A 52,299-nucleotide genomic window follows, 5' to 3' on the forward strand; every position below is an offset into this window, starting at 1 on the left:
CCCCTGCCAAGAACCAGCGCGCCGTGGAAGAGAAAGTCCGCGACGGCCTGGAAGCCGACCGCGCTCGCGTGCAGATCGGCCGTATCTCGCGCTTCGGTCTGCTGGAAATGTCCCGTCAGCGTCTGCGTCCATCGCTGGGCGAAAGCAGCGGCATCGTGTGCCCGCGTTGCAACGGCACCGGCATCATCCGTGACGTTGAATCGCTGTCGCTGGCGATCCTGCGTCTGATCGAAGAAGAAGCCCTGAAAGACCGCACCGCCGAAGTCCGCGCCCAAGTGCCGATCCCGGTTGCTGCGTTCCTGCTCAACGAAAAACGCAACTCGATCACCAAGATCGAACTGCGCACCCGCGCCCGCATCATCATCCTGCCGAACGATCACCTCGAAACGCCGCACTTCGAAGTTCAGCGTCTGCGTGATGACAGCCCGGAAGCCGCCACCGGCCAGTCGAGCTATGAAATTGCTGCCGCTGCTGCCGAAGTTGAAGAAGTTCAGCCAGCCGCCGCGACCCGCACTCTGGTTCGCCAGGAAGCCGCAGTGAAAACTGCTCCGGCCCGCGCCAATGCTCCGGTCCCGGCCGAAGTGGCTGCACCGGCACCCGTTGCTGCGCCAGTTGCCATGCCAGAGCCAAGCCTGTTCAAAGGTCTGGTGAAGTCGCTGGTCAGTCTGTTCGCTAGCAAAGAAGAGCCAGCTGCTCCGGTTGTGGTTGAAAAACCGGCCACCGAGCGTCCGGCCCGTAACGAAGAGCGTCGCAACGGTCGTCAGCAGAGCCGCAACCGTAACGGTCGCCGCGATGAAGAACGCAAGCCGCGCGAAGAACGCGCACCGCGTGAAGAACGCGCCCCACGCGAGCCGCGTGAAGAGCGTCAGCCACGTGAAGCCCGTGAAGTTCGCGAGCCTCGTGAAGCCCGCACCGAAGCGCCAGTCGCCCGCGAAGAGCGCGCACCACGCGCCCCGCGTGAAGAGCGTGCACCACGTGCTCCACGTGAAGATCGCAAGCCACGTGGCGAGCGTGAAGAACGTGTACGTGAACTGCGCGAGCCACTCGATGCCGTTCCAGCTGTAGCCGCCGCTGCTGCCGTCACCGCTGAAGAGCGTCCGGCCCGTCAGCCACGTGAAGAGCGCGCACCGCGTCCGCCGCGTGAAGAGCGTCAACCACGCGCCGAACAGGCCGTTGCTGCCGCCGCTGAGGAAGAAGAAGTCATCAGCAACGAAGAGCAACTGCCGGAAGACGGTTCGGAGAGCGCCGAAGGCGATCGCCCACGTCGCCGCTCCCGCGGTCAGCGTCGTCGCAGCAACCGTCGTGAGCGTCAGCGTGATGCCAATGGCAACGTGATCGAAGGTTCGGAAGAGTCTGAATCCGAGTCCGACGAAAACGCTGAAGGCCCAAGCACTGCCGATCTGGCCGCTGGCCTGGCCGTGACTGCCGCCGTTGCCAGCAGCGTGATCAGCGCTCCGGCTGAAGCACAAGCTCACGAGCAAGCCGAACGCGCCACCGCCGCTACCCTGGAAACTGCTCCAGTGGAAGCGCCGGTTGTTGAAGCCACCACTCCAGTGGAAGTGGCAGCAGCGCCGGAAGTTGAAGTGGCACCGGTTCGCGAAACCCAGGCTCAGTTTGAAGCGTTTGCTGAACCTGCCGTGGTCGCCGAGGCGCCAGTCGTTGTTGCAGAGCCGGTTGTTGAAACCGTCGCTGAAACCGTGACCGAAACCGTGCGTGAAGTTCGCGAAGAGCAGACTGCATTCAACTGGGTTGCCGAGCCAGCCGCCGCTCAAACACCAGCGCCTGCATACGAAGCGCCAGTGGTAGAAGAAGTGAAGGCTGCCGAGCCGACTCCAGCGCCAGTCGTCGAAGCTCCAATCGTCGAAGCTCCGGTGGTTGTCGAAGCACCAGCCCCAGTGGTTGAAACTGCTCCGGTCAGCGCCTTGGCAGCAAACGGCCGCGCACCAAACGATCCGCGTGAAGTGCGTCGTCGCAAGCGTGAAGAAGAGCGTCTGGCGAAGGAAGCCGAGCAGGCTGCATCTGCTGCTCCGGTTGTTGCCGAGCCAGTGGTTGCTGAAGTGGTAGAGGCAGCTCCTGCCCAGTCCACTGAAGAAACCGTGGTTGATTCGGTCATCGCTGAAGCTCCACGCTCCGTTCAGGACGCGGCACAGCAACACGAAGAGGCCCAGGAAGAAGAACACGAGCCTAAACCACTCGTCTGATTCCGTAAGCCACTAAAAAGCCCCGCCTGATTCGTCAGGCGGGGCTTTTTTATGTCTCGATTTCTGTGTTGGGTTGTAGATCCACTCCCCTCACCCCAGCCCTCTCCCGGAGGGAGAGGGGGCCGACCGCAGGATGCTCGCGACGTACGCCGACATGAAAATGCTGCTGTGAATCCATAATCAACCGGAGAGATCTTGGCGATTATGGATTCGGTGAAGCTCGTTCAGGTCTGCGGAGTTGGCAAATTTGACTCGATCAGTCCCCTCTCCCCCTGGGCGGTCCGACGTTTCGGGAGGGTTAGGGTGAGGGATATTAAGCGAACACCAAAGCTTCAGGCACATCGATATCCCACAACACCCCAGGATCATCCACCGCCACCTCAACCATCCTTCCCTGCTTGAACAACGGCTTGGCACCACGATCACCACTCAGCGCCAACAACCCCGAACCGAACGCGCGACCAAACCCCACAGGATGCCCAAACTCGCCATCCTGCACCGGCACACTCACCGCATCGTCCGCCATCGCTGCCACCACCCGCTCGATACTCGACGGCAAGATAAACGGCATATCCCCCAGCACGATCAGCCAGCCATCCACATTCGGGCATGCCGCCACGCCCGCGGCAATGCTGTCGCCCATGCCGGTCGACTCGATCGAGACCACCTCGCATCCATAAGCCTGCGCCATACGCATCGCCTGCGGCCGTGCTTCAGTCGTCACCAATACGCGCTTGTCGAGATTGGCAGGCAGGTTCACCAGCACGTGCTCGATCACAGAACGCACGGTGCCATCGCGACCGGTGCAATCGGCCAGCAATTTGTCCTTGTCCGCGCCTGCCACCTGGCGAAAGCGGCTGCCCTCGCCCGCCGCCAACACAATCACACCGATGGATCGACTCATGCGCCCTCCAGTGATTTCTTCTGTTTCAACTCGACGCCGTTCTTGATCGCAACAATCTCCGCGAGCAAGGACAAGGCAATTTCTGCCGGCGAGTGACTGCCGATATGCAAACCGATCGGCCCGTGCAAACGCTTGATCGCTGCTACTGACAAGCCTAGCTGAGCCAGATTTTCCCGGCGTTTCTGACTGTTGACCCGCGACCCCAGCGCACCAACATAAAAGGCCGGCGAATCGAGCGCGGTGAGCAACGCCATGTCGTCCAGTCGTGGATCGTGGGTCAGCGCGACAATCGCCGTGCGCTCGTCGGTCTGGATGCTCAGCACCGCATCGTCCGGCATACCCGGAACGAAACGGCCGTGATGTTCCTCCCAGCCATAGACAAACTCGGTGCGCGGATCGCAGATCAGCACCTCGAAATCCAGTAACCGCGCCATGTCCGCCACATAGCGCGACAACTGCCCGGCGCCGATCAACAGCAGACGCCAGCGCGGGCCGTAGATCGCGCGCAGGGTTTTGCCATCGAATTGCAGTGAGTCGGATTTGCTCGCGGGCGCCAGCACCACTTCACCCGTTTCAATGTTCAGCTCACGGGCAACGATCTCGTGGGCTTCACATCGCGCGAGCAGTTCGGCGACCCACGCCGGGTCGCCGACCTGCTCTTCTGTCAGGCGCAACGTGCCGCCACACGGCAAGCCGAACCGCGCCGCCTCTTCACGCGTGACGCCATAGGTGATCAGTTGCACCGGTGGCCCGTCGGTGGCGATCCGCCCGTCGTGCAGCCGGGCGATCAAGTCATCCTCGACACACCCGCCGGACACCGAACCAATCACCACGCCATCCTCACGCAAGGCGAGCATGGCGCCGGGCGAACGGGGCGCCGTGCCCCAGGTCTGCACCACGCTGAACAGCACCACGCGCTGACCGGCGCGGCGCCATTCGAGCACGCTGCGCAGGACATTCAGATCGACGCTGTCCATCAGGCCTCTGCCTTCTGCCAACCCTGCAACTGATAACGCACCGGCAGGTTGCGGATGCGTTTGCCGGTCGCGGCGAAGATCGCATTGCACAGCGCCGGCGCAATCGGCGGTACGCCCGGTTCACCGACACCGCCCAACGGCACGTCGCCCGGCGGCGTGACCAGATGCACCGCGACTTCCTTCGGCGCCAGCGACATGCGCGCGACTTCGTACATGTGGAAATTGTCCTGCTGGACCTTACCGTCCTTGAAGCTGATTTCACCCAGCACGGCGTTGCCCAAGCCCATCACACAAGCACCCTCGAACTGCGAGCGAATACGTTCAGGGTTGATCTGCGGCCCGCAATCCACGGCGATGTCAGCCTTGTGCACGATCAGCGTGCCATCGTCCTTGACCTCGACTTCAATCACCGCCGCCACATAGGTGACGAAGCTGTAATGCACCGCCAGCCCCAGGCCACGACCCTTTGGCAGTTGACGGCCCCAACCGGCAGCCTTCGCTGCAGTTTCGAGCACGGCGCGCATGCGACCGGTGTCGATCGGATAACGCTCTGGAGATTCGCCGTAATTCCACTCTTCGCTCAAGGTGCGCGGATCGATCTGCCGATCCGGGCCAAGCAGCTTGATCTGATATTTGAGTGGATCAACACCGACCTTGTGCGCCAGTTCATCGACGAAACTCTGAATCGCGAAACCATGGGGAATGTTCGACACCGAGCGATACCAGCCGACCCGCGTGTGCACCATCGCTTCAGGGTTTTCCAGACGCACATTGGGAATCGCGTAGGCCATGTTGGTGAAGCCCATACCCAGTTCGAAAGCCGCTTCGTGGTTCATGCCCGGCGCAAATAGCGCGGTGATGCTCGGTGCCACGGTGCGATGCAACCAGCCGGACGGCATGCCGTCCTTGCCCACACCCGCCTTCAGGTACTCGGCGGACACGGTATGGAAATACGAGTTGTGCACGTCGTCCTCGCGCGTCCACTGCACCCGCACTGCCTTGCCAGGAAACTCCTTGGCGAGGATCGCCGCTTCAATGACGAAGTCCGGTTTCGACTTGCGCCCGAAACCACCACCCAGCAGCGTCACATTGACGGTGACGTTATCGAATGGCACCCCCAGGCGCTCAGCGATGCGTTCACGCGTAACCTGCGGCGCCTGACTCGGCGCCCATGCCTCGCAAACGCCTTTGTTGAAACGGGCGATGGCCACCATCGGCTCCATGGGTGCCTGCGCCAGATGCGGCAAATAGTAAGACGCTTCCAGGCTGCTGGCAGCGCTGCTCAGGGCCTTGTCGATATCGCCGGTGTTGCGCACCACTTTGCCGGGTTTGAGCGACGCCGCTTCCAGTTCCTTGCGATAAGCGATCGAGTCGTAACTGGCGTTCGGGCCGTCATCCCATTCGATCTTCAGCGCCTCGCGACCTTTGATGGCCGCCCAAGTGTTGCTGGCAACGACTGCCACACCGCCCAACGGTTGAAACTCCGAAGGCAGAGGACGGCCTTCGATTTGAATGACTTTTATCACGCCGGGCACTTTCAGCGCCGCGCTGTCATCCAGCGATTTGACCTTGCCCCCATACACTGCAGGACGTGCGATGGTCGCGTACAACATGCCGTCAAAGTGAACATCGGCGCCGTATACCGCGCGGCCTTTGACGATGTCGTCACCGTCGATCGCTTTGGTACCTTCCTTGCCGATATAGCGAAATTCCGATGGCTGCTTGAGGCGCAGGCTGTCGCGCGCCGGCACCGCCAACGCACTGGCCGCAGCGGCGAGTTCGCCGTACCCCAGTTCACGCCCGGACGGTTTGTGAATGACCTTGTGCAGTTGCGCATGACACTCGCCGACCGGCACTTTCCATTGCGCGGCCGCCGCTTGCTCAAGCATCGTGCGGGCTGCCGCGCCGCAACGGCGCATCGGCTCGTACCAGTGACGCATGCTGCGCGAACCGTCGGTGTCCTGATTGCCGAAACGCACCTCATCGCCCGGCGCCTGCTGCACTTTGACGTGCGCCCAATCAGCTTCCAGTTCGTCGGCGACGACCATGGTCAGACTGGTGCGCACGCCCTGACCCATCTCGGAACGGTTGCACACAACAGTCACTGTGCCGTCGGTGGCGATGCTGACATAGACCTTCGGATCGTCGATCCAGCCATTGGGCATGCCGTCGGCGCCGAACTGCTTCGGCTTGTCTTCGGCCAACGCATCCTGCCAACCCCAGCTCGCCGCCAGCACCAGTGCACCGGTGGCGGTGGCGCCTTTAAGGAAGCCGCGTCGACTGAGATTGCTCAGGGCGAAATCATTCGGTAGGCGACTCATGCCTTGGCCTCCTTCAGGTGGGTGGAAGCCTGGCGTATCGCAGTTTTGATTCGGTTGTAAGTGCCGCAACGGCAAATGTTGCCGACCATCGCTTCTTCGATCTGCTCATCGCTCGGGTTGGGATTGGTTTTGAGCAAAGCGGTGGCCGACATGATCTGCCCACCCTGACAAAAACCGCATTGCGCCACGGCGCTGTCGAGCCAGGCTTGCTGGACGACTTGGCCGACCGGGTCGGCGTGTAAATTGTCGATGGTGGTGACGTTCTGGCCGACGACAGAGCCGATCGGCGTGATGCAACTGCGCGCCGGCAAACCATCGATATGAATGGTGCAGGCGCCGCACAGGCCCATGCCGCAACCGAATTTGGTGCCGTTGTAACCGGCGACGTCACGAATTGCCCAGAGCAGCGGCATGTCTTCGGTGACATCGAGTGGATGGTCCTGGCCATTGAGTTTCAGGGTAATCATGGGCACGCCCGCATATTTTTGGAGGTTATGGGGTCGAGCAATCTGCCGCCGAAAAATCAGCGATGGGTTCGCGCAGATCGACTCAGGCTAATGGGCTCTCTTGTGCCGACAGGAAGGTCTGCACCGGGCCTTTGGTGGAGCAAATGATCGGTATCGTTAGCTCGCTAAGTTAACCCAGCATTAACAAAAAAGCCCTGCACTTTTTAATCAGTGCAGGGCTTTGGATGACGCTTAACAAGCGTAGCCTCAATAGCGGTTGGGCTCCATTTCCAGTTCGACATTGAAACGTTCGCTAATGTCTTTCTGGATACGCTGCGCCAGTTCGAGCAACTGCAGGCCGGTCGCCGCGCCGTAGTTGACCAGCACCAGCGCTTGCAACTTATGCACGCCGGCATCGGCCTCACGGAAACCCTTCCAGCCGGCACGCTCGATCAGCCAACCAGCGGCGAGTTTCATCTGCCCGTCCGGCTGCGCGTAGGCCACCAGATCCGGATGCTGCGCCTTGATCTGCGCCACCAGCGCTGCCGGCACCAGCGGATTCTTGAAGAAGCTGCCGGCATTGCCGAGCACTGCCGGGTCCGGTAGTTTTTCGCTGCGAATGCTGCAGATTGCGCGGCTGACGTCAGTGGGCGTCGGTTGCTCGATGCCCTGCTCGGTCAGGCGCTGACGCACCGGGCCATATTCCAGATGCAGATGCGCGACGCGGTCGAGCTTAAAGCGCACGCGCAGAATCAGCCAACGCCCCGGCTGCTGCTTGAACACGCTGTCGCGGTAGGCGAAATTGCATTCTTCCAGGCTGAAATCGCACAGCTCGCCGGTCTGGCGATCCAGCGCAGTGAGCCCGGCGAACACGTCCTTGATCTCGACACCGTAGGCGCCGATGTTCTGCATCGGCGCAGCGCCGACGGTGCCGGGGATCAGACTGAGATTTTCCAGCCCGGAAAAACCCTGCGCCAAGGTGTGCTGCACAAAAGGATGCCACGGCTCGCCCGCTTCGGCTTCGATCACCACGCGGCTGCCGTCATCACTGATCATGCGGATACCGCGCGTGGCCATGCGCAGCACCAGCGCCGTAATGTCAGCGGTCAGCAGCAAGTTGCTGCCGCCGCCGATCACCAGCAAAGGGACATCGTGAGACGCGGCATACGCCAGCGCTTCGCGGACATCGGCGTCGCTGTGGGCTTCGGCGAACAGCTGCGCGTGAACGTCTACGCCAAAACTGTTGAACGGTTTCAGGGAAACCCGGGGTTGCACCAGCAGACTCATAACCGGCCCTTCACTTCGATCAGCAGTTGGTCACAGGCTGCTTCGATCAGATCCAGCACCTGCTCGAAACCTTGATCGCCGTCGTAATACGGATCCGGCACTTCATCGACAACACCGGCATAACGACGCAGGAACAGATCCAGCTCAGCCTTGCCGGTGGACGGTTGCAGCGCCTTGAGGTTGCGCAGGTTGCTGTTGTCCATGGCCAGGATCAAATCGTAACTGGCGAAATCGGCACGGCTGACCTGCTGCGCGCGTTGCGCCGACAAATCATAACCGCGCACCTTGGCCGCGGCCTGGCTGCGCTTGTCTGGCGAGTTGCCAACGTGCCAGTCGCCGGTGCCGGCGGAGGCCACTTCGACCTGATCCGCCAGCCCCGCTTCACGCAGTTTGCGGCGCAACACGCCTTCGGCGGTGGGTGACCGGCAAATGTTGCCCAGGCACACAAACAAAACCCGCATCAGGCCTCCAGCAGGCGACGAACGCGCTCGAGGTCTTCGACGGTGTCGACACCGGTCGGCGGCGCGATCAGCGCGTCGGCGACATGAATCCGCACGCCGTGCCACAGGGCACGCAGTTGCTCCAGCGATTCAGTGTTTTCCAGCCAGCACGGGCCCCAACTGACGAAGTCCTGAAGGAACCCGGCGCGGTAGGCATAAATGCCGATGTGGCGACGATACGGCACGCCTTCCGGCAATTGCTCGCGGTTCTTGGCGAACGCATCGCGGGCCCACGGCAAGGTTGCGCGGCTGAAAGTCAGCGCCAGACCATTAAGGTCGCTGACGACCTTGACCACGTTCGGGTTGAACAGGGTTTCCACATCTTCGATCGGCTCGGCCAGCGTGGCCATGCGCGCTTCGGTGTGGGCCGCGAGGTTGGCGGCGACCTGATCGATCACGCTTGGCGGAATCAGCGGCTCGTCGCCTTGGACGTTGACCACGATCGCGTCGGGTTCAAGGCCCAGTTTCGCCGCGACTTCGGCCAGACGATCGGTGCCCGAGTTGTGATCTTCACGGGTCAGCACCACTTCGGCGCCAAAGCGCTTGCAGGCCTCGACGATGCGCGCATCGTCGGTTGCCACCACCACACGGGTGGCACTGCTTTTGCTCGCCTGTTCCCAGACATGCTGGATCATCGGCTTGCCGGCAATGTCCAGCAGCGGCTTACCCGGCAGCCGGGTCGAGGCATAGCGCGACGGGATGACAACGGTGAAGGCAGTGGTCATTTATCCAGACGCTCATCGGTGGTCAGGGTTCGGGCTTCGCTTTCGAGCATTACCGGGATGCCGTCACGGATCGGGTACGCCAGGCCGGCGCCCTTGCTGATCAGTTCGGTCTTGTCGGCGCTGAGCTTGAGCGGGCCTTTGCAGATAGGGCACGCGAGGATATCGAGCAATTTGGTGTCCATGAACATTCCCTGGATAAAAGAGTTAAGACAAAAGACGTTCCGGTAACAGGCGCATCAGCTGTGTGTCGAACCAGGCCACGAAGGCCGGCGACGGCACGGCATCGACCGCCAGATACCACCAGTCGGCAGCCGCGAAGGCACGGCACTTCACCGCGTCCTTTTCAGTCATCACCAACGGCAATGACGGTGTGAAATTCAAGGCCTGCACGCTGTATTCGGCGTGATCGGCAAACGCGTGCGGGACTGGCCGCCAGTCTAGCGCTTCGAGGGTATTGAAGAAACGTTGCGGATTGCCGATCCCGGCCACCGCATGCACAGCCTGACCGGCCGGAAAATGATCGAGCGGCTTGCGTTCGCCACTGCGCAGATTGACCAGCGCGATGGGTTGCAGGCGGAAAGCGAAACCGTCGTGGCGGTCCTCGGCGGCACCGTTGAACAGCACACCGTCAACGCTTTGCAGACGTTCGATAGGCTCGCGCAATGGCCCGGCTGGCAAACAGCGTTGGTTGCCTAGGCCACGGGCGGCGTCGATCAACACCAGCTCCAGATCCCGCGCCAGTCGGTAGTGCTGCATGCCGTCGTCGGAGAGGATCAGGTCCAGCGGTTCACTGGCGCACAAGGCTTTGACGGCGGCGCTGCGATTGGGGTCGATCATCAGCGGCACGCCGGTTCGTTGCACGATCAACAGCGGTTCGTCGCCAGCAATGTCGGCGCTTTGATCGGCCTCGACTCGCCAGGGCAACTGCGGCGGTTTGGCGCCGTAACCACGACTGACCACGCCGACGCGCAAACCGCGACGCCGGCAATGTTCGATCAACCAGAGAATCATCGGCGTCTTGCCGGTGCCGCCAACCGTGATGTTGCCAACCACGATCAATGGCACTGGCGGCTGATAGATTTCGCCTTCACCGTCGAGAAAACGTTGGCGCTTGTTGACCACGACGCGGCGATAGAGCATTTCCAGCGGTCGCAACAGCGTCAGAGCCGGGTGCCCCTGATACCACGCGGCGAGCAAGCGATCGGACAGGCTCATCAGGATTTAGGCGCCGCCTCGACCGTGGTCATGCGCAGATGGCTGAAACCGAGCTTGCCGGCCGCGTCCATGGCGGTGATCACTGATTGATGCTGAGCCTTGCCATCGGCGCTGATCGACAACGGCATGCTGGTATCGCCGTTGGATTCCTTCTGCATGGCTTCCATTAGCGTCGCCAGATCGTTTTTCGGCAGAATCTTGTTATTCACCGAAAACACGCCCTCGGCGCTGATGGCGACATCCAATTGCTTGAGTTGCTGATCTTCGGCCGGCGAGCCGCTGACGGCTTCCGGCAGATCCACGCGCAATTGGGTTTCGCGGGTAAATGTGGTGGTCACGACGAAAAACAGCAGGAGGATGAACACCACGTCGATCAACGACGCGAGGTTGATGTCTACGGTTTCCCGGGGCTTGCGACGGAATTTCACGCGCGGCCCTCAGCCAGGTCAACGTCACGGTCGCCCTGCACCACTTCAACCAGTTTGATCGCTTCCTGCTCCATGCCCACCACCAGCTCATCGATGCGGCGTTGCAGGAAACGGTGAAAGAACACGGCCGGAATACCGACCATCAGGCCCGCCGCCGTGGTAATCAGCGCTTTGGAGATGCCACCGGCCAGAACCGAGGCGTTGGTGCTCATGCCGGAACCGGTGAACGCGCTGAAAATGTCGATCATGCCCAGTACGGTGCCGAGCAAACCCAGCAACGGCGCCATAGCGGCGATGGTGCCGAGTGCGTTGATGTAGCGTTCGAGTTCGTGAATGACCCGGGCGGCGGCCTCTTCGATGCACTCTTTCATGATCTCGCGACCATGCTTGGAGTTGGCCAAGCCTGCGGCGAGGATTTCCCCCAGCGGCGAATTGGCGCGCAATTCCTTGAGTTTTTCTTTATTGAGCTGCTTGTCCTTGATCCAGACCCAGACCTGGCCCAGCAGATGCTCGGGGGTGACGCGACTGGCGCGCAGGGTCCACAGGCGCTCGGCGACAATCGCCATGGCCGCGATGGAACTCAGAATGATCGGCAGCATCATCCAGCCGCCGGATTTGACCAATTCCCACACAGTGACAGTCCCCTCGAAAAAGTGCGCCACTTTACCATACCGGTTCGCGATTAAGACCCGCCCCTCCGACGACCGTGATGTCGCCTTCACGCTTACCCCGCTCAATGCGAGAACAGCGGTGGTTCACGCCAGAAACGCGGGGGCTGGCGCATTGTCCACGGTGGTTTGAACGTGCCCAGTTGCAGATGAATGGCACCGTGCTCGGCGCTGTCGTAAATACGCAGACCCTGCTGGCGATAACGCGCAATGACCGTCGGATGCGGATGGCCGAACGAGTTGCCCTGGCCACGGGATATCAGCACGGCTTCGGGTTTCAACGCCTTGAGCAATGCCGTCGATGATGAACTGCGGCTGCCGTGGTGCGGGGCTTGCAGCCAATGCGTTGCTACGTTCAGCGGGCTGTCCAGCAAAACCCGCTCGGCGTGCGTGTCGATATCGCCGGTCAGCAGCAGGCGCTCGCCATTGGCCTCGATCTGCAACACGCAGGAGCGCTGATTGCTGTCGTGAGCGTCCGCCCATTGCCAGAGTTGAAAACTGACACCGTCCCACTGCCATTGCTGACCACTTTCACACGCCTGCGCGCTCAGTTCGGCTGGCAGCCCCGGCGGATCGCCGCTGATGACTCGTTTCACCTGCAAACGGCGCGCAACGGCCAAAGCACCGCCGGCATGATCGGCGTCGGCATGGCTGAGCAGCATCAGATCCAGTGTCTCGACATTCAGTTTGCGCAGAGCCGGCAGGACAACACGCTCGCCAAGATCGAAATCGCGAAACCGCGGCCCGGCATCGTAGAGCAGCGCGTGATGACGCGTACGGATCAGAATCGCCAGGCCCTGGCCGACATCGAGTTGCCAGACATCGGCCAGCCCTTCGGCCAGTCGCTCCCGTGGTGGCACGACCAGAATCAACAATAATGGCCAGCCCAGCGGACGCATCGGCACCCCGCGCGGCAACAGCAACAGCACGCCACCGAGACTGCCGATGGCCAACGCCCAAGCGGGAAGCGACGGCGCAATCCACGCGGGCCACTGCCCGGCGATCAGCGCCAAGCCCTGGAACAGCCAGTCGATCAAACCGCCCGCCAGCCACAACAAACCTTCGCCGACATACGGCACTGGCAACAACAGAGTCCCGAGCAATGCCGGCGGCAGCACCACCAGACTGACCCACGGCACCGCCAGCAAATTCGCCAACGGCCCACTCAAGCTGATCGGCAGATTCAGCGCCAACAACACTGGGCACAGGCCGATCGTGATCAACCACTGCGCCCGCGTCCAAGTCTGCCACCAGCGCCACGCCCCCAGACGACCACCAAAGGTGAAGATCAGCACCGCCACTGCCGCAAAGGACAACCAAAACCCAGGGCGCAGACTGGCTAGAGGATCCAGCAACAGCACGCCATTGAACGCCAGCAACAACGGCCACCAGGCGCCGAGATGACGAAAGCGCAGACGCCACAACAGCACCAACCCGACCATCACGCAGGCCCGTCGCACCGGAACATCGAATCCGGCGAGCAACCCGTAACCGAGTGCCGCGGCGAAGGCCAGGCCACAAGCCCAAGGCAGCCACGGCCAACGCAGCGGCCACAGTCCATAACGGGCCAACCCGGCGACCAGCAAATACATCACCGCTGCCAACATTCCAATGTGCTGGCCGGAAATCACCAGCAGATGCACAGTGCCGGTGTCCTGCAGAATCTGCCAATCCTCGCGACTGAGCCCCGTGCCGTCGCCCAGCACCAGCGCCGCCAGCGCCCCTCCCCGACCTTGCGCGTCGACCGCCAGCAAGCGCTGACGAATGCTGTCGCGCCACGCCCAGCGCGCCTCGCTCAGGCGCTGCCCCTCCTTGATCGTGCCCGTGGCGCCGATGCGTTGTGCGAGCAGCCAGGCTTCGTAATCGAAGGCGTCCGGATTGAGTAAACCACTCGGGCGTTTGAGCTTGACCGCCAGGCGCCAGCGTTCGCCGCTGTTGACCGGCGGCCCGGTGTACCAGGCCAGGCGCATCAGTGACGGCAGTCTGCCGTGGCGCGAATGGGCGTCCGCCAACTCGAAGCGCACCACGCCGTCGCTGTTTTGCGGCAAGCCGACCACCCGCCCTTCGAGCCAACGGGTTTCACCGTCCAGCTCGACTGGCAATCGATCCTGCACAGCCCATTGCGCGCTGACGCAGGCCCATGTGAAACCAAAAAGCAGAAAAGCCAATGGATAGCTGCGAAACGGCAGCAACATCAAACCCACGACCGGCAGCACCACCATCAACCAGACCGGCGGTAAGGCCGGCATAAATATCGGAGCGAGCAAACCGACTGCCAGCGCCATCATCCCTGTGCGCATAAGCCCGTCCTTGAGAGTCCCAAACTTAGGCATAGCGGATATTTGGCACGACCGTCGTCAACAATTGTCACAAAGTCTGAATGGGAGGTTCATGGAATCCAGACATACTTGCCGCCTTAACCGACCGAGATGCCTTATGCCCCGGCGCTTATTCAAACGTTACATGCCCGACCCGACGAGCATCAGGGAACACAAATCCTTACGCTTTCTCGGCAAGTTGCTGCATGACCCAAACCTCTGGCACCTCAATCGCCACTCGGTGGCCCGAGGGATGGCGGTTGGGCTGTTCGCCGCTTTTCTGCCGATTCCCGCTCAGATGCTGGTCGCCGCCGCACTGGCGGTCGTGGTACGAGGCAACATGCCGATTGCCGTCAGCCTGGTGTGGCTGACCAATCCGATCACCATGCCGGCGGTGTTTTTCTGCACCTATCAGACCGGCGCCTGGCTGATGGACGTGCCGACGCGGCACTTGCCGGATGAGCTGACCTGGGAATGGATCAGCGGTGAATTGTCGACGTTGTGGCAGCCGTTTTTGCTGGGCTCGGTAGTGGTCGGTCTGGTGCTTGGCGTCATCGCCTATTTCGGCGTGATGATGTATTGGCGCTGGTGGGTGTCCCGGCAATGGGCGCGGCGCAAGAAAAAACGCATGTCGTGAACGCAAAACGGCCTCCGCAATGGAGGCCGTTTTGTTTTGTGGTGTTTTTGATGCCGCCTTCGCGAGCAAGCTCGCTCCCACACTGGATCTCCGTCGCTCTGAAGATCTCTGTGGGAGCGAGCTTGCTCGCGAATTCACGCGGCGCGGTTTTGGATCAGGTACGCATCCCGCGCCCACTCACCAGCAACCGTGCACAACCGACATACAGCACCACCGTCGCCACCAGCATGAAGGTGATCGCGATGCCGATGCGGATATCCGACACCCCGAGAATGCCGTAACGGAACGCATTGACCATGTGCAGCACCGGGTTGGCCAGCGACACGGTCTGCCAGAACGGCGGCAGCAAGGTGATCGAATAGAACGCGCCGCCCAAATAGGTCAGCGGGGTCAGCACGAAAGTCGGGATGATCGAGATGTCATCGAAGTTGCGCGCAAACACGGCGTTGATGAAGCCCAGCAGCGAGAAAATCGTCGCCGTCAGCACCACCACAAGAATCGTCACGCCCAGATGATGCACCTGCAAATCGGTAAAGAACAGCGACAGGATGGTCACGATCACCCCGACCATCAAACCGCGCAGTACGCCACCGCAGGTGTAGCCGATCAGAATCGTGTGCGGCGAAACCGGCGAAACCATCAGTTCTTCAATCGAGCGCTGGAATTTGCTGCCGAAGAAGCTCGAGACCACGTTGCCGTAGGAGTTGGTGATCACCGACATCATGATCAGCCCCGGCACGATGTACTCCATGTAGGTGAAGCCGCCCATCTCGCCGATCTGCCGACCGATCAGGTTACCGAAGATCACGAAGTACAGAACCATGGTGATCGCTGGCGGCAGCAACGTCTGCGGCCAGATCCGCGTGAAGCGTTTGACCTCGCGGTAAACAATGGTCTGGAGGGCGACGAGGTTGGGACGTAACTCGGAACTCATACCGCCACCTTCGACAGATTTTTCTCCACCAGGGACACGAACAGTTCCTCGAGGCGATTGGTTTTGTTACGCAGGCTCAGCACTTCGATGTTTTGCAACGCCAATTGGCCGAACAGCGCGGTAATGCCCATCGACTTGTCGACCTGGACTTCCAGCGTGTGTGCATCCACCAGTCTCGATGGATAACCAACCAGTTGCGGTGCGGCAGCCAGATCACCCTTGAGGTCGAGCAAGAAGGTTTCCACGTGTAGCTGACCGAGCAGCTGACGCATGCTGGTGTTTTCGACAATGGTGCCGTGGTCGATGATGCCGATGTTGCGGCACAGTTGCTCAGCCTCTTCCAGATAGTGCGTGGTGAGGATGATGGTGATGCCTTTCTGATTCAGTTCGGTGAGGAACGTCCACATCGAACGGCGCAGCTCGATGTCGACCCCGGCAGTCGGTTCGTCGAGGATCAGCAGACGCGGCTCATGCACCAGCGCGCGGGCAATCATCAGACGCCGCTTCATGCCGCCGGACAGCGAACGCGACGGCACGTCGCGCTTGTCCCACAGACCGAGCTGAGTCAGGTACTGCTCGGCGCGCTCCTTGGCGATTTTCGCCGGAATGCCGTAGTAACCGGCCTGGGTCACGACAATGTCGAAAGTCTTTTCGAACTGGTTGAAATTGAATTCCTGCGGCACTACGCCGATCGAACGCTTGAGCTGTGCAGGATTCTTGTCCAGGTCATGGCCGAAGATATTCACCGTGCCGCTGGTCTTGTTCACCAGGGTCGAGAGAATGCCGATGGTCGTGGATTTGCCGGCACCGTTAGGGCCGAGCAAGGCGAAAAAGTCACCTTCGGCGACGTCCAGATCGATACCACTCAAGGCCTGGAACCCGTTGCCGTAGGTTTTGGTTAGCTGCCGGATGGACAGAGCGGAACTCATATCTGATTTACGCACCAAGAAGGGAAAAAGGAGACGGCGGCGATGGATCCAGCCGCGGCGCAAGAGCGCAATGGTGCTTGCCGCCGCCGCACAAGTACAGTCAAGCGTGTCGATAGTAGGTATTAAGTCAACGCGGTCATAACTGCTTTCTGATACGCCGGACGCTGCTTCAGGCGCTCGTACCAGGCTTGCAGATGAGGTTGCGCCGCGCGCTCGATGGGCATCTCGAACCAGGCATAAATGAAACTGCCGAGCGGGATATCGCCCATGCCGATTTCGTTGCCGGACAAGTAAGGTTGGCTGGCAAGGGCCTTATCGGCCATGGACAACAACTCGGTGCATTCCTTGATCGCGGCGTGAATGGCGGGCCAGTCCTGCTGGTCGGCCGGGGTGCGCAACACGCCCCAGAACACCGTGCGGAAGGGACCGGCAAAACTCGAAGTGGTCCAGTCCATCCACTTGTCGGCGACGGCGCGGGCTTGCGGATCGACGGAGTACCACGCGCTGTTCGGTGCGTGTTTTGCCAGCAGATAACGGACGATGGCGTTGGATTCCCACAGCACGAAACCGTCATCTTCGATCACTGGCACCCGGCCGTTCGGGTTCATCGCCCGATACTCGGGCGTGTCGACGACGCCGAATGCACCACCGGCATCAATCGCCTCGTAAGCCAGGCCCAATTCCTCGGCGGCCCACAGTGGCTTCCTGACATTCGATGAGTTTTTCCGTCCCCAGATCTTCAGCATGACCGCCTCTTTGCGCATGAGTGGGCAGGCAGCATACGCCGGATCAGAGATGGCTGACATCACTCTGCATGTCACCCAACTGTTGCGGCAAGTGATCACCGAACAGGTGCGGATAGCATTTTTCCAGGTGCTCAAAGAAGAAGGTTTCCGGCACATCGGTGAACTGGCCGTGATCGATCAGATACTCCATCAGTTGCGCGCCATCACGATTGAACGGGTGGAAAACGCTGTCGTTGATGCCATCGAATTCCAGCGGTGCAACGTTGAACAACTCACAGAGTTTTTGGTTGAACGCCGGGGTCGCCTTGACCCAGCGACCGTCGAGAAACATCTCCGTGTAGCCGTGCATGGCGAACACATCGCTTTTCAGCAGCTCAAGCAAGCGCGGGGTCGACAGGTGATTTCTGACATCGGCCAGACCGATACGCGCAGGAATCCCGCAATGACGTGCGCAAGCGGCCAGCAGCGTGGCTTTCGGTACGCAATAACTTTCCCCCGTCGCCAGCGCGTAGCTGCCGCGCAACGTCTGCGGATCGCGACTGAAGGTGTAGGGGTTGTAACGCACCGCTTCGCGCACGGCGTAATAAAGGCTGATCGCCTGAGCCAGCGGATCGCGGCTGGCACCACGATGTTGTTCGGCGAACTCCACCACCGACGGGTGGTCACTATCGATGAAGCGGCCGGAACTCAGATACTCGCGCATGACGACAGATCTCCTGGGTGAGCCCCGAGTCTAGCGACAGCTCAAGCACAGAGATAACGGCATTTCGGCCAAACTTGGACGCAAAGGCGCGGGATAAGCGAACGATTTCCTACACGCGTTGCCCACCGAACCTACGAAAACCATCCGGGGTTTCCCACGATTTTAATCACCTTGCTCTGACCACCCCGTTTTGCAGATGCCGTCTAAGCTCTGGTGGGTCGATTTGCCTTGGTTCACGGAGGACTGAATATGCTGTTGTTGTGGATACTGGTTTTGATCATTGGTGTGGCGTATCTCGCCCACCGGCGCATCGCCCCGCTGCCCGCGTTGGGCATCGTCGCCGTTTACCTGGTGGCCATGGGGATTTTCAGCCACGCGCCAGGCTTGCTGCTGCTGGTGCTCTGGGTCCTATTGGCGGTAGTCGCGGCACCTTTGCTGCTGCCCGACCTGCGCCGCAAACATTTCACTGCGCCGCTGTTCAGCTGGTTCCAGAAAACCCTGCCGCCGATGTCGCAGACCGAACGCGACGCGATCGATGCCGGCACCGTTTGGTGGGACGGCGAGCTGTTCAGTGGTCGGCCGGATTGGGACAAGCTGCTGGCCTATCCCAAGGTTCAATTGAGCGAAGAAGAACAGGCCTTCATTGATGGCCCGACCGAAGAACTCTGCGCAATGGTCACTGACTGGCAGATCGGTCAGTCGATGGACCTGCCGCCAGAAGCCTGGACGCACATCAAGGAACATGGCTTCTTTGCCCTGATCATTCCCAAGGAATTCGGTGGCAAAGGCTTCTCGGCGTATGCCCACTCGCAAGTGGCCATGAAACTCGCCACTCGCAGCGGCGACCTCGCCTCCACCGTGATGGTGCCCAACTCTCTCGGCCCGGCCGAATTGCTGCTGCATTACGGCACCGACGAACAACGCAATCACTACCTGCCACGACTGGCCCGTGGCGACGACATCCCGTGCTTCGCCCTCACCGGCCCGCTTGCCGGTTCCGACGCCGGCGCGATGCCCGACACTGGGATCATCTGCAAAGGCCAATGGGAAGGCGAGGAAGTCCTCGGTCTGCGCCTGGACTGGGAAAAGCGCTACATCACCCTCGGTCCGGTGGCCACCTTGCTCGGCCTAGCCTTCAAGGCTTATGACCCGGATCACCTGCTGGGCGAAAAGACCGATCTCGGCATCAGCCTGGCGCTGATCCCAACCGACACGGCTGGTGTAGAAATCGGTCGTCGTCACCTGCCACTGGGCGCCGCGTTCATGAACGGCCCGAACTCGGGCAAAGATGTGTTCATCCCGCTGGACTTCCTTATCGGCGGTCAGCAAATGCTCGGCAAAGGCTGGATGATGCTGATGAACTGCCTGTCGGTCGGCCGTTCTATTTCGCTGCCGGCAGTCGGCACCGGCGCAGCCAAATTCACCAGTCTGGTAACCGGTCAGTACGCGCAGATTCGCGAGCAGTTCAACGTGCCGCTGTCGGCATTCGAAGGTATTCAGGAAGCACTGGCGCGCATCGGCGGTAACGCGTGGATGATGGACGCCGCGCGAATGCTCACCGCCAACGCCGTGGATCTGGGCGAGAAACCTTCGGTGCTGTCGGCGATCCTCAAGTATCACCTCACCGAACGCGGTCGCGAATGCATCAGCCACGCCATGGACGTGCACGGCGGCAAGGCGATCATCATGGGCCCGAAAAACTACCTGGGACGCAGCTGGAACGGTGCACCGATCTTCATCACCGTGGAAGGCGCGAACATTCTCTCGCGCAACCTGATGATCTTCGGCCAGGGCGCGATTCGCTGCCATCCTTTCGTGCTCAAGGAAATGGCCCTGGCCGGTCGCGAGGACAAGGATCAGGCACTGAAAGAGTTCGATGGCCTGCTGCTCAAACACATCGGATTCGCCGTGAGCAACGCCGCCAGTACGCTGGTTCTGAACCTCGGCTTCGGTCATTTTGAAAAAGCACCGGGCGACAAGATCAGTCAGGGTTACTTCCGCGCACTCAATCGTCAGGCGGCGGCGTTCGCCATGCTCGCCGACTTCAGCATGATGCTGCTGGGCGGCGAACTGAAACGTCGTGAACGCCTGTCGGCACGCCTGGGTGATGTATTGAGCAATCTGTATCTGGCTTCCGCCGCGCTCAAGCGTTATCACGATCTGGATTCGCCGGCCTACATGGAGCCGTTGTTCAGATGGGCCATGGAAGAAAGCCTTGGCCAGTCGGAACGAGCGCTGGATGAGTTGCTGAGCAACTTCCCGAACAAGGTGTTTGGCTGTCTGTTGCGAGTCATCGTGTTCCCGTTCGGTCGTCGCCACAAAGGCCCATCGGACAAACTCGGTGCCGAAGTGGCAGGCGTTATTGGGCGGGCCAAAGGTGATCCGGCGCTGGAAGAACTGCTTGCCGGTTGCTATCGCCCGCAATCGGCAGACGATGCCGTCGGTGCCCTGCAACACGCCAGCGATCTGCTGAATGCCGCGCAGCCACTGCACAAAAAACTGCACACTTCGTTGAAAAGCGGCCAGGTCAAACCGGTGGCCGGCGAACACGCCATTGATGCGGCGCTGGAAGCGGGTGTGTTGCAACCGATTGAAGCGCAGACCCTGCGCGATGCCGAAGCAGCACGGCGCAAGGTGATCGATGTCGATGACTTCGACAAAGAAGAACTGGTGCTGGCAGAGGGCAAAGTGCGCTGATCGCCGCTACCGCCTAACCGTTACCCGTGAAAAAAGGGCGCAGGAGCTTTATACTCCTGCGCCCGTTTTGCTCTTGAGGACTTATCTCGTGTCCAACGTCGTTGCCGATCATCTTGTGTTACTCGACCATCTGCGCAGTATTCTGGTCGCCGTAGGTGAGGCCGAACAGGTTCCCGAAGAAAGCCATGCCTTGTTCCTGGAGCGCTTCGACGAATTGCTCGCTTCACTGCCGATCGATCCGATCGAAAGCCAATACCTGGGCCAGGACATCCTGACTCAAGTGATCAGCCGTTATCCGCAAATTGCCCACCTGATCCCGCGGGATCTGCTGTGGTACTTCGCCGGCGACTGCCTGCACTATCTGGCTGATGACGAGATTGACCTCTATCAGGCGCTGGAAGAGCGTCGCTTCGAGGCTGAACAGAACGATGAACCGTTCGACTGGAATCAGGAAAAGCAGCTGCTGGCGATGTCCGCTCAAGACAGCAAGCACTGATTTTTACCTGCTGAAGATCAAAAGATCGCAGCCTTCGGCAGCTCCACAGGAGAATACGTTCCCATGTAGGAGCTGCCGAACGCTGCGATCTTTTGTTTCTGCCTTACAACAACCCTTCGCTCTCGGGCAATTCATACGCCATCGCTGCGTTGGTCACGCCACCCGGTTTCCCCGGCTTGCTCAAGGTCGGCTCTTTCTCCAGACATTCCACCAGATAGTCGATAAACACCCGCAACTTCGGTGGCAGGTAGCGCGTTGGCGAATGCAGCAACCACAGCCCCCCGTGGTATGAAGCCAGGAACGCCCAGTCTGGCAGCACCTGCACCACCAACTTCTGCTCCAGCGCATAGCGCGCGGTGAAATACGGCAGGCTGCCAATACCGATGTGCTGCAACACCGCGCCCAAGCGTACACCGGTGTGATTGGCGGCATAGCGACCACGCACAGCCACCGTCACGGCTTTGGTGCCCTTCTTGAATTTCCAGCGCGCGTCGCTCGGGGTCTCACCGAGATAAATGCAGCTGTGATTGAGCAAATCGTGGGGATGCGTCGGCGTACCGTGCTCGGCCAGGTATTGCGGGGAAGCGCAGAGCAAATGATCGATGGTCAACAGTTGCCGTCCAACCAACCCGGCCGGTGGGCGATCAGTGATGCGGATCGCCAGATCGACATGATCGTCAATCAGATCGACCTGCCGGTCTTCCAGCATCAACTCGACATCAACCTTGGGATAACGCCGCAGAAACTCGGGCATGTGCGGATGAATCACGAAACGCCCCACCGCCTTCGGCACACTGACCCGCACCAGCCCCTCGGCTTCGTGGGTGAATTGGCCGCTGATCTCCATCACTGACTTGGCGGCGCTGACCATCTCCTGACAGCGCTTGAACACCTCTTCCCCGCCATCACTCAGACGCAGCTTGCGCGTGGTGCGCTGCAACAGCCGCGTAGCCAAAGCCTTTTCCAGTCGTGAAATGCTGCGACTGACCGCCGACGGAGAAGAGCCGAGTTGGCGCGAGGCTTCAGAAAAGCTGCCGGTCTCCACGACCTTAACGAAAATCGCCATTTCGCCGAGCAGTGGAAGTGGGAGATTGATGCTCACAGCGCACAAGTCCTTTGATGTTTGAACGGATTATCACGTTATTGCACGATTCATATAATAAAAATAGAAACTTTAATCAGGGCATGGAATATGACGCTTCGCCTCTTTTTCCATAGTGATGACCTCAAGGCTAATGTGGAAGTCCTCGACTGCACGCCCCAAGAGAACGAATTCGCAGTAGTGCTGCGCGCCACTTTGTTTCATCCGCAAGGTGGCGGCCAGCCTTGTGATACCGGCTGGATCGGCGAAAGCATGGTGCTGCGTGTGGTGCAGGAGCCGGATCGAATCATCCACTTCGTCGACCGCCCGGTACCACTCGGTATGACCTGTATCCGTGTCGACGAACAGCGCCGTTGCTTCAATACCCGCATGCATTCGGCCGGGCATTTGATCGGACATTTCGTTCAAGCACTGGGCTGGATGCCGATCAAGGCGCACCACTGGCCAGACGAAGGTCGAGTGCAATTCAAACCGGGCGAAGCCGCGCAGGAAGTCGACGCACAAACCGTTCAACTCGGTATCGATCAATGGGTCGAACACGATCTGCCACGCCTGACTTCATTGCGCGAGGGCATGCGAGAAATCGGTTTTGGTGAGCTGCCAGCCTACGGCTGCGGCGGCACCCACGTACGTAGCCTGAAGGATTTGGGCACAGTCACGATCGCGTCCCTTTCGCAGAAGAAGGGCACGTTGTCCGTCCACTACAGCGTGGACTGAGCATTTCGGACGCTGCTCCGGCAGCGTCCGGCGCGGGGGAACCGCACGCGCGGATTCCGTTGACTATCGATAGATGGACCTAAAGAAAATGATGCTAGACGTCGAGCGTCTCGATGAGACGTGCATAAAAAAACTGGCCAACGAAGAAGTCCTCGCCATCCGCGTCAAAGGCTTTTTGCCCGCGCCGCTGGCGATCCAGATTGGCGACAAGATTCTCGCTCCAGGCTTTGAGGGCTATATCAACGCACCAAGTATCGGCCGCATCGGCATGGCGTTTTATGAAGCGGAAAACCAGCCGGTGCTGATCGAGGATTACTTCGAACGGGCCACCAGCAACATCGCCGAACTGCGCGATCGCTGTGCGCCCTACTCCTCGCCGGTCGACACGCTGCGTTGCATGCTCGACGAATCCTGGCCGGCCGGCGCGCACCTGGAAAACCTCTACGGCCGCAAAATGTATGTCGGCCTGTCACGCGTGGTGAAACCCGGCGTGTGCTTTCTGGCCCACCACGACATTTTCGCCAAGGACGCGCCGGAAAGTTTTCAGGCCCGCAGCCTCGAGGCGCAATTTGCCTGCAACGTGTACCTGAACATGCCGACCGAGGGCGGCGCGTTGCAAATGTGGGATGAAGACATCACGCCGGATCAATTCGACGAAATGCGCGGTGACAGTTACGGCATTGATCCGGCACTGCTTGGCCCTCCGGCCCTCGAAGTGCGGCCCGAGCCCGGCGATTTCATCATGTTCAATTCGCGCTGCATGCACTCGGTAACGCCGGGCGTGGCCGATCCGCGCTTGAGCCTTTCCTTCTTTGTCGGCTATCGCGGCAATGCTTCACCCCTGACCTTCTGGAGCTGAGATGTTATCGAACTACCTGGGCGAGTTTCTGGCGCTGGCCACTATCCACTTTCTGGCCGTGGTCGCTCCCGGACCGGATTTCGCCGTCACCATTCGCCAGAGCGTACGTTTTGGCCGACTGGTGGGCATTTGCACGGCGCTGGGTATCGGCGCCGGCATTTCAGTACATGTGCTTTACACCTTGCTGGGCGTCGGCGCGCTGATGCACACCACCCCGTGGTTGCTGACAGTGGCCAAGGTGATTGGCGGTGCCTACATTTTGTATCTGGGTGTCAGCCTGCTGCGCAGCAAGCCAAAATCTACCCTTGAGGGTGACAAAACCCCGGACGAGCCAGTAGTCGAGCAAACCCTGTTCAAGGCCTTCAGCACCGGATTTCTGACCAATGCCACCAACCCCAAAGCCACGCTGTTCTTCCTGGCGATATTCACCACCATCATCAGCGCCAGTACACCGCTGAAAATTCAAGCGCTATACGGCGTGTGGATGTGTTTTGTGAATGCGTTGTGGTTTGTGGTGGTTGCGCTGTTTTTTTCGAGCAGCCAGGTGCGTTTGCTGTTCATGCGCATGGGGCACTGGTTCGAACGCACCATGGGGGTCGTGCTGATTCTGTTTGCCGGTCGACTGATGCTGTCCTGGTAATTCGCCCCGCAACGCAAAAGGCCCACCGACTTTCATCGGTGGGCCTTTTTTCGCCTGGGTAATACTTGGCGAAGAATCCATAGAACGCGCATACAAAAACGCCGCTCATCACTGAGCGGCGTTTTTGTGAAATTGGAGCGGGAAACGAGACTCGAACTCGCGACCCCGACCTTGGCAAGGTCGTGCTCTACCAACTGAGCTATTCCCGCAAATGGCGTCCCCTAGGGGACTCGAACCCCTGTTACCGCCGTGAAAGGGCGGTGTCCTAGGCCACTAGACGAAGGGGACACGCTACCCGGAACACATGGTGTGTGTTTCGGTGTCCAGACCCGCATCCGAAGACTTGGTTCTGGTTTCACTCAGCCCCGCCCGAAAGCAGTGCTGTTTAAAATTGGAGCGGGAAACGAGACTCGAACTCGCGACCCCGACCTTGGCAAGGTCGTGCTCTACCAACTGAGCTATTCCCGCATTGGCGTCCCCTAGGGGACTCGAACCCCTGTTACCGCCGTGAAAGGGCGGTGTCCTAGGCCACTAGACGAAGGGGACACACTACAACATTCACTCCCTACCGCGTTTCGCTGTGTGCTTTACGCTGTAAGTGGCGCGCATTCTATGGATGGATTGGGGGGTCGTCAACCCCCTGATATAAATTTATTTAAATCAATGACTTCGACCTGCTTTAAGGCACCGATCCAGCTTTTCCGTCGCCCGACGATTGACGCCTATATTCCGGCAGTCGCCAAGACGTTATAGTCCACCGCACAGTGATGGCAATCTGCACATCATGCGCCAGCATTCATATAAACAGTGTACGGCCGATACAGATTGAACAAGCCGCTCAACTCGTCGAGCGGCGCTAGGCGCATAAATGCCCAACCACTACACTCGCATGCGAACCCTATAAAGAGGTCTTACCGGTGACACCACTCATGATCACCCTGCTAGTAGTAGCCGGGATCGCAATTCTGATCGCCATTGGCTACATGAACCATGTGGTGGAAAACAACAAACTGGAAAAGGCCCGCACCAAAGTCGAACTCAACGACCGCCTGCGCCGTTGCGGTGAATTGACCGAGACCTTCCCCGGCCAGTTCATGACTCCGAAACTCAAGCTGCTGCTGACCCGTCTGGAACTCAACGTCTGCCAGCGCCTGCTGAACCTTGAGAAAACCAGCGCAACCACTAAATCCCGCATCACCGAACTGAACGCACTGGTAGCCCAAGGCGAATCGATCCCGGTCAACAACCCACCGGCGCCGATCCTGACCGAAGCCAAAGCCAAAGACGTCCGCTTCCTTCTAGAAGCCCTGCACGGCCAGATCACCCGCGCCGCCCATGACGGCTTCCTGCCACCGAACGAAGCCAAACACTGGGTACGCGAAGTCCGCCACATTCTGGTGCTACTGCACATCGAGTTCTTCAACAACCTCGGCCAACAGTCCCTGCAACAAAACCAACCCGGCCAAGCCCGCCTCGCCTTCGAACGCGGCGTGCAATACCTGCGCAAACAGCAAGACCCGCAGATTTACTCCGAACAACTGCAATACCTGGAAAAACTGCTGGCCCGTGCCAACGCCCAAGTCATGGACAAAATTGCGCCGGTGGAAGGCGAAGAGAACCAACTGACTGCCGGGCTCAAAGACGTTGAAGCCGACGCAGACTGGAAGAAAAAAGTCATCTACGACTGATCGCAGATGCTGAAAGAGAAGCCACCGAGAGGTGGCTTTTTTGTGGGCTGTGTTTGTGCAGGAAGATCAAAAGCCCCTCACCCTAACCCTCCCGAAACGTCGGACCGCCCAAAGGGAGAGGGGACCGACCGAGTTGCTTCAAAGAAATACGCCAACCTGAACCAACGCGCCGAACAAAAAATCAGAACCAATACTCACCCACGAGACCCACCCACCACCACAGAAAAGCAAACCCCGCCCTTCGCTTTTCACCACTCAACAGGATGAGCGTTAGCTCGGCTGCAGCTCTTGATCTTGATTCACCTGCCCCGTCGGCAGGCTGAGCGGAGGGATTCATCCGGGGGGCAGGCGCGAAGCGCCGTTCGACGAAGTCGAACACATCGAGAGGAGGTGCAGCGAAGCAAACCGGAGGCGATGCACCCGGATGGATCCCGGAGCGAAGGAACCCCGAGCCCCAGCGAGCGGGCCGAACGCCGGGGCAAAGCCTTTTGGGTTACCTTTTCGGCGTCTGGAAAAGGTGACCCGCCGTAAGGACGGAACCCTAAGCCGCCATCACAAAAAAACGGATATTCACCCAAAACAACCCAAAACCTGGTCGGCCCAGAGGCCGCCAAGTCAAAAGCGTCAAAGCCGAAAATGCCCAACCATCCCCCGCAACTCACTCCCCAACTGCGCCAGCTCAATACTCGAAGCCGCATTCCCACGCATCGCAATCGACGACTGATCCGCACTCGCGCGGATACTCGTCACACTGCGATTGATCTCCTCCGCCACCGAACTCTGCTCCTCCGCCGCCGCCGCAATCTGCTGATTCATCTGCTGAATCAGCGAAACCGCCGCCGCAATACTCCCCAACGCACTCTCAGTCTGCAACGCATCACTCACCGCCAACTTCACCAACTCGCCGCTGCTCTGAATCTGCTGCACCGACGAATGCGCCGCAGAGCGCAATGCACTGACCAGCCGCTCGATCTCTTCGGTGGATTGCTGCGTACGCCGCGCCAATGCGCGCACCTCATCGGCCACCACAGCAAAGCCCCTGCCCTGCTCCCCGGCTCGCGCCGCCTCGATCGCCGCATTCAACGCCAACAGATTGGTTTGCTCGGCGACGCTTTTGATCACACCCAGTACCGTGCCGATATTCTGGATTTCGGCACTGAGACTCTCGATGCTGGAGCTGGCCGAATTCGCCGAATCAGCCAACTGCTCGATTCGCGCCATGCTCTGGCGCACCACCTGTTGACCACTCTCGACCTTATCGTCCGCCGTCTGCGCCGCCAACGCCGCCTCTTCAGCGTTGCGCGCGACATCGTGGACGGTGGCGGTCATCTGGTTCATGGCCGTGGCCACCTGTTCGGTTTCTTCCTTCTGACTGCTGACCTCAAGATTGGTCTGCTCGGTCACTGCCGACAGCGACTGCGCGGAACTGGCCAATTGTTCAATGCCTGCCTGCAACCCACTGACAATCGTGCTCAACCCCGCGCCCATCTGCTGCATCGCCAACATCAGTTGGCCAATCTCGTCACGGCGGGTGACTTCCACGGTCGCACTTAAATCACCGGCAGCAATGCGCTGCGCGACATTGATCACACTGCGCAACGGCGCGACGATCAACCGGGTAATCAGCCACGCCGCAATCAACCCGACCAACAACGCCAGTGCCGAAGAACCCACGATCAACAGCGAGTTCTTTTTCAGCTCGGCCTGCATGGCGGCGTCTTCGGCAACGTAAGCCTGATCCACCCGCTCCATCACTTGTGCTGCGCGCTGATGCAATTGCTCGTAGACAGTCTTTTCCTGTGCGAGCAATCCGGTGTACTCGGCCAACTTATCGTTGAAACCGGCGATGTGCCCGGAGACTTCATTGAGCACCGTCAGATACCCGTCGTCCTTGACCATGGACTTCAGCGCTTCGGCCTGACTCTGGGCTTGCGCGGCCTGTTCGATATTGCCCTTGCCGGCACTGTCGGCATCGCCCTTGCGACTTTGGTCCAGACGAACCCGCGCCTCATTCATCGCTTGCAACATCAACCTCGACACCTGGCTGACCTGATTGGCCTGCTCGATGAACTGCCCACCGTCCTTGCCCTCGGTGTTCTTCAGGGTATATGCCCCGTCATCCGCCAGCCCGGCCTGTAATACGTCGAGGTTGTTGGCCACGCTTGAAACCGACCAACTGGCCATCTCCAGCGCCAGATCCTTGGCCTGGGTTAACGAGACGAACTCATCGAACGCCTTGCGATAGGCGCCCAGCGACTGCTCGACATCCGTCATTACCGGGACGTTGACCAGCGACTGCGCCTTAAGCTCGTTGGCCAGGGCAATCAAGCCATCCACGCCCTCGCGCAAGGCGTCGGCCGTTTTCGGATTACCGCGTAGGGCGTACTCCTGCTCAAGCAGCCGCACCTTGAGCAGGCCGCTATTGAGAGAGGACATCTGTTTCAGTCCATCGAAGCGGTGACTGATGGTTTGCAGGGACCAGACGCCAATCGCCGCCACCAGTGCGGTCAGCAGCAACACCAGCACAAACCCGATACCCAGTTTTTTCGCCATACCGAGGTTGGCAAAACGTCCTTGCACGGCCGAAATCATTGCGCGTAGTCCCCTGCCAAAGTCAGTTGACGAAGAGTCGCAATGGCCATGAACGAGCACAAGTCTCTGGCGTCGCAATAATGGCAAAAAGCTACGTCTGCGTCGTTTTCAGAACACTTGAGGTCGATCCGAACCGGTATTGCGAAAAAACTGTCGAGCCCGTGGATCGCAGGCGTAAGCCACGTTGATGCGATGCCAGTCGCCGCCCTCGCCACTGGGACTGAAGGCGTTCGGGGCGGACAGTAAAACACCGCAGCGCTGAGCCTGGGCGCGCACTCGCGCCTGATCCGCCACCCGCGCACGAGCCCAGATGAACAAGCCGCCAGTCGGCTTGCCAAACACTTCCCAATCAGCGTCTTCCAGTGCCTGCAACGCCGCGGCGCGATCGGCATTCAAACGCTGCCGCTGGCGCTGTACCAGTTTGCGGTAAGCACCGGTTGCCATCAGGTTGGCCAGCACCGCCTCGGAAAACCTTGAGGCTCCCAGACCACTGATCATCTTGACCTGAGCCAGCCGCGCAACAACCTCGCTGTCGGCGAGAACAAATCCGACCCGCAACGAGCTGCTGAGTGTCTTGGAAAAACTGCCCACATAAATCACCCGCCCTTCATCGTCCAGCGCGGCCAGACGTGTACCGTTACCCGTGTGCAGGTCGGCGTAGACATCGTCTTCGATCAAGCGCAAATCGTAGGTCTTGCTCAATTGCACGATGCGCTGGGCCACCGCCGGTGTCAGGCAACTGCCAGTGGGGTTGTGGTGATGGCTGTTGATGAACAATGCACTGGGCTGAAACTGCCGCAGCAGCGCCTCGAGCGCGACGGTATCCGGCCCGCTGGGTGTGCGGTGCACTTCGAGCATCCTTACGCCGTGCAGCCGCAACAGGTCGAACAGCGGCGCATAACCGGGTGTTTCGACCACCACACAGTCGCCGGCCTTGAACAAGGTTCTAACGATCAGATCCAGCGCGTGACTGGCGCCACAGGTGCTCAGCAACTGCGTGCCGCGAGCCTCGATACCGAAGAGTCTGAGGCGTTTGGCGATCTGCTCGCGCAATGCAGCAAGGCCCAGCGGCGTGCTGTAGTTGAACAGGCTGGCCATGTCGGTACGCGCCACCTCTCGCAGCGCATAGCTAAGGTCGTCAGGTTCGCGCCAGCTCTGCGGCAAACCACCGCCGCCAAGCTTCAGACCACTCGCCGCCCCACACACCGCATCACACCAGGCAAGCCGGCCCTCGAAGGGCAGCGGCTCATCCTCTGCGCTCGCCATCGACGGCGACGCTGCCACGATAAACCCCGCTCCCTGACGCGTGGTCAGAACGCCCTGCGAAACCAACCGCTCGCACGCCTCGACGACACACGACTGGCTGAGCAGATTACCCCGGGCGATTTGCCGAATCGAGGGCAAACGGGTGGCTGGCGGTACCCCACTTTGCAGGATCCACTCAGTCAGCCCGTCAACAATCTGCTGTACGACGGGCACCATTGCCTGTCGGTCAATTCTCAATTCCATGAGCAAGCAAACTCCTGTCCGTTTTGCTGGCGGCAGTTAATCACAGCCACACCGCACAGGCTGTGCGACAACGCCGTCAAAAGCGACTGTTCTAATCATTTGATACACATTGTTTAGTGGTTTAAGTGAACTCAACGCAGGGGCATAAAAAAACCCGCACGAATGCGGGTTTTTTCAGCGATGTGCTTCAGAACGCGGTAACGCCACCATCCACCGCCAACGAATGACCGGTGGTGAACGCCGCACCGTCGCTGCACAGGTACAACACCGCACTGGCGATTTCCTCGACCTTGCCGATGCGCCCCACCGGATGCATGGCGTTGGCGAACTCGCCTTTCTTCGGATCGGCCTCGTAGGCACGGCGGAACATGTCGGTGTCGATCACCGCCGGACACACAGCGTTTACGCGGATTTTCTTCTTCGCGTACTCGATGGCGGCCGACTTGGTCAGACCGATCACCGCGTGTTTCGACGCCGCATAAATGCTCATCTTCGGCGCCGCCCCAAGACCTGCCACCGAGGCGGTGTTGACGATCGCCCCGCCACCCTGGGCCTGCAACAGCGGCAACTGATATTTCATGCACAGCCAGACGCCTTTGACGTTGACGCCCATGATCGCGTCGAACTCATCCATCGAGCCGTCGGCCAGTTTGCCCTTCTCGATTTCGATCCCGGCATTGTTGAAGGCATAGTCGAGACGGCCGTAGGTGTTGATGACCTCGTCCATCAGATTTTTCACTTCGCTTTCGACGGTAACGTTGCAACGCACGAAGGTCGCTTCGCCGCCGGCTGTACGAATCAGCGCGACAGTGCCTTCCCCTCCGGCCGCATCCAGATCGGCCACCACCACTTTCAGACCTTCGGCGGCGAATGCCTGGGCCGTTGCGCGACCGATGCCGTTGGCGGCTCCGGTGACTACGGCAACCTGACCGGAAAACGTCATGCTCATTGTTATGTCCTCGAACGGATAGATGCAGGGGGCTGTTTAGACATGCAGCGCAAATTGCAGCATAGCGACAAGGCTTTACCGGACGTCAGCACTATCAGAAGGCTGTTTATGCGCCCATGCGTCGCAGTGATAAATCTATGCCTATGACTATCACTGCATTGGATCGGATTGCATTCGCCGTATCAGCCAACCTTGCGGCATCTCCCGTGAAGGTCTATCAACAAGGCTTCATTCAACTTGAGTGCCTGTCATGACTTCCCAGACCAATCGCCAGTTCCTGCTCGCCAAACGCCCGGTGGGTGCCGCCAACCGCGAGACCTTCACCTATCAGGAAGTACCGGTCGGGGAACCTGCGGCGGGCCAGATTCTGGTCAAGAACGAATACCTGTCCCTCGACCCGGCCATGCGCGGCTGGATGAACGAAGGCAAGTCCTATATCCCGCCGGTCGGTCTCGGCGAAGTCATGCGCGCCTTGGGCGTAGGCAAAGTCGTCGCATCGAACAATCCAGGGTTTGCAGTCGGGGACTACGTCAACGGCGCCATTGGCGTGCAGGATTATTTCCTCGGCGAGCCCAGAGGTTTCTACAAAGTCGATCCAAAACTGGCGCCGCTGCCGGTTTATTTGTCTGCGCTGGGCATGACCGGCATGACGGCCTACTTCGCGTTGCTCGATGTCGGCGCGCCGAAGGCCGGCGACACCGTGGTGCTTTCCGGCGCAGCGGGTGCAGTGGGCAGCATTGCCGGACAGATCGCCAAGATCAAAGGCTGCCGCGTGGTCGGCATTGCCGGCGGTGCCGACAAGTGCAAATTCCTTATTGATGAATTGGGTTTTGATGGCGCCATCGACTACAAGAGCGAAGACGTGGTTGCAGGGCTTAAACGTGAATGCCCAAAAGGCGTGGACGTATATTTCGACAACGTCGGCGGTGACATCCTCGATGCGGTGCTGAGCCGTCTGAACCTTAAGGCACGCGTGGTGATTTGCGGTGCCATCAGCCAATACAACAACAAGGAAGCGGTCAAAGGCCCAGCCAATTATCTTTCGCTGCTGGTCAACCGTGCGCGGATGGAAGGTTTTGTAGTGATGGACTATGCGGCGCAGTACGCGAGCGCGGCGCAGGAAATGGCCGGCTGGATGGCCAAGGGCGAACTCAAGAGCAAGGAAGATATTGTCGAAGGCCTCGAAACCTTCCCGGAGACGCTGATGAAATTGTTCAGCGGGGAGAATTTCGGCAAGTTGGTGTTGAAGGTTTAACCGAAAACCTGGCAACACCACAAAACAAATGTGGGAGCTAGCAGGCTAGCTGCCACATTTGGAACTGCGTTGGCTTGTTAGGCGATTTCGGCGACGACGGAGGCCAACGCCTGCGCCGGGTCAGCCGCCTGGCTGATCGGACGACCAATCACCAGGTAATCGGAGCCTGCATCCAGCGCCTGACGCGGGGTCAGAATACGTCGTTGATCGTCCTGCGCGCTACCCGCCGGGCGAATTCCCGGGGTCACCAGTTGCAGCGACGGATGTGCCGTTTTCAGGGCCTGAGCTTCCAGTGCCGAGCACACCAGACCATCCATCCCGGCTTTCTCGGCCAGTGCTGCCAGACGCAGAACCTGCTCTTGCGGCTCGATATCCAGACCAATACCCGCCAGGTCTTCGCGTTCCATGCTGGTCAGCACGGTTACGCCGATCAGCAACGGTTGCGGGCCGCTACGCTTGTCCAGCACTTCACGGCAGGCCGCCATCATGCGCATACCGCCGGAGCAATGAACGTTGACCATCCAGACGCCCATCTCGGCAGCCGCTTTCACGGCCATCGCAGTGGTGTTGGGAATATCGTGGAATTTCAGATCAAGGAATACTTCAAAACCCTTGTCACGCAGGGTGCCGACAATTTCAGCAGCGCAACTGGTGAACAGTTCCTTGCCCACTTTGACCCGGCACAGTTTCGGGTCTAACTGGTCGGCCAGCTTCAGTGCGGCGTCACGGGTAGGGAAATCCAGGGCGACGATGATAGGAGTCTGGCAGACGGACATTTGAAGGGCTCTCAGGCAGGTCGAAATCGGCGCGCATTGTAGCGGAACCGGCGGCGGCGCGGCACCCGATGATCGGTAAATCGTCGTGCCAACCGAGATCAGCATAGCGCTCGCTGCTATTGTGTCGACTCCGATACACAACCGACATGCCGCCAACACGCGCCCGCGCTAGCCTCGCCAGCCGCAATACGTCCTTACATCAGCACTTCCCGCCTCACCGCCGGACGCCTATGCTGAAACCACCACCTCGCAGCCCATCTTTGTGGTTGGCGGCCTACTGGCAGATGAACAGCCCCATGCACAACACCCAAAGCACCGTGACGGATGAGCAAAAAGACGACAAGCGCTGGAGCATTCGTGCACTGATCGTCGACGACGACGTGCCGATCCGCGAATTGATGATCGACTACCTCGCGCGTTTCAACATCCACGCCAGCGGCGTCACCGATGGCACAGCGATGCGTCAGGCCATGCAAGCCGAGCATTTCGACGTGGTGGTGCTGGACCTGATGCTGCCCGGCGAAGACGGCTTGTCGCTGTGCCGCTGGCTGCGCGCCGAATCAGACATCCCGATCCTGATGCTCACCGCGCGTTGCGAACCCACCGACCGCATCATCGGCCTGGAACTCGGCGCCGACGACTACATGGCCAAACCGTTCGAACCGCGTGAACTAGTCGCGCGCATCCAGACCATTCTGCGCCGCGTACGCGATGATCGCACTGAGCAGCGCGCAAACATTCGCTTCGACAACTGGCGCCTGAACAGTGTCCTGCGCCAACTGGTCGCCGACAACGGCCTGGTAGTGCCGCTGTCCAACGCCGAATTCCGCCTGCTGTGGGTGTTTATCGAACGCCCGCGCCGGGTGCTCAGCCGCGAACAATTGCTCGACGCTGCGCGCGGTCGCTCGATCGAAGCGTTCGACCGCAGCATCGATTTGCTGGTCTCGCGCCTGCGCCAGAAACTCGGCGACGATCCGAAAGCCCCGCAGTTGATCAAAACCGTGCGCGGTGAAGGTTACCTGTTCGACGCCAGGGACATCGGCTGATGCGGGCGCGCTTCGACACGCTATTCGGCCGTCTGTTTGGCGTGCTGTTCGTGGCGATCGTCCTGGCGCACTTGCTCGCTTTTACCTGGTTTCGCCTGTACGGCCCGCCACCGCCTCCACCGCCACCGGAATTTTCCCAAGGCAGCGAAGGCCAACAGCCGCCACACGATCCCCGCTACCCGCCCCGCCCACCGCGCCCTTGGTTCGGTGGCCCGGTGGTGCCGCTGACCTTTCAGTTCATCACCTTGATGATCGCCGCCTGGTACGGTGCCAAGTTACTCAGTCGGCCGATCCAGCGCCTTAGCGACGCGGCCGAACGTCTCAGCGAAGACCTCGACAGCCCACCACTCGACGAGTCAGGCCCACGCGAGGCTAGGCAAGCGGCGCACACTTTCAATCTGATGCAGCGGCGAATTCGCGAACAAGTCCAGCAGCGCGCACGCATGCTCGGCGCGGTGTCCCATGACCTGCGCACACCCTTGTCACGGCTGAAACTGCGCCTGGAAAACATCAGCGACGACAAGCTGCAAAGCCAGATGCGTCAGGATTTGAACGACATGATCGCCATGCTCGACGCCACCCTCACCTACCTGCATGAGCAACGCACCAGCGAAGCCCTACAGCTGATGGACGTGCAGGCGCTGGTCGAATCATTGTGCGAAAACGCTCAGGATCAAGGCGCAGACGTACAGGCCAGCGGTCATTGCGCACCGATGCAGGTGCAACCGATGGCGCTGCGTTCCTGCCTCAACAACCTGATGGACAACGCCCTGCGTTACGCCGGGCAGGCGCGAATCGAATTGCAGGATCAGCGCGAGCAACTGTTGATCCGCGTGATCGATAATGGGCCGGGGATTGCCGAGGACCAACGTGAAGCGGTGTTTGAACCATTCTTTCGCCTGGAAGGTTCGCGTAATCGCAATTCCGGTGGTGTCGGGCTAGGCATGACCATCGCTAGGGAAGCCGCGCAACGCCTGGGCGGACAATTGAGCCTGGAAGAAACGCCGGGGGGTGGCCTCACCGCCATCATTCGCCTGCCACGGCCCTGAAAAGCCCACAATTCCCTGTACAGAAAAGCAAAGCACCGACCCGCCGTGCTCTTCCACCACTCAACACAATGAGCGTTAGCTCGAGTGCAGCTCTTGATCTCAAGAGCCCGTCGGCAGGCTGAGTGGAGGGATTGATCCGGGGGTGGGAGCGCAGCGACCGTTCGACGGAGTCGAACACATCGAGAGGAGGTGCAGCGAAGCAAACCGCAGGCGATGCGCCCGGATCAGTCCCGGAGCGAAGGAACCCCGAGCCCCAGCGAGCGGGCCGAACGTCAGGGTAAAGCCTTTTTGGTTACTTTTTCGGCGTCTGGAAAAAGTGACCCGCCGTAAGGGCGGAACCCTAATCAACCATCACCACAAAAAAAGGATATACACACCTCAAAGCGCCCCTAAACCCGAGCCTGACTCTTACTCCAATCCGTCAACAAACTATAAGCCACCGCCAACAGCGTAGGCCCGATAAACAACCCGATAAACCCAAACGCAATCAACCCGCCAAACACCCCAAGCAACACAATCACCAACGGCAGATTCCCACCGCGACTGATCAGATAAGGCTTCAACACGTTATCCACGCCACTGATGATCAACGCCCCCCAAATCCCCAAAAACACCGCCATCCCATACTCGCCCTTCCACGCCAGCCAAGCCGTGGCCGGCACCCACACCAGCGGTGGCCCCATCGGAATCAGACTCAGCAGAAACGTCACGATCCCCAACACCAACGCCCCCGGTACCCCGGCAATCAAAAACCCGATCAACGCCAGAACCGCCTGGGCCGCTGCCGTACCGATCACCCCGTTGACCACCCGCTGCACCGTCCCGGCAACCAGTTCGATATAGTACCCGGCGCGATCACCGATCAAGCGCTCCAGCAAACTGTGTACGAACGCCGCCAGACGCGGCCCGTCACGGTAGAAAAAGAACACAAAGACAATGCTCAGCGTCAGCTCGAGAATCCCGCCGCCGATCTGCGCACTGCGCGCCAGCAACCAGTTACCGACCTGCCCCAGATAAGGCTTGATCGACACCATCAGCGCCGCGCCCTGCTGATCGATGCTGTCCCAAATGCCGACCAGCCGTTCGCCCACAAGCGGCACACTGCCCAGCCAGGTCGGCGCCTCCGGCAAGCCATCGACCTGCACATCCTTGATGAACCCCGTGGCATCACGCACATGATCGGCCAGGTTGAAGCCCAGCCAGACCAGCGGCGCCGCCACTAGCAACATCCAGCCCAATGTCAGGATCGCCGCCGCGAGTGATTCGCGGCCATTGAGCAGCCGGGTCAAAAGACGCATCAGCGGCCAACTGGCAAACGCCAGTACTGCGCCCCAGAACAGCGCCGACCAGAACGGCGCCATCACCCACAGGCTGGCGCCAAACAACACCAGCAGCAGGATCTGCACCAGCAGTCGATCGTTATTGAGCATGTAAGGTCTCGAAAAGTCAGTCAGGCAAAGAGTAGGCGAACACGCTAAGCGTGCCCGCCTGATACAGCTTATCGCAACAGATCAATGCGCAAACCAACGCCATCGACATTGCCGGTTTCCATCCGCGCCGCGCGCACGCCCTGATTGATCAACGCCTGGCGCCAGGCCTCGGCTTTCGGCCCGGACACTGTCACTCGCTGCGTGGTATCGAGATTCAAGCCACGGGAAATCAGGCGCAGCCAGGTGTCATCCGGTTCATTCACGAGCTTGGGGAAGTCCAGCTCGCCCGTGCTCTTGAGCTGGCGCAACAGGGTCGCCGAGGTCGGCAACAGCTCGCCCAGCGGCGCAGCCGCTTCGAACTGTTCAACGTGTAGATAGGCTTTTCGATTGCCCCGCGTGATGCTGTAGAGCGCCACCAGCGTGTTGTCGTGCGGCGCCGCCAACCTCAGCAACAAGTACGCTTGTTGCTCGTCGGAACCGTACAGTTTGGCATTGCCGAACACCTCATTGGCCCACAGGCTGCTTTCGCCGCAGTCGCGGGCCTGGCACCAGAACAGCAACTCGGCGTCCTGCTTTTGCAGGGCCTCGCGGGCAGCGGTGAAGGCTTCGGTGGCGGCGTGTTCGGGTGGCAACTCATAGGTGACCGAGGTGGTCTGGCCACGGGCAGTGACCTGGCCGTCAAAGCGCAACTGGCCGCTGATCTTGCGGATCGAGCCCAACGGGTAAATCCGTTCCTGCTCTGCCGCAGGGCGATAGTCGACGATTTGCGCGTCGGCCAGGCGCGGCACGATCTGCAAATCCTGACTGCCCGGCACATCGGCGGCGAACGAAATGGAACTGAAACAGCACAGCGCCAACAGACTGAGTGACCGCATAGTCAGGCTCATCGGATCGGCATGGCTTGGCGGGTCGGGGTCGTAGCGGTATAGAAATCCATCGTGGTTGTCTCCCATTTCAACCCGCCCAGCCTCGACAGTTGCCCGGTGCAAGTCAAGGAATGGCGAAGAACCGATTGAAACAGTCTGCGACAAGATCCGCACCGGCCTCGTCGTTCAGGTGCAAATGGTGCCCGCCGGTCAGCTGTTCCCGGCTAAAGGGTAGACGTTCCAGCAGCTCCGGATGTTTGGCCAGCATGCCGTCCGCCGCGACCACCAATTGCGCTGGGCAACCGATGCGCTGGACGAAGGCCATGGCCTGCTCCTGAGTCAGGCGCAGCGGCGATGGCAGGGTCAGGCGATTGTCGGTGCGCCAGGTGTAACCGCCGGGCACCGGCATCAAGCCGCGCTGCGCCAGCAACTCGGCGGCCTCACGACTGACCGCGACCAGGCCTTTCATCCGCGCCTCGATGGCACGGTCGAGGGTGTTGTAGACCGGTTTGCGCTTCTCGCGCAGATCCAGTTGCGCTTGCAGGGCCATGCCCATGCGCTCGGCAGCGTTTTCGCCTTTGTCTGTAGGAGGAATCACGCCATCGATCAACGCCAGATGAGTGATCCGATCCGGCAACGATCCCGCCAACACCATGGATACAATCGCGCCCATCGAATGCCCGAGCAGGCCGAAGCGCTTCCAGCCCAGTTGCTCGGCGACTTGCAGTACGTCATGGGCGTAGTCCCACAGCGCATACCCGGCGCCGTTCGGCCGATGCCCGGAATGGCCATGACCGGCCATGTCCAACGCGATAATGCGCAAGCCTTTGAGCTTCGGCGCGAGACGGGCAAAGCTGTTGGCGTTGTCGAGCCAGCCATGCAGTGCGATGACTGGCAAACCGTCTTCAGGGCCGAACAAATGCGCCGCCAGTTCGATATGCGGCAGGCTCAGGCGCACTTCTTCGAAGGTCGGGCTCATGCGCAATCCTTGTCCTGGCGGTTTTCCCAACGATTAAACAGATTTTTCAGCAATCGCGCCGTGTCCTGCGGACGCTCAAGGGGAAACATGTGCCCCCCGGGCATGCTCAGGGCTTCACCTTGGGCGAGGCGCGAAACGAAGCGAGTGTGATGGCGCATGACAACACGGCTCGTGTGTCCACGCACCACCGCGAGCGGCACTTGCAACTGGCGGGTGCGACCGGGACTGGTGTGCGGCACGCCGCGATAAATGCTGATTTCGGTGGCCGGGTCGAAGCGCAGGCGCAGCTTGTCGCCCACCTTGTGCAAGCCATGTTGCAGGTAGGCATCGAAGCATTCCGGGTCGAACCCGCGAAACAGGCTCTTGCCGGCAAAATAGCTGCGCGCGCTGGCGAGGTCGGTAAATTCTTCACGTCGGCCAAGGGTGCGGCCAGCCGGGGTCAGTCGGTCGATGAAACCGAAGCGCTTGGCCGCGCGGATCACCCATTGGTCGGTGGGGGTCAGCACCGGCGAATCGAGCATCACCACCCCGCGATACAACTCAGGGCAACGCAACGCCGCATGCAGGTGCAGCACGCCGCCAAAGGAGTGGCCGACGCCCCACACGGGCTGGTCTTGCTGCTGCAAATGGTGGATCAATTCGTCGACAAGGTTGTACCAGTTGTCATCCGCCGGGAAACGCGGGTCATGGGCGTGCTGTTCCAGATGCGCGACCCGATACTCGGGCGCCAGCGCCGCGAACAGCTTGCCGTAGGTGCCCGAGGGGAACCCGTTGGCGTGGGCGAAAAAGATCGGTTGCGACATGCAGGCATATCCATGAGCGGGAAACGTGGCGTTGATTGTCCGTAAGACCGGGTGCTACAGCAATGACCGTAACTGCCAGGAATGATGACAGCGTCGTTTCACCGATGGAAACATTCCGCAAATATCATCGAAAAACACTCCTTACCTGTTAGTTCTGACAGTTGACGAGCGTCCGGTAAAGGCCGACTAATGCTGACAGTTCGCAACGTTCTCGGGGGCGCCACCATGCATGCTAAAACGCCAACAGTTTCTGTGTGGGATCCTCGCGGACTGGACATCGCCTCGGTGTCCTACTGCCGCGAAGTCCCCGGCGCCGAGGCGCAACCGCGGATTTACCGACAAACCTATGATGCCGCAGGTCGCCCGACGGTCAGCCTTGATCCCCGCCTGCACGAACTGTTGAAGACTGAACCAGACGCCCGACCCAACCTGCAAACCATCCACGGACTGACGGGTGTGGCTCTGCGCAGCGACAGCGTGGATGCGGGCAGTCGTCTGGTATTGCCAGGGCTAGCCAAAGAGACGGTTATCGACTGGGACAGCTTGCTGACTGAGGTGCGAACCGAATACGACCTCATGTTGCGCCCGGTCAAGAGGATCGAGCTGGCTCGTGGCGAGCAGGCAAGAAACAGTGCGTTTTACACGTACGGCGACAACGCCGCGCCGTTCGCATCGCACAATCAATGTGGCAGAGTGGTTCGTATTGACGACAGTGCTGGCTCAATACTTTTTTCAAAGTACGCACTGACGGGCGGCTTCGCTTCCCAGACCCGATACTTTCTTGAAGCTCTGGATGAGCCGCACTGGCCGGTTGCCGAGGCCGAGAGAGACCTTCTCCACGAATCCGGCAGCGGAGCCATAACGCGCGCAGCCTTCAACGCCATGGGCAATACGCTCTTGGTGGAAGATGCGAAAGGCAATGTGCAGTTTTCCGATCTGAACGTCGCAGGTCAGCTCAGTAGTATTCGACTGCAACAGGCCGGGGATGCGCACGCAGCACCGCTGCTGCACGACATTCAGTACGGCGCCGGTAATCAGATCCTGCGACAGACTGCCGGCAATGGCGTGATCAGCGAAAACCTGTACGACACGCGGGACGGCCGGCTTCTGGAAATCCGCGCGGGCCTGCCCGGTCAGCCGCCACTGCAACATCTGCTGTACCACTACGATCGGGTGGGCAATATTCTCCGGATCGAGGACACGGCTCAGCGCACTTATTATTTTCGCAACCAGAGGATCGAACCCGTCAGCGAGTTCACCTACAACAGTCTTTATCAGTTGATCGAGGCTACTGGTCGCCAGCGAATCAACACCCGCAACGGCCCGCATGAACCGGTATTCACCTCCCCCTCCGATCCCGGACAACTGGAAAATTACCGACAGACATACACCTATGATGCTGGCGGCAATTTGATCATGCTGGTTCATGGCGCAGCCAGCCAGGGCTGGACCCAGCGCATGGCGATTTCCAGGTACAGCAATCGGGGCCTGACACAAAAGGATGATGGCAGCCTGCCCGACGAGAGTGAAATCGCCGCCGGTTTCGATGCCTGCGGCAAACAGCATCAACTGCTTGCCGGCCAGGACCTGAGCTGGAGCCTCGACCAGCGGCTGCGCCAGGTCGATCAGGTCGTGCGCAAGGACGCGGCGAACGATTTTGAACGCTACGTCTACGATGCCGCCGGGCAACGCCAGCGCAAAATTCGCCTGGCCCACAACGGCGTCACCACGCGAACCCACGAAACCCGATACTTGCCGGGACTGGAAATCCGCACGACACCGCAAGAAACGTTGGAGGTGATCTGCGTACAGGCCGGGCGTTGCTCCGTGCAGGTACTCCACTGGACTCACGGCGGCCCCGGTGCCGACCAATTTCACTACAGCTTGGGTAATCATCTGGGCTCCAGCCTGCTGACGCTGGACAAAGACGCCGAACTGATCAGCGAGGAGGAGTATTTCCCTTATGGCGGCACTTCATGGTGGGCCGGCCAGGACAGAGTGCAGGCCAGCTACAAGACGCGGCGTTACTCAGAACAAGAGCGCGACGCTACCGGCCTGTATTACTACGGACAACGTTATTACGCCCACTGGTGGATGCGCTGGCTCAGCCCCGACCCGGCAGGCATTGGCGATGGCCTGAACCTGTTTGCGATGGTGCGCGGCAATCCGGTCAGATTCGTCGACCTGCAAGGTCTCGCCGGTTTCGACACGGTCAAGGCTGCTGGAGCAACCGCGGCCCGAGAACTGCCCAGCGCCCTGCTTGCCGCCGGTGTGCAATATGCCGTCACCGGAGCTCTCTCGCCTCTTAGCGCGGGAGTGACTGTTGCCGGTGCAATCGCGGGCGGCATCACCGGAGCGATCAGTGGGTACGCCAGCGCTAACTGGGCACAGTCGCGCTTGTCTGTCGATGATCCCGGCAGCATGGCACCGCTTTTAGCTAAAGTCGGCGGAGCTGTTCTTGGCGCAGCATTGGGGGCAGCCCCCTCTTTGCTTGGCACTCTCGACCCCTCAGGCAATACCGCTGCCGTCGCGCAAATCGGCAGTGCATTCGGGACTATGCTTCGCGAACTGTCTTCACAATCTCTCGCCAACGCCGGCCCGAGCAATCCCTCCGTCGGCCGTGCCGACATCACCACCGGGGCCGCCAGCATGGGCGCCGTGGGTGCTGCGGGTGGCGCCGTGGGCTACGCTGGCTCGCTGTTGTTTGGCGCCGAACCTGCGGGAAAAGCCTTGCAATCAACCGTGGCCGCCGCCACGGCAACGGCCGTCGGCGCAGCTGGAGCCTCTGCGGCAAGGGGCGCTCTGGGAACGCCCACAAAACCCTCGAAAGGCGGCGGGCCGACGTTCGACCCGGCCAAAGCCGCCGTCGGGTACAGCAGCCGGCATTTATTTTCCTCACTGGGTCAACTGGCCGACCTGGCGGTCGCAAAAATACCGGGTTATGACACATTGGACGCCAATACTCAGGCAGCAGTCAGTCGAGCGGTCAGCAGCACGATTGGCGACTTGCGCTCGACATTCGTCACCACCGCGACTCCCGGCTTGAGCGCGGAGCTGGGCGAGACCGGTTGGGATCTGGAAAGTAACACTGCCGGCACCGGCATCACACTGGATGATGTGCCAATGTCCAGCAATCCGGCCTACGACCCCACCGCCACAGAGGTGTTCTACATCGTCAGCGAAACGACGCCCGGCCAACGCAAATACTCGCGATCAAATCTGCACTTTTAGACGACACCCATGTGACGTCTCAATCGCATGATCTTCATCGAGCCGGCGGTTGTTGCCCCAGTGGCACCACCGCCATGGTCAAGCGCGAGACACAACTGGCCTTGCCTTCATCGCCGGTCAGGCGGATATCCCAGACATGGGTGGTGCGGCCGATATGAATCGGCTTGGCCACCGCCGTCACCCGGCCACTGCGCAGGCCGCGCAAATGGTTGGCGTTGATCTCAAGACCGACGCAATAAAACTTGCTGGCATCGATACACAGATAGCTGGCCATCGAGCCGACGGTTTCCGCCAGCACCACCGACGCGCCGCCGTGCAGCAAACCGTAAGGCTGATGCGTGCGATGATCGATGACCATGCTCGCGGTCAGAGACTCGTCGTCAAACGCTTCGAAGCGGATATCGAGCACTTCGCCGATGGTGTTTTTCTGGATCGCGTTCAACTGCTCGATGTTGGGAGTGGTACGCCACACGCTCATCGCAGACTTCCTTTGTTGTTTTAGTCGTCGCTCAATCCTGCCACAGCACCGCCTCGCTGCGCGCGCTCCATTCTTCGAAGCGGGCGCCGTAGGTGTCTTCGATGACATTGCGTTTGATTTTCAGGGTCGGCGTGAGAAAGCCGTTTTCCACCGCCCAACTGTCTTTGACCACCACCAGCCGGCGCAGGCGCTCGTGCTTGTCGAGCACGGCGTTGACCTCCTCCAGCAGTTTTTCCAGGCTCGAATGCAGACTCGCACGCGGCTCCTCCTGATTGACGGTCGAGAGCACACACAACCCCAACGGTGCACTCAAACCATCACCGACCACACACACCTGTTCGATCCGTGAATGCACCGCCAAACGGTTTTCTATCGGCGCCGGGGCGACGTATTTGCCTTTGCTGGTCTTGAAGATTTCCTTCAGTCGCCCGGTCAGGCGCAAGCGCCCTTCGGCATCCTGTTCACCCTTGTCGCCGGTGCGCAGAAAGCCGTCTGCGGTCAGGGTCTCGGCGGTTTTCTGCGGTTCCTTGAAGTAGCCGAGCATGTTCGCCTGACTGCGCACCTGCACCTCGCCGGATTCATCGATGCGTACCTCGACCTCCGGGCACGGTTTGCCGATCCAGCCCTGTTTGTATTCGCCGGGCAAACAGATGTGCGAGTAACCGCAACCCTCGGTCATGCCGTAGACCTCAAGCACATCGAGGCCAAGTTTCTGATACCAGGCGAGCAAGGTCTGCGGCACTGGCGCTGCGCCAGAAAGGGCCACGCGCAAGGCGTCCAGCCCCAGACCCGCCAGCACCTTGTGCCCCACCCGCTTGCCGATGAAGGGCAGACCGAGCAGAAAATCCAGACGTTTCGCCGGGATCTTGCTGTAGACGCCCATCTGGAATTTGGTCCAGATGCGCGGCACCCCAAACATCGCTGTCGGCCGCGCTCGCTTCAGATCGGTGATGAAGGTATCGAGGCTTTCGGCAAAGAACACCGTTTGCCCGGTATAGATCGAGGCCAGTTCAACGAACATGCGCTCGGCGACGTGACACAACGGCAGGTACGACAGCAGCCGATCGCTCTCGTTGAGCCCGAACAGTTGCGTGCCACGGCTGGTGGCGAACCCGAGATTGGCAAAACTGTGCATCACGCCTTTGGGCAGGCCGGTGGTACCGGAGGTATAGATGATGGTTGCCAGTTGCTCGGCGGCGGGATGCGGATCGTCCTGGATCGGCGAGCTGTGTTGCAAATCGGCCCAGCTGAAATCGAAATCGCCGGGCGGATGCAGCGGCAGGCTGATTGTTGGCAATCCCGCCGGCACGCCTGTCGACATGCTCGGCCAGTCATCAAGCTTGCCGATAAACGCCAGCACGCTCTGCGAGTGATTGAGCACTTGAGCGACAGAGTCGGCCGTCAGGTTGGGATACAGCGGCACTGACACATGCCCGGCCATCCAGATGGCCAGATCGGCAATGATCCAGTGCGCGCAGTTTTTCGAGATCAGGGCGATGTGGCTGCCTTGCGGCAACTCCCGTGCACGCAGCCAGTGTGCGGCGCAGCGAGCCTGATGGCCAACGTCGGCCCAGATCAGGGTTTCGACCTGACCACCACCAATGGGCTGCACAAGGAAGCGCTGGCGCGGATGCCGGGCTTCACGTTCGTAAAACACGTCCAGCGGCAAACGGAATGCGGCAGACATGCGACTCGCTCCTGTTTTTTAGGTCTGGAGCAAGCGTAGTCAACCAAGCAAGTGCTTGGTTGGAAAATTCACACAAATAATTTCATAAGATCTGAAGGCCTCATCGCTGGCAAGCCAGCTCCCACAGGTTCAGAGTGATCTTGCAATTTGAATTCACAAAAGATCCAGTGGGAGCTGGCTTGCCAGCGATGAAGGCGACTCGGTCTCAGGGATGCTTGAGGCTATTGAGGGTCATCGAGCCGATCAGCAATTCAGCACTCTCCAGTTCGGCCAAACCAGCGGTGCTGACCCTTTCCGGTGGATACCCGGCGCCATGCTGCAAATAGCTGAGCAAATTGCCCACCAGCGGGTTGTGACTGACCAACAGCACATTGCTCACCGAAACCAACTGATCGGTGACCTTGTCCGGATCGACCTCAGGCGTCAGCCACTCGACTGTACGGATCTCCGGCTCGAAACCCAGCGCCTCGCGGACAATCTGCGCGGTCTGCTGCGCGCGCAAATACGGGCTGGCGTAGATCGCCGTGATCGGTTGCCCGATCAACTGCGCAGCGCTGCGCAATGCCTCTTCACGGCCATTATCGGTCAGCTCCCGCTCGGAGTCAGGGCACGAGCCATAAGGCACGGCCTCACCGTGACGCAATACCCAGAGTTTCATAGCTTGGGTTCCTCATCGCGAACCGGATGCGCTGCTGGCGGCACGGCGTGTGGCGCCTCACCTTCCGGCGTACGCGGCGTTGGCCAGTCGGCGAACGGCCAAGGTTTCTGGTCGCTGTGAAAACTGCCGAAGCGGCCGATCTGCGCCAAAAACTGGCTCAGGCTATCGCCGAAGTTCATCAGGCTGGCACTTGGTGCGCCGTAGATCAAACGATAAATCAATTGCACCAGCACCAGCGCGCCGAGAATAAACTGCGCCACTTGCCAGACCAGAACGTACACGATCATCCACAACACCCGCAGGAGGATGGATTCGTACTTGGCTTCGGTTTTTGGTTCGTTCATGTCTTGCTCCCCTGCCGGTGAATAACAGCAGTCAGTTGAAACCACTGGTGGAAATAAAGTCGACGTCGGTTTTCGGCTCGGCCCGCATCAACAGACCGATGACCTGCTCCAGCGTGCGGCCCTCGAACAGGATCGCGTGCAAGCCTGCGACCAGCGGCATGTACACGCCGACTTCCTGGGACTTGGCCTTCAGCACCTTGAGGGTATTCACGCCTTCGGCGACTTCACCGAGGCGCGACACCGCTTCGTCAAGGCTCAGGCCTTGGCCGAGGGCGAAGCCGACCTGGTAGTTGCGGCTTTTAGGCGACGAGCACGTCACGATCAGATCACCGACACCCGCCAGACCGAGGAAGGTCATTGGGTTGGCACCCTGATTCACCGCAAAGCGAGTCATCTCGGCCAATGCGCGGGTGATCAGCATGCTCTTGGTGTTCTCGCCCATTTCCAGGGCCACTGCCATGCCGGCGATGATCGCGTAAACGTTTTTCAACGCCCCGCCCAGTTCGACACCAAAACGGTCGGCGCTGGCATAAACACGAAATGTGCGGCCATGCAGCGCGGCTTGCACCTGTTTGCACAGCTCTTCGTCTTCACTGGCGACCACCGTGGCCGTCAGCGCGTGCTCGGCGATTTCCCGTGCAAGATTGGGCCCGGACAACACGCCGATGCGCGCCTGCGGGGCGATCTCTTCGAGGATCTGGCTCATCAGTTTGAAGGACTGGGCTTCGATGCCTTTGGTCAGGCTGACCAGCATTTTGCCGCTCAGACGTTCAGCGTGGGCGGCGAGCACCGTGCGCAGTGCGCTGGACGGTAGCGCGACAAAGCACAAATCGCAGGCGTCGAGGGTTTCCTGCAAGTCGGTGACCGCAGTCACCCCCGGCAGAATTTTGATGCCTTTGAGGTAACGCGGGTTTTCGCGATTGACCCGGATGGCTTCTGCCTGCTCGGGGTCACGCATCCACTGCAAGACTTGATGGCCGTTCTCGGCCAAAAGGTTGGCCACGGCGGTACCAAAACTTCCGCCTCCCAGGACCGCAATCGGGCGCTGCTCAGTCATATGCAATCCGTTAATCCATACCAGTGGCGATGCCGGCATTATACGGGGCGACCCGGTCGCGGCCAGCCCCTGCGTCAATTACCGATACTTGTAAGAAGAAGACCAATAAAACCTAGGAAAATGCCTGCAACGTGACTAGAAAAGTCACTGTCCTCGGTTAACATGCGCGCCAATTCTTCGCTCGATAGGCCGCGTCGTGTTTTTTGCTCCTCCCCCACCGCGTTCTCCCCTGCTGCTGGCGCTGTTGTTCAGCCCTGTGTTGCTGGCGGACGACCTGTTCATGGACAGCGAAGCGCTGCCGCAGGTACTGACAGCCACTCGGCTAAAACAGACGCCGGCGGAAGTGCCGGGGAGCATGACCGTACTCGACAGTGAGCTGATCAACGCCAGCGGCGCCCGCGACATCAGTGAACTGCTGCGATTGGTCCCGGGGATGATGGTCGGCAACATCAGCGGCAATCAGGCGGCGGTCAATTACCACGGCACCAACGCCTCCGAAGCGCGGCGCATGCAGGTGTTGATCGACGGCCGCTCGGTGTACCGCGCAGGTTTGGCAACGGTGGACTGGAGTGATATTCCGGTGGCGATGGAGGACATCGAACGCATCGAAGTCTTCCGTGGCCCGAACACTGTCAGCTACGGCGCCAACGCGCTGATGGCGGTGGTCAACATCATCACGCGCAACCCGGCAGACAGCCACGGTACGCGGCTGAAAATCACCCGTGGCCAGCGCGGCATCAACGATTTTTATGCCAGCCAGGGCACCGGCTGGAATGGCGGTGATCTACGCCTGTCGCTGTCCGGCCAAGAGGATGACGGTTTCGACAGCGATCGCACGGGCGCCGATTACCGTGACAGCCGCCGCTTGAACCGCTTCAGCCTTGCGGTCAGCCACACGCTGAATGAAAACCAGAGCCTCGATTGGCAGGTCAACGCGAAGGACGGCAGCAATCAGCGGCCTTACACCTACCGCCCGGTGTTCTCGGGGATTACCGACAGCGGCAACAATTCCGACGTTGTGGCCAAGGACTATGCCGGTTCGGTGCGCTGGAATCTCGACATCAATCCCGAACACAGCCTTTATATACAAGGCTCGGCGCAACATTGGGATCGTCAGCAAACCTGGCGCGCCTGTGATGCCGAGGTGTCGTTCAGCCCTGAGCTGACGCAACTGTGGCAGCTCAACCCGAATTACACCGAGCGTTTGGCGCGCAACATTACGCGCTTCACCGGTCCCGGTGCGGCACCCGGTACCCCGCAGGAAATGGCCCTGGCCAATCAGGTGCTCGAGCAATGGCGCAACGGCGCCAGCCAGACCCTGTGCGGCGATATCGATCAGAGCGCCCGCGAGTCGCGCTACGACCTCGAACTGCAAGACACCCTCAGCCTGTCCGACAGCCTGCGCCTGGTCAGCGGCATGAACTATCGTTACGACCGGGCCGATTCCGAGACCTACTTCAACGGTACGCTGGACGACACCACGTGGCGTGCGTTCGGCCAACTGGAGTGGCGCGCCACTGAACACTGGCTGTTGCAGGGCGGTGCGATGTTCGAAGACACGCAACTGATCGGCAGTTCGCTGACCCCACGCTTCGCGATCAATTACCTGATCAACCCGCGTCACGGCCTGCGCGCGGTGTACTCGGAGGCGGTCCGCTCGCCAGACATGTTCGAGAACAACGTCAACTGGAGCTATCAGGTTACTAACCTGAGACCGTCGGCCTACGGCAAGTCTTCGGCGCGTTATTTCGTCAAGACGCGCGGCCCCGGCGATCTCGATCAGGAACACATGCGCTCGCGAGAACTGGGCTACAACGGCTACTTCGCCGAACTCGGCCTGGCAATCGACGTAAAGCTGTTCTACGACGAAATCACCGGGATGATCAGCGAACCGCTGCGCAACAATCAGTACATCGCCAGCAACGCCAACAGCTCGCGCTTTCGCGGCACCGAAACCCAACTCGACTGGCGCGTGAACACGGTCGACCGCTTGCGCTTCACTTACGCCTACGTCGACGCCGAGTCGAGCAATCCGCTGGACCAGCAATTAACCGCGAGCAACAGCGGTTCCGCCGGATGGCTGCGCGATTGGGGCCACGGCTGGAGCAGCGCCCTCTTCTATTACGGCGACAACGCGCTCAACGGCTATCGCTTCGAACGGGTCGACACGCGGATCGCCAAACGCATCACGCTGGGCAAGGCCCAACTGGAACTGGCCGGCGTGCTGCAGCAGCGCCTCGATCACGAGCCGACCACTTTCGTCGACAACAATTACGACGAACGCCGTGTTATGTACGTCAGCGCCGAGCTGGAGTTCTAGGATGCGCCACGGTCTGTCATGGAAGTCGCCGACTCTCGGCCATTGGCTGGCCGGACTTTGCCTGTTTCTGACCGCGTGGCTGCACGGCGTGGCGGTGCAGGCCGCCGACATTCTGTTGACCGGTGCAGAAGAAAGCCCCGGCGTGCAGGCGTTCGTCCAGGCGCTGAGTGAATTGCGTCCCAGTGACAACGTCCGTTTCCAGCCCTTGTCCAGTCTGCCGGCGCCAGGCAAATTGCCGTCCAGCCTGCGCCTGATTCTGCTCGACCTGCCGAGCCTCGACTGGCGCCTGCAAGAACCTCAAGGCCCGGCGACGCTGGTGTTGCGCATCAGTCGTCTGCAAGCCCGACAACGTCTCGGCGCGGCCCAGCCGTTGCACCTGAGTTTGCTCTGGAGTGATCCGCCGCTGAGCCGACAACTGCAATTAATCCGGCGCATCCTGCCTCAGGCCCAAAGGATTGGCGTGCTGTTCGATGAGCACAGCGAATTCCTCCTCAAAGAGCTGCTCATGGCTGCCGAGCCGCTGAATCTGCAAATCGTCAGCCAGCGCTGGGAGAACACCCAGGACAGTCGCCCCCTGCAAGCCGTACTGAAAAACAGTGACGTGCTGCTGGGCCTGGATGATCCGGATCTGTACAACCCCAGGACCGCGAAAAATCTGCTGCTCAGCAGCTATTCCCGGCAAATGGCGCTGGTCGGGCCGAACGCCGCGTTCGTGCGCGCCGGCAGCCTCGCCAGCACTTACAGCGACCAGAACGATTGGCTGAGCGTTCTCGACCAGTTGCTCGACCAGCCACCGATCCATTGGCCGCGATCGCTCTATCCCGAACGCTTCAAGGTCTCAAGTAATGCCCAGGTCGCTCGTTCCTTGGGTATCGAACCGCTGAATGAAGCGTCTGTCGCCAGCGCGTTGGCTGAAGGAGAAAGCCGCCCATGAGTTTCCGTCGTCGTTGGGACATCAACACCCGCACTCAGCTGATCAGCCTGGGCCCGGCACTGTTGCTGACCTTGTTGTTGATCAGTTTCTTCACCTTCGTGCGCATTCAGGATTTGCGCCAGGAGCTGAACCACACCGGTCAACTGATCGCCAACCAACTGGCGCCCGCCACCGAATACGGGGTGATTTCCGGCAACAACGACGTGCTGGAAAGTCTGCTCAAGGCGACGCTGGCAACGCCCAACGTGCGCTTCCTTGAAGTACAGGACAGCGCCAATCGGATTCTGGTGTATGTCGAACAACCGGCGGATGCCCATAGCCGTCCGCATCAGGTCGAAGTATTCCAGGCGCCGGTACGCCTGCAACGGATTGCCCTGAACAATGATTTTTTCCAGGACGCCAAAACCAGCAATGGCGCGACCAGCGAGGATTATCTGGGGCGAGTGATCGTCGGTCTGTCCAACGACGCCTTCAGTCAGCGCCAGCAGGAAATCCTGCTCAAGGCCGGGATTCTGGCGCTGTTCGCCCTGCTCTTCACGTTCGTATTGGCGCGGCGTCTGGCCGGCAGTCTGTCGCAGCCGATTCGCAATATTGGCGACGCGGTCAAGGCCATCCAGGACGGCGACTTTAAAACGCCGCTGCCGATCGTCGATGACACCGAACTGGGCGCGCTGTCGCAGCACATCAACAATCTCGCCCAGGCACTGGAACAGGCCAGCAGCGAACAGAAACAGGCCATGGCGCAGTTGATCCAGACCCGCGAGGAAGCGGAAAAGGCCAACAACGCCAAATCCGACTTCCTGGCGATGATGAGCCATGAACTGCGCACGCCTATGAATGGCGTACTCGGCATGCTGCAATTGCTGGAAACCACCGACATGACCGAGGAGCAGATCGAGTACGCCGCGCTCGCCTCGGAGTCCACCGAACACCTGCTCAAGGTCATCAACGACATACTCGACTTCTCGCGCATCGAACGTTCGGAGCTTGAACTTGAGCACATTCCGTTCAACCTCGCCGAACTGATCGTCGCGTGCGCCCAGTCGTTCCAGCACAGCGCGGTGCAGCGTGGCTTGGCGCTTAATCTGCGGATTCCCGAAGACATGCGCGGCTTGCAGGTGCAGGGCGATCCGACGCGGATCCGGCAGATTCTGGTCAACCTGGTCGGCAACGCCTTGAAGTTCACTGAGCAGGGCCGGGTCAGTATCGAGGCGCAATGGCAGTCGCTGGATCATGAATTGCTGTGGTTCACCTGCTCGGTGCGCGACAGTGGCATCGGTATTTCGTCCGAGAGCCTGGAGCTGATGTTCAACGCGTTCCAGCAGGCCGACAGCTCGATTTCGCGACGTTACGGCGGCACCGGTCTGGGCCTGCCGATAGCCCGCACACTCGCCGAACGCATGGGTGGCACATTAAGAGCGCAGAGTGAGGAAGGTCTGGGGTCGGTGTTCACCCTCGAAATCCCGCTGGCTCTCTATAAACAGCCATTGCCAAAACAGATCGCACCGCGCGCATTGAATGCTGACGGCCAGGGTGAAGGGCGCAATGTGTTGTTGGTCGAAGACAACCCGGTCAACCAGACGGTTATTGAAGCGATGCTGCGCAGTCTGGGCTTTACTGTCAGTGTCGCCAGCGATGGCGAGCAGGCGGTACGCATTGCCGGGGGCGGTGATTTCGAAGTGATTCTGATGGACTGTCGTCTGCCGATCATTGATGGCTATGAAGCGACCCGGCAGATCCGCAGCCTGCCCGCAGGCAGCGCCGTGCCAATCATCGCGCTGACCGCCAATGCCTTGCAGGGCGACCGGGAGGCCTGCCTGTCGGCGGGGATGAACGATTATCTGGCCAAGCCGTTCAAACGTAATGATCTGCAGCAGATTCTGCAGCGTTGGGTGTCTTAGTGTCGGCTTTTCGACCATCTGCGACTGGCATGAAAAGCGAAAGTGCGGCAGTCTTAGGCACCCGAACGAGCCTCAAAAGGGGCTTGATTAAAAATTTCAGTGCACAAGTGTACATTCATGTCCTTGGTGCTGTGACTTTCACCACAACGCAATAGTCTATGAGTAGGCTGCCGGTTCGAGGCATGAATGCTTCGAACGGTCGGGAAGATTTGCCCCACCTGCCGCATGGGATTATTGAGGAGCTCGCAGGACCAACCAAAACGCCTTTACTCGGGAAGACCTGCTGCGCTGCAGTCG

General features: G+C 60.2%; 45 protein-coding genes, 4 tRNA genes and 1 pseudogene. 15 read left to right on the forward strand and 35 right to left on the reverse strand.

Going from position 1 to position 52,299, the window contains the following annotated elements; translation table 11 throughout:
- The coding region (locus ACIQVE_RS21470) for a ribonuclease E/G (RefSeq protein ID WP_402811855.1) at window positions 1-2,201 on the forward strand (2,201 nt) is incomplete at its 5' end.
- A gap of 313 nt (window positions 2,202-2,514) precedes the next feature.
- On the opposite strand, the gene ACIQVE_RS21475 is transcribed toward ACIQVE_RS21470, so the two are convergent.
- The 12 genes from ACIQVE_RS21475 to ACIQVE_RS21530 all read right to left on the reverse strand — a co-directional run bounded on the left by ACIQVE_RS21475 (window position 2,515) and on the right by ACIQVE_RS21530 (window position 13,972).
- Window positions 2,515-3,105: a nucleotidyltransferase family protein gene (locus tag ACIQVE_RS21475; RefSeq protein WP_402811857.1), complete on the reverse strand. Its 591-nt coding sequence runs from the start codon at window positions 3,103-3,105 to the stop codon at window positions 2,515-2,517.
- Window positions 3,102-4,082: an XdhC family protein gene (locus tag ACIQVE_RS21480; protein WP_402811860.1), complete on the reverse strand. Its 981-nt coding sequence runs from the start codon at window positions 4,080-4,082 to the stop codon at window positions 3,102-3,104. Before ACIQVE_RS21480 ends, ACIQVE_RS21475 begins: the two co-directional genes overlap by 4 nt.
- A complete protein-coding gene (locus tag ACIQVE_RS21485) occupies window positions 4,082-6,403 on the reverse strand; it encodes a molybdopterin cofactor-binding domain-containing protein (protein ID WP_402811862.1) in 2,322 nt (773 codons plus the stop codon). Before ACIQVE_RS21485 ends, ACIQVE_RS21480 begins: the two co-directional genes overlap by 1 nt.
- Entirely contained in the window at window positions 6,400-6,870 is a 471-nt protein-coding gene (locus ACIQVE_RS21490) for a (2Fe-2S)-binding protein (RefSeq protein WP_123466814.1), read from the reverse strand. Before ACIQVE_RS21490 ends, ACIQVE_RS21485 begins: the two co-directional genes overlap by 4 nt.
- 246 nt (window positions 6,871-7,116) lie before the next feature.
- Window positions 7,117-8,136 carry a UDP-N-acetylmuramate dehydrogenase gene (gene murB / locus ACIQVE_RS21495; RefSeq protein ID WP_402811864.1) on the reverse strand — a complete coding sequence of 340 codons (1,020 nt, stop codon included), beginning with the start codon at window positions 8,134-8,136 and terminating at the stop codon, window positions 7,117-7,119.
- Window positions 8,133-8,597: a low molecular weight protein-tyrosine-phosphatase gene (locus ACIQVE_RS21500; protein WP_150616026.1), complete on the reverse strand. Its 465-nt coding sequence runs from the start codon at window positions 8,595-8,597 to the stop codon at window positions 8,133-8,135. Before ACIQVE_RS21500 ends, murB begins: the two co-directional genes overlap by 4 nt.
- Window positions 8,597-9,361 (reverse strand): 3-deoxy-manno-octulosonate cytidylyltransferase, encoded by a 765-nt coding sequence (gene kdsB, locus ACIQVE_RS21505; protein ID WP_402811868.1) that lies wholly within the window; start codon window positions 9,359-9,361, stop codon window positions 8,597-8,599. Before kdsB ends, ACIQVE_RS21500 begins: the two co-directional genes overlap by 1 nt.
- Complete coding sequence (locus tag ACIQVE_RS21510) at window positions 9,358-9,543, reverse strand: Trm112 family protein (protein ID WP_003174668.1); 186 nt, start codon at window positions 9,541-9,543, stop codon at window positions 9,358-9,360. Before ACIQVE_RS21510 ends, kdsB begins: the two co-directional genes overlap by 4 nt.
- 22 nt (window positions 9,544-9,565) lie before the next feature.
- The gene (lpxK, locus tag ACIQVE_RS21515; protein WP_402811871.1) at window positions 9,566-10,576 is read right to left on the reverse strand and encodes a tetraacyldisaccharide 4'-kinase; all 1,011 of its coding nucleotides are present in this window, start codon (window positions 10,574-10,576) and stop codon (window positions 9,566-9,568) included.
- Entirely contained in the window at window positions 10,576-11,004 is a 429-nt protein-coding gene (locus ACIQVE_RS21520; protein WP_042560450.1) for a biopolymer transporter ExbD, read from the reverse strand. Before ACIQVE_RS21520 ends, lpxK begins: the two co-directional genes overlap by 1 nt.
- Window positions 11,001-11,636: a MotA/TolQ/ExbB proton channel family protein gene (locus ACIQVE_RS21525; protein ID WP_402811875.1), complete on the reverse strand. Its 636-nt coding sequence runs from the start codon at window positions 11,634-11,636 to the stop codon at window positions 11,001-11,003. Before ACIQVE_RS21525 ends, ACIQVE_RS21520 begins: the two co-directional genes overlap by 4 nt.
- A 101-nt stretch (window positions 11,637-11,737) precedes the next feature.
- Complete coding sequence (locus ACIQVE_RS21530; protein WP_402811878.1) at window positions 11,738-13,972, reverse strand: DNA internalization-related competence protein ComEC/Rec2; 2,235 nt, start codon at window positions 13,970-13,972, stop codon at window positions 11,738-11,740.
- A gap of 136 nt (window positions 13,973-14,108) precedes the next feature.
- On the opposite strand from ACIQVE_RS21530, the gene ACIQVE_RS21535 reads away from it, so the two are divergent.
- The gene (locus ACIQVE_RS21535) at window positions 14,109-14,627 is read left to right on the forward strand and encodes a DUF2062 domain-containing protein (protein WP_402811880.1); all 519 of its coding nucleotides are present in this window, start codon (window positions 14,109-14,111) and stop codon (window positions 14,625-14,627) included.
- A 154-nt stretch (window positions 14,628-14,781) separates the two neighbouring features.
- On the opposite strand, the gene ACIQVE_RS21540 is transcribed toward ACIQVE_RS21535, so the two are convergent.
- From ACIQVE_RS21540 to ACIQVE_RS21555, 4 genes are all read right to left on the reverse strand, one after another.
- The gene (locus tag ACIQVE_RS21540; protein WP_402811882.1) at window positions 14,782-15,561 is read right to left on the reverse strand and encodes an ABC transporter permease; all 780 of its coding nucleotides are present in this window, start codon (window positions 15,559-15,561) and stop codon (window positions 14,782-14,784) included.
- Window positions 15,558-16,490: an ABC transporter ATP-binding protein gene (locus ACIQVE_RS21545; protein ID WP_402811885.1), complete on the reverse strand. Its 933-nt coding sequence runs from the start codon at window positions 16,488-16,490 to the stop codon at window positions 15,558-15,560. Before ACIQVE_RS21545 ends, ACIQVE_RS21540 begins: the two co-directional genes overlap by 4 nt.
- A 122-nt stretch (window positions 16,491-16,612) precedes the next feature.
- Window positions 16,613-17,236 (reverse strand): glutathione S-transferase family protein, encoded by a 624-nt coding sequence (locus tag ACIQVE_RS21550; RefSeq protein WP_402811888.1) that lies wholly within the window; start codon window positions 17,234-17,236, stop codon window positions 16,613-16,615.
- Between the two features lie 43 nt (window positions 17,237-17,279).
- Window positions 17,280-17,939: a transglutaminase family protein gene (locus tag ACIQVE_RS21555; protein WP_402811891.1), complete on the reverse strand. Its 660-nt coding sequence runs from the start codon at window positions 17,937-17,939 to the stop codon at window positions 17,280-17,282.
- Window positions 17,940-18,188: 249 nt separating this feature from the next.
- Between ACIQVE_RS21555 and ACIQVE_RS21560 the strand changes: the two genes are divergently transcribed.
- Both ACIQVE_RS21560 and ACIQVE_RS21565 read left to right on the forward strand, forming a co-directional pair.
- Entirely contained in the window at window positions 18,189-20,636 is a 2,448-nt protein-coding gene (locus ACIQVE_RS21560) for an acyl-CoA dehydrogenase (RefSeq protein ID WP_402811894.1), read from the forward strand.
- A gap of 88 nt (window positions 20,637-20,724) precedes the next feature.
- A complete protein-coding gene (locus ACIQVE_RS21565) occupies window positions 20,725-21,132 on the forward strand; it encodes a PA2817 family protein (protein WP_402811897.1) in 408 nt (135 codons plus the stop codon).
- A 103-nt stretch (window positions 21,133-21,235) separates the two neighbouring features.
- Here ACIQVE_RS21565 and ACIQVE_RS21570 read toward each other — a convergent pair whose 3' ends face one another.
- Window positions 21,236-22,234, reverse strand: a complete 999-nt coding sequence (locus ACIQVE_RS21570; RefSeq protein WP_402811900.1) for a LysR substrate-binding domain-containing protein — start codon at window positions 22,232-22,234, stop codon at window positions 21,236-21,238.
- A 90-nt stretch (window positions 22,235-22,324) separates the two neighbouring features.
- Between ACIQVE_RS21570 and ACIQVE_RS21575 the strand changes: the two genes are divergently transcribed.
- From ACIQVE_RS21575 to ACIQVE_RS21585, 3 genes are all read left to right on the forward strand, one after another.
- Window positions 22,325-22,951: an alanyl-tRNA editing protein gene (locus ACIQVE_RS21575; RefSeq protein WP_402811902.1), complete on the forward strand. Its 627-nt coding sequence runs from the start codon at window positions 22,325-22,327 to the stop codon at window positions 22,949-22,951.
- 88 nt (window positions 22,952-23,039) lie between these two features.
- A complete protein-coding gene (locus ACIQVE_RS21580; protein ID WP_402811904.1) occupies window positions 23,040-23,810 on the forward strand; it encodes a 2OG-Fe(II) oxygenase in 771 nt (256 codons plus the stop codon).
- Window position 23,811: 1 nt separating this feature from the next.
- A complete protein-coding gene (locus ACIQVE_RS21585; protein ID WP_402811907.1) occupies window positions 23,812-24,450 on the forward strand; it encodes a LysE family translocator in 639 nt (212 codons plus the stop codon).
- Window positions 24,451-24,583: 133 nt separating this feature from the next.
- Here ACIQVE_RS21585 and ACIQVE_RS21590 read toward each other — a convergent pair.
- The 4 genes from ACIQVE_RS21590 to ACIQVE_RS21605 form a co-directional block, all read right to left on the reverse strand.
- Window positions 24,584-24,659 (reverse strand) — tRNA-Gly (locus ACIQVE_RS21590).
- Window positions 24,660-24,662: 3 nt separating this feature from the next.
- A tRNA-Glu gene (locus ACIQVE_RS21595) sits at window positions 24,663-24,738 on the reverse strand.
- A 104-nt stretch (window positions 24,739-24,842) separates the two neighbouring features.
- A tRNA-Gly gene (locus tag ACIQVE_RS21600) sits at window positions 24,843-24,918 on the reverse strand.
- A gap of 2 nt (window positions 24,919-24,920) precedes the next feature.
- Window positions 24,921-24,996, reverse strand: a tRNA-Glu gene (locus ACIQVE_RS21605).
- 383 nt (window positions 24,997-25,379) lie between these two features.
- Between ACIQVE_RS21605 and ACIQVE_RS21610 the strand changes: the two genes are divergently transcribed.
- Entirely contained in the window at window positions 25,380-26,138 is a 759-nt protein-coding gene (locus ACIQVE_RS21610; protein ID WP_402811910.1) for a hypothetical protein, read from the forward strand.
- Between the two features lie 624 nt (window positions 26,139-26,762).
- Here ACIQVE_RS21610 and ACIQVE_RS21615 read toward each other — a convergent pair.
- From ACIQVE_RS21615 to ACIQVE_RS21630, 4 genes and pseudogenes are all read right to left on the reverse strand, one after another.
- A complete protein-coding gene (locus tag ACIQVE_RS21615) occupies window positions 26,763-27,644 on the reverse strand; it encodes a methyl-accepting chemotaxis protein (protein WP_402811959.1) in 882 nt (293 codons plus the stop codon).
- A pseudogene (locus ACIQVE_RS21620) lies at window positions 27,624-28,730 on the reverse strand (HAMP domain-containing protein); the annotation flags it as partial. The gene ACIQVE_RS21615 and the pseudogene ACIQVE_RS21620, both read right to left, overlap by 21 nt.
- Before the next feature lie 108 nt (window positions 28,731-28,838).
- Complete coding sequence (locus ACIQVE_RS21625; protein ID WP_402811913.1) at window positions 28,839-30,239, reverse strand: PLP-dependent aminotransferase family protein; 1,401 nt, start codon at window positions 30,237-30,239, stop codon at window positions 28,839-28,841.
- Between the two features lie 187 nt (window positions 30,240-30,426).
- Window positions 30,427-31,188 (reverse strand): SDR family oxidoreductase, encoded by a 762-nt coding sequence (locus tag ACIQVE_RS21630; RefSeq protein WP_402811915.1) that lies wholly within the window; start codon window positions 31,186-31,188, stop codon window positions 30,427-30,429.
- 250 nt (window positions 31,189-31,438) lie between these two features.
- Between ACIQVE_RS21630 and ACIQVE_RS21635 the strand changes: the two genes are divergently transcribed.
- Window positions 31,439-32,443 (forward strand): NADP-dependent oxidoreductase, encoded by a 1,005-nt coding sequence (locus ACIQVE_RS21635; RefSeq protein ID WP_402811918.1) that lies wholly within the window; start codon window positions 31,439-31,441, stop codon window positions 32,441-32,443.
- A 77-nt stretch (window positions 32,444-32,520) separates the two neighbouring features.
- On the opposite strand, the gene pyrF is transcribed toward ACIQVE_RS21635, so the two are convergent.
- Entirely contained in the window at window positions 32,521-33,219 is a 699-nt protein-coding gene (gene pyrF / locus ACIQVE_RS21640) for an orotidine-5'-phosphate decarboxylase (RefSeq protein ID WP_042560469.1), read from the reverse strand.
- Window positions 33,220-33,503: 284 nt separating this feature from the next.
- Here pyrF and ACIQVE_RS21645 point away from each other — a divergent pair, with 284 nt between their 5' ends.
- A complete protein-coding gene (locus tag ACIQVE_RS21645) occupies window positions 33,504-34,265 on the forward strand; it encodes a response regulator (RefSeq protein WP_402811921.1) in 762 nt (253 codons plus the stop codon).
- Window positions 34,265-35,314 (forward strand): ATP-binding protein, encoded by a 1,050-nt coding sequence (locus tag ACIQVE_RS21650; protein ID WP_402811923.1) that lies wholly within the window; start codon window positions 34,265-34,267, stop codon window positions 35,312-35,314. The genes ACIQVE_RS21645 and ACIQVE_RS21650 overlap by 1 nt, the downstream gene beginning before the upstream one ends.
- Before the next feature lie 389 nt (window positions 35,315-35,703).
- Here the strand turns inward: ACIQVE_RS21650 and ACIQVE_RS21655 are convergent, their stop codons facing one another.
- From ACIQVE_RS21655 to ACIQVE_RS21670, 4 genes are all read right to left on the reverse strand, one after another.
- Window positions 35,704-36,744: an AI-2E family transporter gene (locus ACIQVE_RS21655; RefSeq protein ID WP_402811925.1), complete on the reverse strand. Its 1,041-nt coding sequence runs from the start codon at window positions 36,742-36,744 to the stop codon at window positions 35,704-35,706.
- Window positions 36,745-36,812: 68 nt separating this feature from the next.
- Complete coding sequence (locus tag ACIQVE_RS21660; protein WP_402811928.1) at window positions 36,813-37,619, reverse strand: DUF4892 domain-containing protein; 807 nt, start codon at window positions 37,617-37,619, stop codon at window positions 36,813-36,815.
- 115 nt (window positions 37,620-37,734) lie between these two features.
- Entirely contained in the window at window positions 37,735-38,589 is an 855-nt protein-coding gene (locus ACIQVE_RS21665) for an alpha/beta hydrolase (RefSeq protein ID WP_402811930.1), read from the reverse strand.
- The gene (locus tag ACIQVE_RS21670) at window positions 38,586-39,392 is read right to left on the reverse strand and encodes an alpha/beta fold hydrolase (RefSeq protein ID WP_402811932.1); all 807 of its coding nucleotides are present in this window, start codon (window positions 39,390-39,392) and stop codon (window positions 38,586-38,588) included. The genes ACIQVE_RS21665 and ACIQVE_RS21670 overlap by 4 nt, the downstream gene beginning before the upstream one ends.
- 225 nt (window positions 39,393-39,617) lie before the next feature.
- Here ACIQVE_RS21670 and ACIQVE_RS21675 point away from each other — a divergent pair, with 225 nt between their 5' ends.
- On the forward strand, window positions 39,618-42,623 hold the full coding sequence (locus ACIQVE_RS21675) for an RHS repeat-associated core domain-containing protein (RefSeq protein ID WP_402811935.1): 3,006 nt from the start codon (window positions 39,618-39,620) through the stop codon (window positions 42,621-42,623).
- Window positions 42,624-42,657: 34 nt separating this feature from the next.
- On the opposite strand, the gene ACIQVE_RS21680 is transcribed toward ACIQVE_RS21675, so the two are convergent.
- The 5 genes from ACIQVE_RS21680 to ACIQVE_RS21700 form a co-directional block, all read right to left on the reverse strand.
- Window positions 42,658-43,101, reverse strand: coding sequence for a hotdog fold thioesterase (locus tag ACIQVE_RS21680; protein ID WP_402811938.1), 444 nt, complete (start codon window positions 43,099-43,101; stop codon window positions 42,658-42,660).
- 31 nt (window positions 43,102-43,132) lie between these two features.
- A complete protein-coding gene (locus ACIQVE_RS21685; protein ID WP_402811940.1) occupies window positions 43,133-44,788 on the reverse strand; it encodes an AMP-binding protein in 1,656 nt (551 codons plus the stop codon).
- A 205-nt stretch (window positions 44,789-44,993) separates the two neighbouring features.
- Window positions 44,994-45,446, reverse strand: a complete 453-nt coding sequence (sixA, locus tag ACIQVE_RS21690; RefSeq protein WP_402811942.1) for a phosphohistidine phosphatase SixA — start codon at window positions 45,444-45,446, stop codon at window positions 44,994-44,996.
- Window positions 45,443-45,790: a DUF4389 domain-containing protein gene (locus tag ACIQVE_RS21695; protein ID WP_402811945.1), complete on the reverse strand. Its 348-nt coding sequence runs from the start codon at window positions 45,788-45,790 to the stop codon at window positions 45,443-45,445. Before ACIQVE_RS21695 ends, sixA begins: the two co-directional genes overlap by 4 nt.
- Before the next feature lie 31 nt (window positions 45,791-45,821).
- The gene (locus ACIQVE_RS21700; RefSeq protein ID WP_402811947.1) at window positions 45,822-46,847 is read right to left on the reverse strand and encodes an NAD(P)H-dependent glycerol-3-phosphate dehydrogenase; all 1,026 of its coding nucleotides are present in this window, start codon (window positions 46,845-46,847) and stop codon (window positions 45,822-45,824) included.
- Between the two features lie 196 nt (window positions 46,848-47,043).
- On the opposite strand from ACIQVE_RS21700, the gene ACIQVE_RS21705 reads away from it, so the two are divergent.
- From ACIQVE_RS21705 to ACIQVE_RS21715, 3 genes are read left to right on the forward strand one after another with little or no spacing between them, the layout of a single operon-like run.
- Window positions 47,044-49,167, forward strand: coding sequence for a TonB-dependent receptor plug domain-containing protein (locus tag ACIQVE_RS21705; RefSeq protein ID WP_402811950.1), 2,124 nt, complete (start codon window positions 47,044-47,046; stop codon window positions 49,165-49,167).
- Window position 49,168: 1 nt separating this feature from the next.
- Window positions 49,169-50,101, forward strand: a complete 933-nt coding sequence (locus ACIQVE_RS21710; protein ID WP_402811953.1) for an ABC transporter substrate-binding protein — start codon at window positions 49,169-49,171, stop codon at window positions 50,099-50,101.
- Window positions 50,098-52,002 carry a response regulator gene (locus ACIQVE_RS21715; protein WP_402811956.1) on the forward strand — a complete coding sequence of 635 codons (1,905 nt, stop codon included), beginning with the start codon at window positions 50,098-50,100 and terminating at the stop codon, window positions 52,000-52,002. Before ACIQVE_RS21710 ends, ACIQVE_RS21715 begins: the two co-directional genes overlap by 4 nt.
- The last annotated feature ends 297 nt before the right edge of the window (window positions 52,003-52,299 follow it).

Source organism: Pseudomonas sp. NPDC098747, from assembly GCF_044760045.1.
Classification (GTDB): Bacteria; Pseudomonadota; Gammaproteobacteria; order Pseudomonadales; family Pseudomonadaceae; genus Aquipseudomonas.

Bases quoted from the DNA above. Each gene is read 5' to 3' on its own strand.
- ACIQVE_RS21615 (WP_402811959.1), bottom strand. From the start codon at position 27,644: ATGTTGGCGATGCAGCAGATGGGCGCGGGGTTGAGCACGATTGTCAGT.
- ACIQVE_RS21645 (WP_402811921.1), top strand. From the start codon at position 33,504: ATGAACAGCCCCATGCACAACACCCAAAGCACCGTGACGGATGAGCAA.
- pyrF (WP_042560469.1), bottom strand. From the start codon at position 33,219: ATGTCCGTCTGCCAGACTCCTATCATCGTCGCCCTGGATTTCCCTACC.
- ACIQVE_RS21665 (WP_402811930.1), bottom strand. From the start codon at position 38,589: ATGAGCCCGACCTTCGAAGAAGTGCGCCTGAGCCTGCCGCATATCGAA.
- ACIQVE_RS21650 (WP_402811923.1), top strand. From the start codon at position 34,265: ATGCGGGCGCGCTTCGACACGCTATTCGGCCGTCTGTTTGGCGTGCTG.
- ACIQVE_RS21475 (WP_402811857.1), bottom strand. From the start codon at position 3,105: ATGAGTCGATCCATCGGTGTGATTGTGTTGGCGGCGGGCGAGGGCAGC.
- ACIQVE_RS21545 (WP_402811885.1), bottom strand. From the start codon at position 16,490: ATGAGTTCCGCTCTGTCCATCCGGCAGCTAACCAAAACCTACGGCAAC.
- lpxK (WP_402811871.1), bottom strand. From the start codon at position 10,576: ATGAGCCTGTCCGATCGCTTGCTCGCCGCGTGGTATCAGGGGCACCCG.
- ACIQVE_RS21530 (WP_402811878.1), bottom strand. From the start codon at position 13,972: ATGCGCACAGGGATGATGGCGCTGGCAGTCGGTTTGCTCGCTCCGATA.
- ACIQVE_RS21680 (WP_402811938.1), bottom strand. From the start codon at position 43,101: ATGAGCGTGTGGCGTACCACTCCCAACATCGAGCAGTTGAACGCGATC.
- ACIQVE_RS21575 (WP_402811902.1), top strand. From the start codon at position 22,325: ATGACGCTTCGCCTCTTTTTCCATAGTGATGACCTCAAGGCTAATGTG.
- ACIQVE_RS21585 (WP_402811907.1), top strand. From the start codon at position 23,812: ATGTTATCGAACTACCTGGGCGAGTTTCTGGCGCTGGCCACTATCCAC.
- ACIQVE_RS21610 (WP_402811910.1), top strand. From the start codon at position 25,380: ATGATCACCCTGCTAGTAGTAGCCGGGATCGCAATTCTGATCGCCATT.
- ACIQVE_RS21625 (WP_402811913.1), bottom strand. From the start codon at position 30,239: ATGGAATTGAGAATTGACCGACAGGCAATGGTGCCCGTCGTACAGCAG.
- ACIQVE_RS21630 (WP_402811915.1), bottom strand. From the start codon at position 31,188: ATGAGCATGACGTTTTCCGGTCAGGTTGCCGTAGTCACCGGAGCCGCC.
- ACIQVE_RS21670 (WP_402811932.1), bottom strand. From the start codon at position 39,392: ATGTCGCAACCGATCTTTTTCGCCCACGCCAACGGGTTCCCCTCGGGC.
- ACIQVE_RS21685 (WP_402811940.1), bottom strand. From the start codon at position 44,788: ATGTCTGCCGCATTCCGTTTGCCGCTGGACGTGTTTTACGAACGTGAA.
- ACIQVE_RS21490 (WP_123466814.1), bottom strand. From the start codon at position 6,870: ATGATTACCCTGAAACTCAATGGCCAGGACCATCCACTCGATGTCACC.
- kdsB (WP_402811868.1), bottom strand. From the start codon at position 9,361: ATGACCACTGCCTTCACCGTTGTCATCCCGTCGCGCTATGCCTCGACC.
- ACIQVE_RS21535 (WP_402811880.1), top strand. From the start codon at position 14,109: ATGCCCCGGCGCTTATTCAAACGTTACATGCCCGACCCGACGAGCATC.
- ACIQVE_RS21695 (WP_402811945.1), bottom strand. From the start codon at position 45,790: ATGAACGAACCAAAAACCGAAGCCAAGTACGAATCCATCCTCCTGCGG.
- ACIQVE_RS21485 (WP_402811862.1), bottom strand. From the start codon at position 6,403: ATGAGTCGCCTACCGAATGATTTCGCCCTGAGCAATCTCAGTCGACGC.
- ACIQVE_RS21635 (WP_402811918.1), top strand. From the start codon at position 31,439: ATGACTTCCCAGACCAATCGCCAGTTCCTGCTCGCCAAACGCCCGGTG.
- ACIQVE_RS21560 (WP_402811894.1), top strand. From the start codon at position 18,189: ATGCTGTTGTTGTGGATACTGGTTTTGATCATTGGTGTGGCGTATCTC.
- ACIQVE_RS21510 (WP_003174668.1), bottom strand. From the start codon at position 9,543: ATGGACACCAAATTGCTCGATATCCTCGCGTGCCCTATCTGCAAAGGC.
- ACIQVE_RS21655 (WP_402811925.1), bottom strand. From the start codon at position 36,744: ATGCTCAATAACGATCGACTGCTGGTGCAGATCCTGCTGCTGGTGTTG.
- ACIQVE_RS21675 (WP_402811935.1), top strand. From the start codon at position 39,618: ATGCATGCTAAAACGCCAACAGTTTCTGTGTGGGATCCTCGCGGACTG.
- ACIQVE_RS21580 (WP_402811904.1), top strand. From the start codon at position 23,040: ATGATGCTAGACGTCGAGCGTCTCGATGAGACGTGCATAAAAAAACTG.
- ACIQVE_RS21555 (WP_402811891.1), bottom strand. From the start codon at position 17,939: ATGCGCGAGTATCTGAGTTCCGGCCGCTTCATCGATAGTGACCACCCG.
- ACIQVE_RS21480 (WP_402811860.1), bottom strand. From the start codon at position 4,082: ATGGACAGCGTCGATCTGAATGTCCTGCGCAGCGTGCTCGAATGGCGC.
- ACIQVE_RS21540 (WP_402811882.1), bottom strand. From the start codon at position 15,561: ATGAGTTCCGAGTTACGTCCCAACCTCGTCGCCCTCCAGACCATTGTT.
- ACIQVE_RS21500 (WP_150616026.1), bottom strand. From the start codon at position 8,597: ATGCGGGTTTTGTTTGTGTGCCTGGGCAACATTTGCCGGTCACCCACC.
- ACIQVE_RS21715 (WP_402811956.1), top strand. From the start codon at position 50,098: ATGAGTTTCCGTCGTCGTTGGGACATCAACACCCGCACTCAGCTGATC.
- sixA (WP_402811942.1), bottom strand. From the start codon at position 45,446: ATGAAACTCTGGGTATTGCGTCACGGTGAGGCCGTGCCTTATGGCTCG.
- ACIQVE_RS21700 (WP_402811947.1), bottom strand. From the start codon at position 46,847: ATGACTGAGCAGCGCCCGATTGCGGTCCTGGGAGGCGGAAGTTTTGGT.
- ACIQVE_RS21710 (WP_402811953.1), top strand. From the start codon at position 49,169: ATGCGCCACGGTCTGTCATGGAAGTCGCCGACTCTCGGCCATTGGCTG.
- murB (WP_402811864.1), bottom strand. From the start codon at position 8,136: ATGAGTCTGCTGGTGCAACCCCGGGTTTCCCTGAAACCGTTCAACAGT.
- ACIQVE_RS21660 (WP_402811928.1), bottom strand. From the start codon at position 37,619: ATGCGGTCACTCAGTCTGTTGGCGCTGTGCTGTTTCAGTTCCATTTCG.
- ACIQVE_RS21550 (WP_402811888.1), bottom strand. From the start codon at position 17,236: ATGCTGAAGATCTGGGGACGGAAAAACTCATCGAATGTCAGGAAGCCA.